Annotated in this window: 41 protein-coding genes and 2 tRNA genes; 32 read left to right on the forward strand and 11 right to left on the reverse strand. The window is 43.5% G+C overall.

The window, feature by feature from the left end:
• The first annotated feature begins 72 nt into the window (after positions 1-72).
• The 15 genes from AC5GD6_RS03235 to AC5GD6_RS03305 all read left to right on the forward strand — a co-directional run bounded on the left by AC5GD6_RS03235 (position 73) and on the right by AC5GD6_RS03305 (position 17,041).
• On the forward strand, positions 73-414 hold the full coding sequence (locus AC5GD6_RS03235) for an Asp23/Gls24 family envelope stress response protein (RefSeq protein WP_048597085.1): 342 nt from the start codon (positions 73-75) through the stop codon (positions 412-414).
• A 308-nt stretch (positions 415-722) separates the two neighbouring features.
• Positions 723-2,456 carry a DAK2 domain-containing protein gene (locus tag AC5GD6_RS03240; protein WP_491846223.1) on the forward strand — a complete coding sequence of 578 codons (1,734 nt, stop codon included), beginning with the start codon at positions 723-725 and terminating at the stop codon, positions 2,454-2,456.
• 7 nt (positions 2,457-2,463) lie between these two features.
• Entirely contained in the window at positions 2,464-4,743 is a 2,280-nt protein-coding gene (locus AC5GD6_RS03245) for an ATP-dependent DNA helicase RecG (protein WP_491846224.1), read from the forward strand.
• A 123-nt stretch (positions 4,744-4,866) separates the two neighbouring features.
• On the forward strand, positions 4,867-5,463 hold the full coding sequence (locus tag AC5GD6_RS03250; RefSeq protein WP_420027371.1) for an RsmD family RNA methyltransferase: 597 nt from the start codon (positions 4,867-4,869) through the stop codon (positions 5,461-5,463).
• 54 nt (positions 5,464-5,517) lie between these two features.
• Positions 5,518-6,015 carry a pantetheine-phosphate adenylyltransferase gene (gene coaD, locus AC5GD6_RS03255; RefSeq protein ID WP_353584707.1) on the forward strand — a complete coding sequence of 166 codons (498 nt, stop codon included), beginning with the start codon at positions 5,518-5,520 and terminating at the stop codon, positions 6,013-6,015.
• A gap of 307 nt (positions 6,016-6,322) precedes the next feature.
• Entirely contained in the window at positions 6,323-6,820 is a 498-nt protein-coding gene (locus AC5GD6_RS03260; protein WP_006303038.1) for a hypothetical protein, read from the forward strand.
• A 30-nt stretch (positions 6,821-6,850) separates the two neighbouring features.
• Positions 6,851-7,429: a YceD family protein gene (locus tag AC5GD6_RS03265; RefSeq protein WP_416428144.1), complete on the forward strand. Its 579-nt coding sequence runs from the start codon at positions 6,851-6,853 to the stop codon at positions 7,427-7,429.
• Positions 7,430-7,736: 307 nt separating this feature from the next.
• The gene (gene rpmF, locus AC5GD6_RS03270) at positions 7,737-7,916 is read left to right on the forward strand and encodes a 50S ribosomal protein L32 (RefSeq protein WP_006303036.1); all 180 of its coding nucleotides are present in this window, start codon (positions 7,737-7,739) and stop codon (positions 7,914-7,916) included.
• A 118-nt stretch (positions 7,917-8,034) separates the two neighbouring features.
• Positions 8,035-9,024 carry a phosphate acyltransferase PlsX gene (plsX, locus tag AC5GD6_RS03275; protein WP_303870516.1) on the forward strand — a complete coding sequence of 330 codons (990 nt, stop codon included), beginning with the start codon at positions 8,035-8,037 and terminating at the stop codon, positions 9,022-9,024.
• 125 nt (positions 9,025-9,149) lie between these two features.
• The gene (locus tag AC5GD6_RS03280) at positions 9,150-9,386 is read left to right on the forward strand and encodes an acyl carrier protein (RefSeq protein WP_006303034.1); all 237 of its coding nucleotides are present in this window, start codon (positions 9,150-9,152) and stop codon (positions 9,384-9,386) included.
• An 18-nt stretch (positions 9,387-9,404) separates the two neighbouring features.
• Positions 9,405-10,106, forward strand: coding sequence for a ribonuclease III (gene rnc / locus AC5GD6_RS03285; RefSeq protein WP_276770037.1), 702 nt, complete (start codon positions 9,405-9,407; stop codon positions 10,104-10,106).
• 127 nt (positions 10,107-10,233) lie between these two features.
• On the forward strand, positions 10,234-13,800 hold the full coding sequence (gene smc, locus AC5GD6_RS03290) for a chromosome segregation protein SMC (RefSeq protein WP_491846225.1): 3,567 nt from the start codon (positions 10,234-10,236) through the stop codon (positions 13,798-13,800).
• Between the two features lie 12 nt (positions 13,801-13,812).
• Positions 13,813-14,724 (forward strand): signal recognition particle-docking protein FtsY, encoded by a 912-nt coding sequence (gene ftsY, locus AC5GD6_RS03295; protein ID WP_006303029.1) that lies wholly within the window; start codon positions 13,813-13,815, stop codon positions 14,722-14,724.
• Complete coding sequence (gene ffh, locus AC5GD6_RS03300) at positions 14,724-16,205, forward strand: signal recognition particle protein (RefSeq protein WP_491846226.1); 1,482 nt, start codon at positions 14,724-14,726, stop codon at positions 16,203-16,205. The genes ftsY and ffh overlap by 1 nt, the downstream gene beginning before the upstream one ends.
• Before the next feature lie 17 nt (positions 16,206-16,222).
• Entirely contained in the window at positions 16,223-17,041 is an 819-nt protein-coding gene (locus AC5GD6_RS03305) for a TrmH family RNA methyltransferase (protein ID WP_491846227.1), read from the forward strand.
• Between the two features lie 14 nt (positions 17,042-17,055).
• Here the strand turns inward: AC5GD6_RS03305 and aroQ are convergent, their stop codons facing one another.
• The 8 genes from aroQ to AC5GD6_RS03345 form a co-directional block, all read right to left on the reverse strand.
• Positions 17,056-18,138 (reverse strand): type II 3-dehydroquinate dehydratase, encoded by a 1,083-nt coding sequence (aroQ, locus tag AC5GD6_RS03310; protein ID WP_491846228.1) that lies wholly within the window; start codon positions 18,136-18,138, stop codon positions 17,056-17,058.
• A 213-nt stretch (positions 18,139-18,351) separates the two neighbouring features.
• Positions 18,352-19,629 carry a shikimate kinase gene (locus tag AC5GD6_RS03315; RefSeq protein ID WP_491846229.1) on the reverse strand — a complete coding sequence of 426 codons (1,278 nt, stop codon included), beginning with the start codon at positions 19,627-19,629 and terminating at the stop codon, positions 18,352-18,354.
• A gap of 2 nt (positions 19,630-19,631) precedes the next feature.
• On the reverse strand, positions 19,632-20,792 hold the full coding sequence (locus AC5GD6_RS03320) for a bifunctional chorismate mutase/prephenate dehydratase (protein WP_491846230.1): 1,161 nt from the start codon (positions 20,790-20,792) through the stop codon (positions 19,632-19,634).
• A 9-nt stretch (positions 20,793-20,801) separates the two neighbouring features.
• A complete protein-coding gene (gene aroC, locus AC5GD6_RS03325) occupies positions 20,802-21,974 on the reverse strand; it encodes a chorismate synthase (RefSeq protein WP_491846231.1) in 1,173 nt (390 codons plus the stop codon).
• The gene (aroA, locus tag AC5GD6_RS03330; RefSeq protein ID WP_491846232.1) at positions 21,974-23,326 is read right to left on the reverse strand and encodes a 3-phosphoshikimate 1-carboxyvinyltransferase; all 1,353 of its coding nucleotides are present in this window, start codon (positions 23,324-23,326) and stop codon (positions 21,974-21,976) included. The genes aroC and aroA overlap by 1 nt, the downstream gene beginning before the upstream one ends.
• Before the next feature lie 155 nt (positions 23,327-23,481).
• Positions 23,482-24,594 carry a 3-dehydroquinate synthase gene (aroB, locus tag AC5GD6_RS03335; RefSeq protein WP_491846233.1) on the reverse strand — a complete coding sequence of 371 codons (1,113 nt, stop codon included), beginning with the start codon at positions 24,592-24,594 and terminating at the stop codon, positions 23,482-23,484.
• Positions 24,591-25,556 (reverse strand): prephenate dehydrogenase, encoded by a 966-nt coding sequence (locus AC5GD6_RS03340; RefSeq protein WP_491846234.1) that lies wholly within the window; start codon positions 25,554-25,556, stop codon positions 24,591-24,593. Before AC5GD6_RS03340 ends, aroB begins: the two co-directional genes overlap by 4 nt.
• 18 nt (positions 25,557-25,574) lie before the next feature.
• Positions 25,575-25,651, reverse strand: a tRNA-Arg gene (locus tag AC5GD6_RS03345).
• Between the two features lie 184 nt (positions 25,652-25,835).
• On the opposite strand from AC5GD6_RS03345, the gene AC5GD6_RS03350 reads away from it, so the two are divergent.
• From AC5GD6_RS03350 to AC5GD6_RS03415, 14 genes are all read left to right on the forward strand, one after another.
• Positions 25,836-28,280, forward strand: a complete 2,445-nt coding sequence (locus AC5GD6_RS03350; RefSeq protein WP_491846235.1) for an HAD-IC family P-type ATPase — start codon at positions 25,836-25,838, stop codon at positions 28,278-28,280.
• Positions 28,281-28,431: 151 nt separating this feature from the next.
• Positions 28,432-29,454: a zinc ribbon domain-containing protein gene (locus AC5GD6_RS03355; protein WP_010242247.1), complete on the forward strand. Its 1,023-nt coding sequence runs from the start codon at positions 28,432-28,434 to the stop codon at positions 29,452-29,454.
• 149 nt (positions 29,455-29,603) lie between these two features.
• Positions 29,604-30,137: a peptidylprolyl isomerase gene (locus AC5GD6_RS03360; protein WP_416454121.1), complete on the forward strand. Its 534-nt coding sequence runs from the start codon at positions 29,604-29,606 to the stop codon at positions 30,135-30,137.
• Positions 30,138-30,163: 26 nt separating this feature from the next.
• A complete protein-coding gene (locus tag AC5GD6_RS03365) occupies positions 30,164-31,483 on the forward strand; it encodes a tetratricopeptide repeat protein (RefSeq protein ID WP_491846236.1) in 1,320 nt (439 codons plus the stop codon).
• 38 nt (positions 31,484-31,521) lie between these two features.
• Positions 31,522-32,565, forward strand: a complete 1,044-nt coding sequence (locus tag AC5GD6_RS03370) for a rod shape-determining protein (protein WP_006303014.1) — start codon at positions 31,522-31,524, stop codon at positions 32,563-32,565.
• A 21-nt stretch (positions 32,566-32,586) separates the two neighbouring features.
• Positions 32,587-33,606 carry a rod shape-determining protein MreC gene (gene mreC, locus AC5GD6_RS03375; RefSeq protein WP_276770024.1) on the forward strand — a complete coding sequence of 340 codons (1,020 nt, stop codon included), beginning with the start codon at positions 32,587-32,589 and terminating at the stop codon, positions 33,604-33,606.
• 1 nt (position 33,607) lies between these two features.
• On the forward strand, positions 33,608-34,165 hold the full coding sequence (gene mreD, locus AC5GD6_RS03380) for a rod shape-determining protein MreD (RefSeq protein WP_006303008.1): 558 nt from the start codon (positions 33,608-33,610) through the stop codon (positions 34,163-34,165).
• A 9-nt stretch (positions 34,166-34,174) separates the two neighbouring features.
• Complete coding sequence (mrdA, locus tag AC5GD6_RS03385; protein ID WP_491846237.1) at positions 34,175-36,208, forward strand: penicillin-binding protein 2; 2,034 nt, start codon at positions 34,175-34,177, stop codon at positions 36,206-36,208.
• An 8-nt stretch (positions 36,209-36,216) separates the two neighbouring features.
• The gene (locus AC5GD6_RS03390; protein ID WP_491846238.1) at positions 36,217-37,503 is read left to right on the forward strand and encodes an FtsW/RodA/SpoVE family cell cycle protein; all 1,287 of its coding nucleotides are present in this window, start codon (positions 36,217-36,219) and stop codon (positions 37,501-37,503) included.
• Positions 37,504-37,578: 75 nt separating this feature from the next.
• The gene (locus AC5GD6_RS03395; protein WP_491846239.1) at positions 37,579-38,919 is read left to right on the forward strand and encodes a hypothetical protein; all 1,341 of its coding nucleotides are present in this window, start codon (positions 37,579-37,581) and stop codon (positions 38,917-38,919) included.
• A gap of 226 nt (positions 38,920-39,145) precedes the next feature.
• Positions 39,146-39,496 carry a 50S ribosomal protein L21 gene (gene rplU / locus AC5GD6_RS03400; RefSeq protein ID WP_006303003.1) on the forward strand — a complete coding sequence of 117 codons (351 nt, stop codon included), beginning with the start codon at positions 39,146-39,148 and terminating at the stop codon, positions 39,494-39,496.
• Positions 39,497-39,547: 51 nt separating this feature from the next.
• On the forward strand, positions 39,548-39,796 hold the full coding sequence (gene rpmA, locus AC5GD6_RS03405; RefSeq protein ID WP_006303002.1) for a 50S ribosomal protein L27: 249 nt from the start codon (positions 39,548-39,550) through the stop codon (positions 39,794-39,796).
• 145 nt (positions 39,797-39,941) lie between these two features.
• Positions 39,942-40,991, forward strand: a complete 1,050-nt coding sequence (gene trpS / locus AC5GD6_RS03410; RefSeq protein ID WP_048597108.1) for a tryptophan--tRNA ligase — start codon at positions 39,942-39,944, stop codon at positions 40,989-40,991.
• A gap of 203 nt (positions 40,992-41,194) precedes the next feature.
• A tRNA-Val gene (locus AC5GD6_RS03415) sits at positions 41,195-41,269 on the forward strand.
• 117 nt (positions 41,270-41,386) lie between these two features.
• On the opposite strand, the gene AC5GD6_RS03420 is transcribed toward AC5GD6_RS03415, so the two are convergent.
• The 3 genes from AC5GD6_RS03420 to AC5GD6_RS03430 form a co-directional block, all read right to left on the reverse strand.
• Positions 41,387-42,676: a lysylphosphatidylglycerol synthase transmembrane domain-containing protein gene (locus AC5GD6_RS03420; RefSeq protein ID WP_491846240.1), complete on the reverse strand. Its 1,290-nt coding sequence runs from the start codon at positions 42,674-42,676 to the stop codon at positions 41,387-41,389.
• Positions 42,677-42,759: 83 nt separating this feature from the next.
• Positions 42,760-43,992, reverse strand: a complete 1,233-nt coding sequence (gene mnmA, locus AC5GD6_RS03425) for a tRNA 2-thiouridine(34) synthase MnmA (RefSeq protein ID WP_276799240.1) — start codon at positions 43,990-43,992, stop codon at positions 42,760-42,762.
• Positions 43,993-44,075: 83 nt separating this feature from the next.
• On the reverse strand, positions 44,076-45,293 hold the full coding sequence (locus AC5GD6_RS03430) for a cysteine desulfurase family protein (protein WP_491846241.1): 1,218 nt from the start codon (positions 45,291-45,293) through the stop codon (positions 44,076-44,078).
• Positions 45,294-45,729: 436 nt separating this feature from the next.
• On the opposite strand from AC5GD6_RS03430, the gene AC5GD6_RS03435 reads away from it, so the two are divergent.
• The 3 genes from AC5GD6_RS03435 (at position 45,730) to AC5GD6_RS03445 (ending at position 47,485) form a co-directional block, all read left to right on the forward strand.
• Positions 45,730-46,293, forward strand: coding sequence for a TetR/AcrR family transcriptional regulator (locus AC5GD6_RS03435; RefSeq protein ID WP_276790328.1), 564 nt, complete (start codon positions 45,730-45,732; stop codon positions 46,291-46,293).
• 86 nt (positions 46,294-46,379) lie between these two features.
• The gene (locus tag AC5GD6_RS03440; protein WP_276776344.1) at positions 46,380-47,057 is read left to right on the forward strand and encodes a hypothetical protein; all 678 of its coding nucleotides are present in this window, start codon (positions 46,380-46,382) and stop codon (positions 47,055-47,057) included.
• The gene (locus AC5GD6_RS03445) at positions 47,054-47,485 is read left to right on the forward strand and encodes a DUF2871 domain-containing protein (protein WP_276776346.1); all 432 of its coding nucleotides are present in this window, start codon (positions 47,054-47,056) and stop codon (positions 47,483-47,485) included. The genes AC5GD6_RS03440 and AC5GD6_RS03445 overlap by 4 nt, the downstream gene beginning before the upstream one ends.
• Positions 47,486-47,776 lie beyond the last annotated feature (291 nt).

Consider the following 47,776-nt stretch of genomic DNA (forward strand, 5'->3'; position numbering starts at 1 on the left):
CCTTATGATTATTGAATGAATGCGTTACAATTGCTATATGTAAACATGCTTAAGACGAGAGGAGACTTTCGTATGTCACAAGTCGTTTGTGGAACGCTTAAAGTTTCAAACGATTGCATTGCCGATTTGGTAGGTCATGCAGCTCTTGAATGCTACGGTGTAGTGGGAATGGCTGCTCTCGATCAGCAAGACGGCATAATGCATCTCTTACCCATGTATCGCTTACGTAAAGGTGTAGACGTAGAAACTAAAGACAACCATCCAGTTGTATCGCTGCACGTCATTGTTGAGCAAGGAGTCAACCTGGTTTCGGTTTCTAAAAATTTAATCAGTGCCACTCAATTTATCTTAAAAAAGATTGCCGAGCTTAACGACGTAGAAGTTCGTGTATTTATTGAAGGCATACGCGCCTGATCGCGTGTTGCAGGTGTGCTTGCAGCATTAACGCGTTTGCTGCACGCCTTGCGTACGAGTTTGTCGCGTGCCACGTGCTACGCGCCGCGCGTTGCACCCGTCGCGACCGCTCCCGTTGACCCTGCGCACCTTGCTTGGAGCGTACTGGTGCAAACAGCGCGAGCATCGTGCAAAGCGCGCACAAGCATCGCACAGCGCTCAGCGCCAGCAGCACGCCAACCGCGCGAAAGGCTTAGCACTGCCACGCTCGCGCCCGCACCTGCTCAAGTATTGGATAACCGTCTATGAATTAAAGGAATTCCACTGATATGATTTCTCATGTGATTCGTACCTGCTTTCCCGTTGCAGCTCAAGCGGTTGCAAACAAAGCTGATGAAATTAACAAGCTTAACGTATTTCCCGTTCCCGACGGAGATACGGGAACAAACATGTCGCTTACGCTTCAAACTGTGGTAAAAGAGGTGGAAGACCTGCCTCAAGATGCGTCGATGGAAGATATAGCACATGCAATTACGCACGGATCACTTATGGGCGCGCGCGGTAATTCTGGCGTTATTACCAGCCAAATTTTGCGCGGTATTAGTGAAGGTCTTGTTGGCGCATCCGACGAAGCTCTAAGCGTAGAAGACATTGCAAAAGCCTTACGAAACGGCGTAAAAGTTGCATTTAAGGCTGTAAGAAAGCCCGTTGAAGGCACCATTCTTACCGTTTTAAAAGACGTGTCGCTTTGCGCCGATAAGCTTGAGCAAAAACACGCAACCAAGCAAGAGCTCCTTGATGCAATTGTGGTTGAAGCATATGAATCCGTTGCACGCACACCCGATTTATTGCCCGTGCTTAAAGAGAACGGGGTAGTGGATTCGGGCGCTTTTGGTTTTGCAACTTTTATCGAAGCCTTTGTAAATGCTTATAACGGTAAAGATCAGCAGCTTACCAATTTTAAGACTACGGTCGATGCCCACGATGCCCAAGATACCAAAGACGCTAAAGCCCACGTATCAAATGCGGTTGATATTGCGGTTAACGAAGATTGGGAAGGCTCTCAGTATCGTTATTGCACCGAGTTTTTGTTCCATGCCGATTTAGAAGACTTTAACCCCGAAACCCATCTCAAATTCCTTGCGTCCCAAGGTGACTGTGAACTTTTGGTAGGAAGCTATCCCGATTTTAAGATTCATGTTCACACTAATCGTCCCGATTATGTTTTGCGCCATATGTTGCATCGTGGTCAAATATATAATGTGTTTGTACACAATATGGATCTAGAGGCTCACGAACGAACGGACGCCATCCGCGATGACAAAGTTCTTGTCCACGGTGATGATTTTGTCGCTGGAGCCGCGGCATCTACATCAGCTGCTTCTAACACACCGTTAAAGGACGTAGGCTTTGTTGCGGTTGCAGCTGGTAGTGGCCAAGCAGAAATTCTTACATCATTAGGTGTTGACCAAATTATCTCTGGCGGGCAAACCATGAATCCCTCTACGGCCGATATTCTTAAAGCTATCGAGGCAACTCATGCTCGTCAGGTAGTTGTATTGCCTAACAACTCTAATATTCGCATGGCTGCCGAAGCAGCAGTTCAGGCAGTTACTACCTGCGTTGCAAAGGTTGTTCCCACTAAAAGCGTTCTGCAAGCATTTTCTTGCATGTTCTGCGTTGATTTGAGTAAAGATTTTGATGAACTTGTGTCACAAATGACCGATCAACTTTCCCTCATTAGAGACGGCGAGATAACCCGTGCCGTTCGCGATTCGTCAGCCTCTGATGGTACGCCCATCCATGTAGGCGATGTGATGGGTATTGCCTGTGGTTCCATCGATGTGGTTGGACACGACGTATGCAGCGTAACGCTTGAAGTTATTGCTCGTATGATGGACGAAGAAGAAAGCGATACCTTAACTATCTTGGCTGGTAAAGATATGGATCAAGCAAGCTTTGACGATCTGGTAGAAAAAATAGAAGATAAGTTCCCCTCGCTTGACGTAGATCCGCAACGCGGAGAGCAACCGCTTTATCCTGTGATTTTCTCGCTCGAATAAGGCGTCTGTGGATACTCAACTGCATATATCCGAGGCATCACCGCGTCTTGCAGCGTCTTGTGCGCTTGACGCGCCGCTTGGTATGTTGGCCTATGTAACGCCTGCGCGCGCAAAACTGTTTTCTAATCTTGGTATCCACACTCTGCGCGATTTTATATTGCGTATCCCTCGTAGGTACCTTGATTTTTCGCGGCATGTTTCTATTCTTGAAGCAGCGGTAAATGACACAGTTACCATATCGTGTGTTATTGATCGAATTAATCTTAAGCGTCCGCGTCCGCATCTCTCAATTGTTGAGATGTATGTAACCGATACTATAGGTATCATGCGCATTTCGTTTTTTAGGCAGCCCTGGCTTGCAAAAGCCTACCATGTAGGCGACGTGGTTGCGCTTTTGGGTAAAGTCGAATATTCGTATGGTTTTAAGTGCATGAATTCGCCGTTTATTGAGCTTATCCATGCAGCCGATACCCGTACTTCTGACGATCACGCAGTCGATACTCATACAACGAACGCTCGCACTGCAAATACCCACGCAACAGGAGCACATGCTCAAGATACAAGCGCGCCTCAGCCCGTGGCCACAACTCGCCTTGATACGCATATTTTGCCTGTTTATGCACTGTGCGACGGCTTATCCGCTGCGTGGTATCGACGCATTATTAAAATATGTTTGCATAAAATTTTGCCGCTGGTAGATTGCATACCATCTGTGTATCTTGCGCGTAATCGTTTGATGGGATATTCAACTGCTATCCAGCAGATACACATGCCAACATCGATGCGTGCACAAGAAGCTGCGCGGCGCCGTTTTGCATATAACGAGCTGTTTTTTCTTCAGCTTGCACTTCGCGCGCGCACTTCTGTTGAGGATACTCAAGACCCCATACAACACTGTATTAACGGAAGCCACCTCAAAAACTTTTATAAGGCGTTGCCGTTTGAATTGAGCGCAGAGCAGCAAAGTGCAGCTCATGACCTTTTACATGATATGCAGGCAAAAACGTGCATGAATAGGCTGTTACTTGGTGATGTTGGAACGGGAAAAACCGTTGTTTGCGCCCTTGGTTTTGCTGTTTGCGCCGACACATCCACGCAAGCTGCCATGCTTGCGCCAACCTCTGTGTTAGCTCAGCAATATGCCGAAAAAATAGGCACGCTCCTTACTAAATTGTCTATCTCGTGGGCACTTTTAACGTCCGCAACAACAAAGTCCGAGCGCGCCGATATTCTGAGCGGCTTACAAACGGGGTCGGTTCAGGTCATTTTTGGTACTACATCGCTTTTGTCTGATGATGTGCAATTTCACAAGCTTTCCTACATCGTCATCGACGAGCAGCACCGCTTTGGCGTACATCAGCGTCTTGCGCTTAGACAAAAATCTCCGTTTGCCGATTTACTTGCCATGAGCGCAACTCCTATTCCACGTACGTTGGCGCTCTCGTTTTACGGCGATCTAACCTGCTCTTTTATTAAACATAAGCCGTTTTCTACAGCAAACGTAATCACAAACGTATTAGCAAACGAAAATGTATCCGTTGCCTATGATGCTGTTGCCGCATGCATTGAGCAAGGTCAGCAAGCTTATATTATTTGTCCACTTATCGACAATCAAGACGCGCGTACCACGGTTGATGACATTGCTCCCAATGCGCAGTCTTCCGCGCAGACGCTGCACAGTGCACAACAAACGTTTGAAGCTCTCAAGCGTAGTAGTTTTAGCGCTTATCGAATTGGTCTTTTAACAGGTCGCATGGACAGCGATGAAAAAGATAGGGTTATGAGTCAATTTAGGGCGCATAAGCTTGACGTGTTGGTGGCAACAACCATTGTTGAGGTAGGCGTGGATGTTCCGCGTGCCTGTGCTATGATTATCCTTGACGCCGATCGCTTTGGGCTTGCAACGCTTCACCAGCTGCGTGGTCGTGTTGGCCGAGGCAGTCTTGCGGCACAGGTTTATTTGGTGACCGCTTCAAAAAAGCATAGTTTAGCTCGACAGAGGCTTGGTATTTTGGAGAACACCTTTGATGGCTTTGAACTTTCTCAAAAAGATTTGGAACTAAGACGCGAGGGCGACATTTTAGGCTATCGTCAAAGCGGTACGCTTACGCTGCGTGTTTGTGATATGGTGCGCGATATGGATCTTATTGAGGCGGCTCACCGCGATGTGGGCGAGCTGTTGGACAGCGATCCTGATCTATCGCAAGTCCAACATCGAGCACTGGTGCATGAAATGCACGTGCGCTTTCCAGCTTATTTTGAAGAACTTAAAGGTATCGGGTTTTAGCGCTTTGAACTGTGAACCTTTGGACCTACGCCGTCCGCTGCGTCCTCGCCCTTCGCGCCGTCAGCGCCGTCCGCTGCGTCCGCGCCGTGTATTAACTCATAAAGCTCTCTTGAAAGGAACCATATGCGTATTGTAAGTGGAGTTTGGGCTGGTAAAGAGCTCATTACTTTGCAGGGACGAAACGTCACGCGTCCAACTACTTCGCGCTTGCGTGAGTCTATAGCGTCTATGGTTAAGCATGAGTTTGATTTGGACTTGGCGCGCGCGTACGTTTTGGACGCATTTGCAGGATCGGGAGCTTTGGGTTTTGAGCTTATGTCGCAAGGTGCAGCATATTTGGCGTCTATCGAAAAAGATCGCAATGCTTTTAAGATTTTGCAAACCAACGCGCAAAACCTTGGATGCGAGCCAAACACGTTTACGGCGTTGTACGGTGATTGCATGAATCACACCCTCATTGAGCGTATTAAGCACCCAATTAATTGTGTACTGCTTGATCCACCGTATGCCTATAAGCCAGATGAGGTATGTAAGCTTTTTGATGCATTAAGTTTGGCGCATGTGCTTGATTTGCATGCGCTTGTAGTCTACGAGCACGAAAAACATACCACACTTGAAAAAAGTATCCGCACCCACTTTGCCACGCTTGAGCTTGTGCGCGAGAAAACTCACGGTATTACGCAGGTAAGTCTTTTTCGTGTGTCTGCACATAATTTGTAGCAAACATTTGTTGATATACGTGCAAATATTGATACACATAAAAAAAGGAGTGCTATGAATACAGAAATTTCTCATGTGGTAGTTCCTGGTACTTTTGACCCTATAACGCTTGGCCATCTTGATGTTATTCGCCGCGCGCGAAAAATGTTTCCGCAGGTAAGTGTGGCTGTTGCGCTGTCAGCGCGCAAAAACGAAACGGGCGCTACCTTCTCGCTTGAACACCGTGTCGAGTTGGTGCGCGCCTCGCTTGACGAAGCACATCTAAACGATGTAAATGTGTATCCGTTTGAAGGTCTCCTTGTTCAGTTTGTCAAGTCAATAGGTGCACAAGCTGTGGTAAAAGGCTTGCGCGCTATGACCGATTTTGAATACGAGCTTCAACAATCCGACCTTAATACACGTATGAATCCCGATATTGAGTCCATTTACGTGATGAGTAACCCCAAGTACGGTTTTATTTCGTCCTCGGTTGTGCGCGAAATAGCAAGTATGGGTGCCGATGTAAGCATGATGGTGCCTGCATGCGTTTTACAACACTTGTATCATAAGTAGCGTAAGCTCGTGCAAGAGGGTAGTGCGAAAGGGTAGTGCAAGAGGAACGTGCGAGAGCTTGCACGACAAGTAACGCAAGAGCTCGTCCAAGAGGGTGGTAGTGCGAGGGTTAGCGCGAAAAGATAACACGCAACCTCGCGTGAAAGTCTCTCAATTGCGTTTGGGGTTGTAAAGCTTATGGAACTGTATGCAATATGGAAAAATCTCCCTTCGTTTTATGTTTTTATCTGTTAAGATAAAAATGTATGGTCAAAAATGAAGTTAAAGTGAACCTATTGATCATTCATAGGATTGAAAGGAGCCCAGTATGCAGCCGGGTGAAGAAATCGAGAGCCTTGTTAATGAACTTGAATCAATGGTAAGCGAAGCCAAAACACCGTTTGCTGCTGGTCAAGGTAAAAAAATCGTTGATGAAAACGATGTTTATGAAATTCTCGATGAGATTCGTCGTGTTTTTCCCCAAGAATTTACTGACGCACGTCGTATTGTTAAAGAAGAAAACGAAACACTTGAACGTGCTCAGCAACAGGCTGACTCTATTGTTGCCGATGCTCAGCAACAGGCTATTATTTTAGCAAGTGACCAAGAGATTGTTCGTATTGCCCAACAAAAAGCCGAAGAAGTTAAAGCTCAGGCAGATCAATACGAACGTGACACGCGCTACAATGCAGAAGAATATGCTGATACCGTTTTAGCGCATCTAGAAGAAAATCTTAAATCCCTTACCAACTCCGTAACACGCGTGCGCCAAACGCTCAATGAAAACTCTGGTGACCGCAATCAATCTAATAACGTTACGTGGTAATTGTATTCAAGCAGGTGTTTTAGGTACCTTATGAAAAAAACCGTTGCAATTTTAGATGAGCGACTTTCGCAGCGCGGAAGCTCGGTGCATCTTACAGGTCATGTTGATGAAGACTCATATACGTTGGGTGCGCACCATTTTGTGTTGCCTCAAGGTGTTGAGTATTCGCTTGATTTAACGAATGCTGGTCAAGGTATTTTTGTAACAGGTATCCTTTCGTGCACGGTTGAGGGCACCTGTGATCGCTGTCTTGACAAGGCAGCCTTTACGCTTGAAGGCGAAGTTGACCAGTATTATTTATTTGAAGAGCCTGAGCAAACGCCCCTATCTTCTGATGAAGACGAACTCGATTTTGAGCTTGTGTCTGCTGATAACACACTTGATTTGACGCATGCGCTTGAATCGGTATTACTCATGGAAACGCCTTATGTTATTTTATGTTCTGATGAATGCAAAGGTTTGTGTTCTGAGTGCGGTTGCAACCTTAATCACACTCAATGTCGTTGTGCAGAGCGCTTGGCACATAACGCGTCAGAAGAGCCTCAATCTCATAATGCGCAAGAGCTTGCTAAATTAAAGAAGCTACTTTCTTCTTCTGATCTCAAGTAACCAAGCGAGCTAACGATTGCTACGCGCGCGAACGCGTACAAATGCGCTAGCTAAATACGCGCCTCACGCACGCGTCAACACAGCGCACTCTTATCAGCACTTGGTGCGTCTAGGTACGTGATAATTTTGTTATGTTTGCGCATAAGACTTGTTTATATGGTGAGTACATGTAAAATTTCTGATGGTATAAGGAAATGTTAGGCGTATACCATATAAAACATGGTATAGTACATTCTTGCGTATTTTTAATAGATGCCGCTCAGGAGTTCATTCGCCTGACGCTATGATGTTTTAAGAGAGGTTAATGATGGCAGTTCCTAAGCAAAAAAAGGGTCGTGGCGCAACTCATACACGTCGTTCAGCAAACAGCAAGCTCGAAGCAGCAGCTCGTTCAGTATGTCCTCAGTGCAATGCTGTTAAGCTTCCACATCACGTTTGCTCTAACTGTGGCTACTACAAAGATCGCGAAGTAGTTGTTACCGAGTAATTTTGCACTAAAGCCTATGAGCAGGTCGGTCCTTACTCGGATCGGCCTTTCTTTTTTATGTGTTCAGTGCTCATTTGCGTGTTTGAAAAGTACCGTAACTCAAAGTTTGGAGTAGACCATGGTTACAGTTTGCGTTGATGCAATGGGTGGGGACGAGTCTAGTGATGTTGTTCTCGAAGGTATTCACCAGGCGCTTGTCAGTGACCCCGAGCTTCAGGTTCTTGTTGCAGGATTACCTGAAGTTGTAGAGCCTTTTTGTGCTACGCATGCGCGTACGCAGCCTTTGGTTTGCACGCAAACTATTAGTATGGAAGAGCACCCTGCTACTGCTGTTCGAACCAAGCGCGATTCCAGTATTGTGTGTAGTTGCCGTGCGGTAAAAGACGGTCGCGCACAGGGATTTTTTTCTGCTGGTTCAACGGGTGCAATTTTTACCGCTGCAACTTTGGAAATCGGTCGTATTCGTACTATTAAGCGGCCAGCTATTGCCTATGCAGTTCCTGGATTAAGCGGCAAAAAAACAGTTTTTCTTGATCTTGGTGCCAATGCCGATGCACGTCCAGCTACGCTTGTACAGTTTGCTTATATGGGTCGTGCATATGCTCGTAATATTTTGCATGTTAAGGATCCATCTGTAGCACTTTTGTCCAATGGTACCGAGCCAACAAAAGGTTCCGAAGCAGTTATTGCAGCTCACAAAGCGCTTGCCGAGGCAGGCCCTTGGTTTAGCGGCAATTGTGAATCCTCTGATATCTTGGCAGGCAAGGTAGATGTTGTGGTAACCGATGGTTTTACGGGCAATGTTGTTCTTAAAATGATCGAGGGCACCGTTAAATATTTGTATACGCAGCTTAAAGGTCAAGCCGCTCAAAATATGGGATATGCGGTGGGTCTTTCTTTGGCAAAAGGTGCGCTTAAACGTATCGCGGTTGACTTATCTGGAGAAGAACAAGGTGGCGCCATGCTTTTAGGACTTAAAGCACCGGTGCTCATAGGCCATGGTTCAACTTCGGTTGCAGCCATTAAGCATGGAACACTTGCATGCGCTCATGCAATAAGAAGTAATCTTGCCAGCAAAATTGCTTCTGATCTTGTCCGTGAATCTTAAATGTATATCGTGCTTTTAAGCATGTTTTTCTCGTTATTATCTATAAAATAGAACGTATGTAGTTTTAAGCTTTGCTAAACTAATTTTTTTAGCATACGTATTTTACAGGTAATAAGGAGATTTATATGGACTCATCTCAAGTTTTTGAGACGGTTACAAACATTATCAGTACCGAACTTGATGTTGATAAACAATCTTTAACTCCTCAAACAGAATTTAAGGATTTAGGTGCAGATTCATTTGATCTTCTATCGCTTATTACAGCTTTTGAAGACGAATTTGGCTCTACACTTAATGACGATATTTTACAAAATATAAAAACTATAAACGATGCGGTAGACGCTATTGTCAACGCGCAATAGGTACTAAAGAGGCTTTATATGTCTGTTGAAGCGCGAATTAAGCATGCGGAACAAATTATTGAATATACCTTTGAAAACAAAAAGCTCATTCAAGCTGCTATTACACATCCTTCTGCAGTAGAGGGGCTTCCTGTTTCTGCTTCTTATGAGCGCCTTGAGTTTTTAGGTGATTCAATTTTGGGAGCTATTGTTGCTACCGATATGTTCGAAAAATTTCCTGGTATGGATGAAGGTGCGCTTACACGCATGAAAATTTCGCTGGTAAGCGGAAAAACACTTTCGATGGTTGCCGAGGAATTAGGCATAGGCGAATGTATTATCTTTGGTGACTCCGAAAAAGGTACGGGTGTGCGTGGATTCACCTCCGCCTTGGAAAATGTGTATGAATCGCTGGTTGGTGCTCTTTATTTAGAAGCTGGCTACGAGCCTACGGTCAAATTTATTCGCCGAACCCTTACGCCGTACATGGTGCCCGAACTTGCAAAGCATCCTATTTCGCCTAAGAGCCGTCTTCAAGAAGTTTGCCAAAAGCGTTTTCATATTGCGCCTGTGTATGAGCTTGAGGACGAAACAGGTCCAGCTCATGCTCCACAGTTTACCTCTGCTGTCTTTGTAGATGGTGAGCTGATGGGTAGGGGCACTGGCTCGTCCAAGAAAGAATCTCAAAGTATAGCGGCTCTGTCGGCTTTAGATAAGCTCGACGTTGATGATGAGGCATAGCGTCTTTTGTAAGCATAGCTAAGCTCACAATGATTTGCCTTTTTTAATGCGCTTTACCATTGTACACGCACACGCTTTAAGCGTTATGCTACATTTGAGATACTGATCGTTGTGAGAGGTGTAGCTTGTGTATCTTAAGTCTTTAACGCTTAAAGGATTTAAGTCCTTTGCCGATAAAACCGAGATGATTTTTGACCCTGGCTTAACTGTTGTGGTGGGTCCTAATGGATCGGGCAAATCGAATGTATCCGATGCTATGCTGTGGGTCTTAGGCGAACAAGGTCCGCGCAACCTTCGCGCCCAAGCCATGGAAGATGTTATCTTTGCAGGCTCATCCAAGCGTGATGCTGTAAGTTTTGCCGAGGTAACGCTTGTACTTAATAATTCTGATCACACGCTTCCTATTGATTTTACCGATGTTGCTATTACGCGCCGTATGTATCGTTCGGGCGAAAGCGAATATCTCATCAATGGTGCTGCTGCCCGTTTGCGCGATATTAACGATATTCTGCACGATTCTGGACTTGGTAAAGAAACGCATTCTATTATTTCGCAAGGAAAGCTTGATGCTATTTTAGTTTCAAAGCCTCAAGATCGCCGTGATTTAATTGAAGAAGCTGCAGGTATTGCAAAGCATCGGCGGCGTAAAAAACTTGCCGAAAAAAAACTTGAGCTTATGGCAACTCACCTTAATCGGATAAAAGACGTTAAACGTGAGATCCATAAACAGCTGCTTCCCCTCGAAAAACAAATGGGCGTTGCAAACCGCGCGCGCGAGTTAACTTCTGTGTTACAGCGTAGTAAAACGATGTGCGCAGTAGACGATTTGTCGGCGCTTAAAGCTCGTTATGAGCAGCTTTCATCCGAGTTAAAAGAGGCAAATGCATCGGTTGAACTCCTTGAATTTAGAAAACAAGAGGCTCAAAAGTCGCTGGAATCGTATAGAGTTTTGCTTGAACAGAAAGGCTTGTTTGTAGGCGATTTAAGTGAACAACGTCGCCGTCTTCATGATATTGCTGGTCGTATGGATTCGGATATGCGCCTGCTTGAAGAGAAGGGCAAAAATATGGTGAAGCATTTAAGCGAGCTTCGCCGTAACATGAGCGCACAAGAACACACCAAGCAGGATTTGTTAAAAGAAAAACAAGAGCTGATGGATTCTCAAGCCGAGTCTCATGGTGAGATTGAGTTTTATCTTGGCTCACTTGCCGAAAAAGAGCCTCAGCTTGCGTCAGCAAAATCTAAGCGGATGGAGTATTCTCGTACGTGTAACAGCTTAAATGACCAGGTAAAGCACTCTACACGTCAGCGTGATGCCTTACAAATTTCTGTTGCTACTTTAGAAGAACGCTTAAAGCGAACTCAAACTGAGCGCGCACTTTTTTCTGAACGTCTTTCTGAATTACAAGATACTATCAAGCAAAACGAGCAAGCACAATCTGCTCTCGATGAAAGAATGACGTCAACAAGCGCTCAGCTTAAGGAAAAAACCGAAGAACTTTCTCAAAAACAGCATTTATTGGATGAGGCTTCTGCACAAAAAGCAGCAGCATCTACGCAAAAGGCAGAGCTTGATCGCAAACTCTTTAAGATTCGCGGCGAGCTTGTTGCTAAGACCTCACAAGTAGAGGCTGCTCAACATGCTTCGCAGCGACTAAGCTATGTAAAAAAGACATTTTCGCCAGATATTCTAGCTACGTTTTTAGATGTGTGTCGTGTTCCAACCGAGTACGAAACGCTTGTAGAAGCCTATTTGTCTGACGTATTGTCTATGCTCATCGTCAAAGATACCAATTCAGCATTACATATGATGACCTCGTGTTCTTCTCAAAAAGGACGCCTTGTTTTGTATCCAATGCCTGCGCTTACCGATACAGATGTACAAACAGCGCATGACAAGATTCGCACTACGTATGCTGCGTGTGGTACGTCGCTTTTTGACGCTTTGGATGTTAATGCTTCGTATAAAAGCATACTTTTTGCGCTTACGGGTACCGTGTTTTTTGCCGATACCTTGCAACATGCCTATGAGCTGCACAAAAAATATCCCGAACTTACCTTTATTTCAAAAGATGGCTCATGCTTATACGCCGATGGACGTTGTGTTTCGCTCATTCATACTGTTTCTGTCTCAATGCTTGCTCTTAAGCGAACCATCCGTTCGTTAAACAAGCAAGAAAAAGATATCCAAACTAAGCAAGATGCATGTGCTGCCACAATCTCCTCTCTTGATGAGCGCATATCTGCACTTTCAACTGAAGTGGCAACGCTTAGACAAACAACCGCCCAGCTCAACGGCGAATCGTCATCGCTTGCACGCGAACGTGAACGAATTCAAAAGAACCAGCAACTTACTCAAGAGCAGCTGAGCCGCCTTAAAACAAAACAGCAATCGTTTGAATCAGACGATAAACTCACGCGCGAAAAGCTCCAAAAGCAAACGCATGAGCTTAAAGAGGCTAGCACTCAAGTTGAAAACCTCCATGATACATATGAGGAAAGCGTGCAAAAACGTAACGAGACATCTCGCTTAGAAAATCGTCTTGAAAAAGAGGTGAGTGAGCTTAAACTTAAGCTTGCACGCGCGCAGGAGCGAAAAAACCATCGAGATGCACGTAGCACGCGTATTGATAAAGATCTTGCGCTTATTAGTCAAACCATAGGCGAGTACGAACAAAGTGCGTTTACGCTTGATCGTATGAGGTATCGCGTTGAGCCGCTGTATAATCTCTATCAACAATTACTCGAGCTTGTTCAGGCATGGTCGCAAAAGCTTAAAAGTTCAGCTACGCTTGCCGAGGCGGATTCTGCTTCTCTTAAGAAAACCGTTGCCGAAGCACGCGCGCGCCTTGATAAGAGTTCTTCAGAGCTTGAACACGCAAAATCGCAGGAGTCCAATCTTCGTGTTGAGCAAACGCGCCTTGAGGTTGAAGTTAAACATGCGCTTACGCAGATTACCGAATTTGGTTATTCGTTAGACGATGCGCTTGATTTACCTCATATTCAAGACAGAAGTTTGTGTGAGCGTCAGATTGCTCATATTGAAGCCGAGCTTAATACTTTAGGGCCCATTAATTCAGCTGCGCCCGAAAATTACGAAGCCACCAAAAAACGCTATGAGTATATCAGCTCACAAATTGAAGATCTTGAGTCTGCGCGCCAGTCGCTCAAAAAAATTACTCGTGCTATTGAACACAAAATGAAAGAACAATTTTTACAAACGTTTAAGCAGGTCAACCAAAACTTTGTACAAATTTTTTCCATTTTGTTCCCAGGCGGATCAGCGCATTTGGAGCTGTGTGATCAAGATTCTATCCAAGACGCTGGTTTAGAAATTATTGCACAACCACAAGGTAAAAAAATTCGCAATATGATGCTTATGAGCGGTGGCGAAAAATCCTTGTGTGCGCTTGCGCTGTTGTTTGCCGTGTATAAAACCCGTACCGTTCCATTTTATGTATTTGACGAAATTGAAGCAGCGCTTGATGACGCAAATCTTTCTAAGCTGTTACATGCCATTGACGAGCTTAAGAAAACAACGCAGCTTATTGTGATTTCTCATCAACGCAGAACAATGGAGGAAGCGGATGTGCTCTACGGTGTTTCGATGCATGCCGATGGAGTTAGCCACGTGGTAAGCCAGCGTTTACGTGAGGCTTTGCAGACCGAGGGTATTTCGCATACTAACAAGTAAGAGGGGAATCACATGTTTAATTTTACTGAGCGATTAAAAGCAGGACTTGCTCGTTCGCGTGAAGCGTTGAGTGAAATTTTCTATATGGGCGCCTGCGTTGATGATGACTTTTGGGACGATTTGGAAGATCGTTTAGTTATGGCGGATGTGGGCGCAGAGCTTACTGCGCGCATCTGCGATGATCTTCGTGATTTAGCTGCTCAAAAGGGGTATACACAAGCTGCTCAAATTCAACAAGCGCTGATTGATCGTCTTGCACAAGAGTTTTATACCATCGATTACGACATGTTTTCAACCTATCCTGGCTGCATTGTATTTGTAGGCATTAACGGTGCAGGTAAAACTACCACAGTTGGAAAACTTGCCTTTGTATGCAAAGAATCGGGTCATTCGTGTTTGATTGGTGGAGCTGATACCTTTAGAGCAGCTGCAATTGAGCAACTTGATGTGTGGGGTAAGCGCGCAGGCGTGCGCGTGGTAACGCGCGAACGAGGGAGCGATCCTGCTAGTATTTGTTATGATGTGCTTGAAGAAGCAGCTGCGCAATCAACCGATTTGGTTCTTATTGATACAGCAGGGAGGCTCCATACCTCAATTGACTTAATGAAAGAACTCCAAAAAGTTGTTGCAATCTCGCGCAAACGTGCCTCTATGCCCGTAAAAATTGTACTCGTGTTGGATGCAACCTGTGGCCAAAATGGACTTGTTCAGGCACAACAGTTTCATGAATCGTTGAGTTTAGATGGTATTATAGTTACTAAGTTAGATGGCACTGCAAAAGGTGGCATTGCACTGCGCATTTCTCACGATCTTAAGCTGCCTATTGTTCGTTGTGGTGTTGGCGAGCAGATTGAGGATTTGCAGAGGTTTGATCCATACGAATTTTGCGCTGCTTTAGTCGGTACAAGCGAAGGGGAAAAATAGTGTTTAGTAACCTTTCAGATAGATTACAAGAAACGTTTGCGCATTTGCGCGGTAAAGGCAAGTTGAGCGAGCGTGATATCAATGATGCTATGAGAGAAATACGCATGGCATTGCTTGAGGCCGATGTTAACTATCGTGTTGTAAAAGATTTTGTTGCAACATGTAAAGAAAAATGCTTAACGGCCGATATATTGCAATCGTTGAGTGCGGCTCAAAATGTTGTTGCGGTTGTTTTGGAAGAGCTTACCGCGCTTTTAGGTACTACCGAATCAAAACTCACTTTTTCACCGCATCGTACGCCTCATATTATTATGCTTTGTGGTCTTCAGGGTTCAGGTAAAACTACGGCTGCAGCAAAGCTTGCTTATTTGCTTAAAAACCAAGGTCATGCTCCCTTACTTGCAGCATGTGATACACATCGTCCGGCCGCAGCCGACCAATTGCAAACACTTGGTGAAGAAATTGGTGTTCGTGTGTACAGAGGTGACGGAGTTAATGCAATACGTGTAGCTCAAGAGGCAGTTCAAGATGCAATAGACAATCTTAAAGACGTTGTCATTGTTGATACGGCTGGTCGTTTGCAAATTGACGAAGAAATGATGCAAGAAGCCATAGATATTAAACATGCTGTTAAGCCCGAACAAATTTTGATGGTCGTAGACGCTATGGCAGGTCAAGACATTGTGAACGTTGTTCAAGAGTTTTCTAAGCGTCTTGATTTTGACGGCGTTATCATGTCTAAACTCGATGGTGATGCACGTGGCGGTGGCGCCTTATCGGTTAGAGAAGTAACTGGTAAACCCATTAAATTTGTTTCTATGGGAGAAAAACCATCATCACTTGAGGTGTTTCATCCCGATCGCATGGCAAAACGTATCTTGGGCATGGGCGATGTTGTTGGTATTATTGAACAAGCTCAAAAGGTTGCTCAAAAGTCTGATTACGAGCAAGCTGAACGCATGCTGCGTGAGGGCTTTACCATGAATGACATGCTTGATCAAATGCATCAGATTTCAAAAATGGGCGGCATTAAAAAGATTATTTCGTCGCTTCCTGGTGGCGATAAAGCACTGCGCCAAGCTGGAGATACCATGGGTGAAGCTCAGATCAAACAGATCGAAGCAATCATTTATTCGATGACAAAACAAGAGAGACTGCGTCCAAAAATTATCAACGGTCAGCGTAGACGTCGTATTGCAGAAGGTAGCGGTAGAACTGTTCAAGAGGTTAACCAGCTGCTTCGTCAATGGGGCGAAATGAATAAGATGATGAGCAAAATGCGTCAACTTACCCAAGGTGGCGCAGGCGCTAAGCGTGGATTGCGTCAAATGAAAGATATGATGCGTCAGATGGGCGTCTCATCTGGTGGAGCTAATCCTTTTGGTGCGCCAGGCATGGGTGGGTCGTTGCCCAATTTAGGAAATTTTGGTGGTATGGGCTCTGCCAAGAATCCTTTTGGTAATGGCAAGTTTCCCTTTTAGAATTGCGTTTATGCACCATGAATATTCAACACGTTACCAACCTTAACGTCAAAGAGCTTGCTCCTTATGTAAGCCTTTCAAATCGCGAGCTTAAAAACATAGCTCATCCAGGGGATTCTTTTGTCATTTGCGAATCACTTTTGGTGCTACAAACTGTTTTTGAGTTGCATGTAGAGGTTGTATCTGTGCTTGTGTGGGATAAGCATCTGAGCAATCTTGAGCGCAGCATTTCGCCTGCGGCTTTTGGCGATGTGCCTATATATGTTGCATCTCATGAGCTTTTGTCTCAGCTTGTAGGTTTTAATGTATGTCGTGGATATTATGCATGCGTACGCAGACCTTCGCTTTTGTCCAGTGCCGCCGTTGATTGGCACTCTTATACGCGTATTGCTGTGGTGGAAGACTTATGCGATGTGTCAAATCTTGGTGCGCTTATACGTAACGCTTGCGCTCTTGGCATTGATGCTGTGGTGTGTTCGCCTACCTGCGCCGATCCATTTAACAGGCGTTGTGTGCGCACTTCTATGGGAACGGTGTTTAGATTGCCGATCATACAGGCTAATTCTAGCTGGCCTTATGACGTGTTTTCTTGCCTTTCATCTGCAGATTATACGGTTTTTGGTGCCGCATTACGCAAGGACGCCTTAAATGTGCACGATGTCGACTTTTCGCATTATAAGCGTTGTGCACTTTGTTTTGGCAACGAATCAAAAGGACTTTCAACACCTGTTATCGATGCATGTGATCAGCTGGTTATGATACCTATGAAACATGGCGTTGATTCGCTTAACGTTGCTGCGTCATCGGCTGTTTTATTTTGGGATATGTGCTCTTAAACGTGCGATTTTAGCTAGGCATTACTGCTAAGTTTTGTTGCAAGTGCACAAATTGCCTGCTTATAGCCGTCTATACCTTCACCAATAATGCTTTTGAAACACGCAGCGCGTATATAAGAAATTTTGCGAAACTCGTCACGCTCGTCTATGTTTGTGATGTGCACCTCAACTGTTGGAATATTTACGGCTTTAAGCGCGTCAAGAAGTGCGATAGACGTGTGCGTATAGGCACCAGGGTTAAATACAATACCTTGATAATTTCCATACGCCTGCTGAATCATATCTACAAGATCGCCTTCGTGATTGGATTGATAGCATTTACACGACGCAAAGCCAAGCTCTTTTGCCGTGTGTTTGCACAACTGAATAAGCTGCTCATACGAGTTACGCCCATAGAGCGCAGGCTCTCGTATGCCAAGCATATTAATGTTGGGGCCGTTTAAAATTAAAATATGATAGGGAAGTAGTGCTTCCGTGGTACAAGCATTATGATCTTTAGGTTCACGTTTACTCGCGTTTTCACTAGACGCTGTATGCGTTTTCTTGTGTTGTTTTCCGTTTGCATCGCTAACATTGCGGGTATGCAAAGCTTTTCTATGCGCAATTTTATTAAGCGAAATTTTTTTATCGTTTTCAAGCAACAGTTTAGTAAGTTCTTCGGCTTCACTTGTCATACGGTTTACATGGTGTGGATCAAAGGTGGTTTGATGAAGCATAGGTTTAAGTTGCTGTGCCTGTGTTCTTTGAACAGATGCTTTAGGATTGCTTATCTGAACTTTGAGAGCCTCAGAATTATTAAGGGTTGCACCACCGCGTGCGCGTGTACGGATCTCAAAATTATTAGAAAGCCCTGTCAAGCGAGAGAAAGACTCAAAAATTGCTTGTACAAGCGTTGGCCGACATACAATTTCTATACCGTGATCGCCAAGTTTGAGGCTTCCTAAAACGCCTGATATATCGTTAAGACCTGCTTCATCAACCAATGAAGGTTTGATGATTTGTATACGAAGACGAGTCATACACAATGCATTGCTTTGAATGTTTCCAGTGCCACCTAAACACGCAATAATAGAGGCAGCTATTTCTTCATTGGTCACGATATACCCCGTTTGTTAGAACGAAAAAAGCTTGGTGCTTACTTTACGTTTAATCTTCTCATGTTTGCTTGACTTAGCAAGATTTTATACGCCAGCGCGCAAAATAAAAGGCTTAACGTAGGTTAAGTCTTTTAGGAGCGCAAAAGTTCATGCTCCGCGCACACGTCTTCACAGAGAATGCGTAAGCTTGATGTATAAAACCCCATAGTGCTTTTACGCAATATCCAGTCGACTGATCAGTGCTTGGGCATCTTTTTGTGCAGAGCCTAAACAATTATGCACAACATCGGCCCAACGTTCGTACGCTTCTTTACGTTCTTCATAAAGTTGCTGTAATCCTTTTGCTTGCGATAATGGACGATCTTTCACTGAAAGCGAGGTTAAGGGGCGTGTGAGATACACAATCACAGAATTTTGGTGAAGGTATTGGTAATTACTATCTCTACATACAATTCCGCCACCACACGAAATAATTAAACCGCTTTGTTTGCTATAGGTTTCAAGAAGTTCAGACTCTTTCTCTCTAAATGCCATCTCACCTGCGGATTTGAGAAAATCGGCAGGACGCGTATGCCAGTGTTGCTCAAATTCTTCGTCTAAGTCTACAAACGCACGTCCTGTTGAGGCACTTATACACCGCGCACAAGAAGTTTTTCCAACGCCTGGCATACCAATAAAGGCAATATTTTTTTGTTGATGCATAAGCTTGGTACTTATACGTGTAATGACCTTTGTATCTATGTGCGTATTTTGGAAGTATTCCGATGACTTTGCGGCTTGTGCTACCAGCATAGGAAGTCCTGTTTGGGAGGGGGTATGAAGGCGCTCGGCATTAAGGCAAATTCCTGTAATACTGGGATTATAGACAACATCGATAACGCCTTTGAGCTGAGAGAATTTTGCAAGTCCACCTGTGTCTATCAACGAAGCAGGACAGTTGGGATACATACCAACAGGTGTTGCGCCAACAATAAGCACTGCGTTGGGCACGCGCTCATACATGGTTTGGTAGGTAAGCTCGCCCTCGCGATCTACCACATGAATACAAGCATTATAGGCGCGCAAGGCCTCCTGAACGGCTTGAGAAGCGCCTCCTGCTCCTAATACCAAGACGTCGCGCTGAGCAATGACGTCTTCTACGCTGCTTTTGAGCTGCGTTGTACAAAAATGCTCAAGTAACCACGAAAAACCATACACGTCGGTGTTATATGCATATACGCATCCATCTCTTTTTACGAGCGTGTTAGCAACACCTAAACGACATGCAAGCTCGTCGGCTTTATCTGCACACTCATACGCAGCGCGTTTATATGGAATGGTAACGTTTATGCCATCCCAGTTTCCATGAGTTATAAAGTCTTCAACTTCATGTGGCTCTTTTTCAAAATAGCTATACGGATACGAGCCAAGCTCTTTATGAATTACATCCGACCAGCTATGTTTAAGCGTTTGCCCCAATAGGCCATAAATTTTTGTTGTATTTTGAGCCATTTTTATATAACCTCCGTATAGCTACCCAAGTAGCGAACCTCAACACATTCTTGCGTAAGTGTTTCCATAAGGCGAGGAAACTCTGGAGCTAAAGGTGAGCACGAAATATCAAAATAGAACATAAACTCAAAGTCGTGGTTGGGGATTGGTCTACTTTCCAGTTTTATAATATTGATACCCAAGGTATAAAACGTTGCGAGAATTTTGTACAAACTTCCTGGTTTATGCGATGCTATCAGCATAAGCGATGTGCGATCTGCTCCTGGAAAGATTTCGAGATTTCGTGCAATACACGCAAAGCGCGTGTAGTTGTTGCTGCTATCTTGAACATCTTCTTTAAGCACGTCTAAACCATAAATTTCCGCGCAGTTTTTACTTGCAAGTGCGGCACAGTTTGAATCTGGTGACGATGCAACCATTTGCGCAGCAACAGCAGTATTTTTTACCGTGTGAATTTCAACATGCTTGAGCGTATCAATAAAATGAGAAGACTGAGCAAGTGCTTGTTCGTGGCTATAGATGTGCGTAATATGTTCAAGCGTGCTCCCAGCTTTTGCCAAAAGATTGTGCTCAATTTTAAGCCTGCATGTTCTGACAATTGAGAATTGATAGCGGTGCATAAGCTCAAACACCTGGTTAACCGACCCTGCATAGCTGTTTTCTATAGGTATTACTCCATAGGTACATACGCCGTCTTCTATTGATTGAAACACGTCTTCAAAATGCGGATAGTAGTTAAGCGTTGCATGCTTAAACAGTTTATCTGCTGCAAGCTGCTGATAAGCTCCTTCAATTCCTTGGCAACTTACATGAGCAAACGCAGGAAACAATTGGTTGGAGTTTTTCTGTATGGCCTTGGTTATGCGCATAAGCTCTGATGTTTCGGAGTTCATATGTGTATATTCACGTATTTTTGCAATGTGCATAATAATCTGAAACAGTGTTTGCATGGGCTCGATAAGATCTTGCGGAGTCATGCCGGCAATGCGCTCCAGCACGCGGCGCTCGCGATTGCTATCAAGCACAGCTAAACCGTGTTCTTTTTTGTAGGCAGCAATGGCTTGTACGCAGTCTAAACGTTGCGTTATGAGCTGCACAAGCTTAGTATCTATTGCGTCAATTTGATCTCTTTGTGCAGTGAGTGTATCGTCGTTTGCCTTCATATGATCCTTCTATGCGTTATTGTTGGGTGTGCTCGTACCTGCAGGATAGCTTATAAGAGCGTCAAGTGTTACCAGTGCGCACACGGCCTCTACTACCACGCATGCGCGCGGTACAATACAAGGATCGTGACGCCCGCGGATTTCTAAATCTACTTCTTTGCCATTCTGCGTATCTACCGAATGTTGCAGACGTGCAATACTAGGCGTTGGCTTAATGCCTACGTGCACCAATATAGGATTTCCCGTACTTATGCCACCTAACATACCTCCAGCAAAATTAGTATGTGTTACCACGTGCTTATGCGTTTCATCCCAAAAATATGCATCGTTATGCATAGAGCCGCGCATAGTAGAAGCCCCAAATCCTTTTCCAAATTCAACGCCTTTAACTGCAGGTATGCCAAATAACGCCCGTGCGTACATGTTCTCAAGTCCGTCGAACATGGGTGAGCCCACGCCTTCGGGTACCCCACATACTACGCACTCAATACTTCCACCTATGGAGTCTTTCTCGCGATGTACGGCTTCAATGAGCTCTTGCATATGGTGGGCAGCGTCTGCATTGAGTGTGCTGAGGTGTTGCTCGTGTGTTTGGTAGCTTTGTGTGTGAAGTTCATCTAAATGGCGTAGCTGGTTTGCAAGCGTCTGTTGCCCGTTTTCTGTGGTATCAAAGGCACAAAAGCTCGTATCGTATACATCACCAACTGATGATATATGAGCATATACGCGTATGCCTTTTGAGTTTAAGTATTGCTTTGCTAGCGCGCCTGCAATACATAAAGGAGCAGTAAGTCTTCCCGAAAAATGTCCGCCACCGTAGATATCTTGTACACCCTTCCATTTTTGATCGGCCGAAAAATCGGCGTGTCCTGGGCGATAGATATGCTCAAGTGGTTTATAAGCGCTTGCGTGCGTATTGGTATTAGCTATAAAAGCACATATTGGGGCTCCGCATGTTTGATCTGATTTATTAAGTCCGCTTACAAAATGTATCTCATCGGCTTCTTGACGAGGTGTTGACCACGGCGCGCTTCCTGGTTTTCTTCGTGCGGAAAACTTGGCAAGAAGTTCTCTGTCAAGCTTCATACCAGCAGGAAAGCCGTTAATAACACATCCGATAGCTTCGCTGTGTGATTGTCCAAATACCGAAACAGTCAGTGTTGTTCCAAATTGAGAAGGCATTAGTCATCCTTTGTTTCTAGATATCCGCCTAACTGTACAAAATCTTCAAAGAAGGTTGGATATGATTTTCGCACGCATTCGGCGCCATGTATCGTAGTAGGGTGTTGAGCATACGCAGCTGCTATGGTTGCCATCATTGCAATTCTGTGATCGCGAAAACACTCAACTTCGCCACCGTCAAGCATACCGTGGCCATGAATGTAGATGGTATCAGCGTCAGAGCTTATATCTGCACCCATGTTTTGCAGGGTTGTGGTTATGCTTAAAATTCTATCGGACTCTTTAAGCCGCAAACGCGATGCATGCGTAAGTTTGGTGGTTCCGTTTGCAAAACATGCAAGTGCCGCTAAAGGCGGTGCTAAATCAACTATATCGTCAAGTGGAAGCGTTGCAGGTCTGAGTGTCTTTGAGCCAACTTCTATATACGATGCAGTTTTTTGTGTACGCGCACCAAAAGCCGCCAAACACGCAAGAATTGCTTTATCACCTTGTGAAGATGTAAGTGAAAGTCCGCTCATGCGCAAAGGATTACCCAAAGCTGCTGCACATAACCAAAAACCCGCTCCCGACCAATCGCCTTCAACAGTTAAACACTGACGTGGCAAGGACAGTGTTTGTTTATCTACGCTAAAACGTATAAACTCCTGCCCTTGTTCATCGTGCTCTTGCGTTTGTGCTACGTTGATTCCAAACTGTTCAAGCGCATCGATTGTCATCTTTACATATGATTTTGACTCAAACGGCTTTGAAACGATAATTTCTAGATGAAGCTGTGCAATTCCTGCTGCCAGTAAGAGTCCACTTATATATTGTGACGAAACGTTACCTGGTATATGAAACACACCACCTGAGAGCTTCCCTTTTATTTCTAAGGGAAATGATCCTTGTTCGGATAAGAAGCACCCGTGAGCACAAAGTTCAGAATACAGAGGTTCAAGGGGGCGCGTAGCTAGTCTTCCTTGACCAACAAGATATGCATGTTTTCCAAGTGCAGCAACTACGGGAAGCATAAACCTAAGTGTTGAGCCTGATTCACCACAATTGAGGATGGCAGGGGTATCACCTGTTGTGCTTGAGTTATCTGTGAATGTGGCTTTGGTATCCGCAAGAGAGCTTTGACTTGCAAAAAACATGCCGCGCACACGGTATCCTAAGGTGGTACGAGTAATACATGCGCCAAGCGCTTCTAAGCACTCAATGGTTGCTTGTATATCATCCGAGGTACTTGAGCAATTTATATCTACAATTGCAGACGTTGAGGCAGCTAAAATAAGAAGTCTGTGTGCCATCGACTTAGACGCTATTGCGCTTACGGTACCTTGTAAACCATGCGGTTGAATAACTACATTCATGTAAACCTCAAACTTTTATCAATTTTTATTCATTACATCATACTCGATTTGTAGCCATTTTTGACCGCATAGTTGTTGTAGATAAAAGTATCATGACGCGGACATTTTGCGCCGCTTTGTAAGCTTAGGCGCATAAGTTAAGCGAGCACGTGTAGCTACGCACGTGCGTACGAAAGAAACGCCTTAAATTCGTCGAGCGACATACGCTGGATATATACCTGTCCAATTTCTTGGGGGATAACAACATTTATCGAATTACCATGACGTTTTTTATCGTGCGTTGCATAGTGATAGAGAACATCTGTTTTTATATTGGTAGTAGTGGGGAGTTGATAGCTGCTTACAAGATCGATGATTTCGTTCATTGTTTGCGCGCTACACAGATTTTCGTGATAGGCGGCGCGTGCGATACAGCACATACCTGCTGCAACGCATGATCCGTGCCCTTGTTCAAAGTTCATTGCTGCCTCAATGGCATGGCCAATGGTGTGTCCAAAATTAAGAATTTGTCTTAGACCGCCTTCAGTTTCGTCTTTGCTTACAACAGAACTTTTTATTTCGATACAGCGCTTAATAATTTCACCAAGTTGGTGTAGGTCTTGAGGTACTCCTTGAGTATGTTCTTTGCCGTAAAGTTCCACCTGATTATGAGTAGTTAAGAGATGCCACAGGTTTTTGTCAGCAATAACTGCATATTTAAGAATTTCGCCCCATGAATCGCAAAAAAGCTTGCGATCAAGGGTAGCAAGAGCCGATGTATCAACAAAAACGCCAACAGGTTGTGTAAAGGTGCCTGCAAGATTTTTTCCAGCTTTAAGATCAATAGCGGTTTTTCCTCCTATCGAAGAATCAACCATTGATAGCAGCGAGGTTGGCACATGGATAAGCTTAATTCCTCGGAGATAAACAGCAGACGCCAATCCAGCAATATCGCCTACAACGCCTCCACCCAACGCAAGAATTGCATCGTCGCGCGTAAGCTCGGCTGCGGCAAGTTCTTCTAAGAGAAACGAGAGTGTCTGGATATTTTTATGTGCTTCACCATGAGGAATGACTATATGAGATACGTGATAACCTGCGTTTGTAAGCGACTGCGTAATACAAGACCCATACAGAGGATATACATGATCATCACTTACAATACAAATCTTGGTAGCTTTCATAAGAGGTACAAGATAGTTCCCTATGGAATCGTAAAAAGCTGAGCCAACATACACCTTATATGAGTGTGAAGGTGTTGATACCTGTACAGTGGTAAGGTCATTCATGATTGTTCTGCCTTCTTTTTTAACGCATCGCCTTCCGCGAGCAAACGATGAAGCATGTGTTCATCTGCGCTGTCTAAGGCGTCTTTGTATTGTTGTAGATGAGAGATCATAAGGCTTATCTCGTGTGAAAGATTATCTTTATTTGCCAAAAAGAGCTCGGTCCACATATCGGCATTAAGCCTTGCCACACGGGTGAGGTCTTTATATGAACCAGCAGAAAATCCCTTGTGCGCTTGTGCGGCAGGACTTTTAACATAAGCATTAGAAACAACGTGAGCAAGTTGAGAAGTGTATGCAATTTGCTGGTCATGAAATTGAGCATTTGTGCAGCGATAACTTCCAAACTTACACGATGCGAGGAGCTTTTGTAGGCGCCAACACAACTGTTCTTGTTGTCTAGAGCTGTACAAATCGGGGAAAACTACCACCATGGGAGCATGGTGGAACATGTTTGCGCGCGCGTGCGCAAAGCCTGAATATTGCGTTCCTGCCATGGGATGACAACCAATAAATTCCCATGGATAATTGCGTGCGAGTGCAAAACAGCGCTTGCAGGTAGTTCTTTTTACGCCGCCTGTGTCAATGACAAGTGCATCTGGTGAAATTTTGTCTGCGTGCTGCTCAAGCCATGTTTCATTTGCATGAGGATAAGCTGCCAAAATGATAAGCTCGCACTTAGATATGCTTTCATTATCAAGCACAAGCGCGTGACAATCTGCACATGCCTGCTTCATAACCTCTTGGTTTCTATTAAAGAGATAGAGTTTTTGCGCGTCTTGGCAGAGTGCTTTTGCAAACGATCCACCAATCAGACCAAGTCCTACAATTCCTACGGCACCAGGAATAAATGATGTTGTATGCTCACAGGTAGACGGCTTGTCTTGTGGGGATTCTTCTGCACGTGTTGAGGTGTGAGTGGCAAAAGTAGAAGAACTTGTTTGTTGTGGATTTAAACGCGCCACCTATATCACCTCAAAAAATGGTGACTCCAGCGGGGCTCGAACCCGCGACCTTTCGCTCCGGAGGCGAACGCTCTAATCCACTGAGCTATGGAGCCGCGTTGTCGTACATAGACGTATTTGCATGACACTATGGTACCTGATTATACGTACTTTGTTAGTAATTTATTTATTTTTCTTAAATGTCACGATATTAGTGCAAACTAATGTGCAAAGTTATGAAACGTTATCAAGTTGTTTTTGTATTCAAATTGTTTTTGTATAGGTGTATAAGGAGCGTGCATGAGTGTTAAATCTTCATCTACGATAGCTGATGAAACACCCAATCCAGGGCTTAGCGCAGCCGAGGTTGCACAAAGAGTATCTCAAGGTTTAAGTAACATTAACGCTGATGTTAAAACACTTTCAATTCCTCAGATTTTTGCAAAACATGCATTGACGCTTTTCAACGTAGTCAATCTGTTTCTTGCATTTTTAGTGCTTACAACCTATGAATTTAGAAATATTCTTTTTATGGTTATCGTGGCGCTCAACTTAGGGATAGGCGTGTTTCAAGAGATCCGCGCCAAACTTTTAGTTGATAAGCTTTCTATTCTTACTACCAAACTCGTGCGCGTACGCCGCGAAGGACGTGTGTTAGAAGTTGGCATTCAAGATATCGTTCGCGATGATTTAGTGCTTTTGTCGCGCGGCGATCAAGTTCCTGCCGATGGAGTGGTTGTCGAGGGCTATGCATCTATGGACGAAAGCCTGCTTACAGGAGAGAGCAACCCTATTGAGAAACAGCCAGGAAGCACCATCCTTTCTGGTTCGTTTGTCGACTCGGGAAGCATTGTTTTACGTCTTACTAAGGTTGGACTTTCCTCATATGCTGCACGTATAAATTCCGAGGCAAAATATCTTAAACCCGTTCGCTCCGAAATACTTGATACCGTGCGTATGATTATTCGCTTTTCAACCTGTATTCTGATTCCTTTAGGAATTTGTTTGTTCGTGCGCATTTACTTTTTTAGTGGCAGGTCCTACGATGACGCAATTTTACAGTCTGTTGCAGCTACGGTAGGTATGATTCCGCAAGGTTTGGTTTTGCTCACCTCAACCATTTTTGCCATTGCAACTACCAAGTTGGCGCGCAAACACGTTTTAGTCCAGCAAAGCTATTGTGTAGAAACCCTTGCGCGAACAGATGTGGTTTGTTTAGATAAGACTGGTACGATTACCACTGGTTCTATGGAGTTAGCGCATATGTGCGACGCTTGCGGAAATGATTCTAGCTCTGCTTGCGCCGATCTTACGCAGGCTTTGGCAACTATTGTATATGCTGGTAAAGATTCCTCTAACGAAACAGCTCGCGCGCTCATGCATGCAATTTCTCAGCAAAACGTTAAACCTTCTAAAATTTCGCGCGTTATTGCATTTTCTTCACGTACTAAATTTTCTGGTTGTGTAACTGCTGCAGGTGAAGCTCTTGTTATGGGGGCTGCTCAATTTGTTCTACGCGATGAATATCCCAAATATCAGCATGTGCTTAATACGTTTGCGCCTACACATCGCGTATTGGTCGTTGGTCGTGCTCCAGGTTTTGATAAACAAGGAGCACTCATGGGAACTGGTGCGGATATTGTTGTATTTGGTTTTGTAACAATTCGCGAAGAAATTCGCCCAAGTGCAGCTGAAACCATTGCGTATTTTGCACGCGAAGGTGTGGATGTGTGCGTTATCTCTGGTGATGATCCTAAAACTGTTTCTCATATTGCAGGTGAGGTTGGTGTAGCTGGTGCTCAAGAGTATGTTGATTGCACGAGTCTTTCGCGCGATGAGGATTTTTTGGCTGCTGCTGCTAAGTATCATATCTTTGGCCGCGTAACGCCTGCGGCAAAGCGCAAACTTGTACGCGCCCTGCAAACGCTTGGACATTGCGTAACTATGACTGGTGACGGCGTAAACGATGTACTAGCTCTTAAAGAAGCAGACTGTTCGGTGGCAATGTCTTCGGGCTCAGCTGCGGCACGTAATGTTTCTGAGCTTGTCTTAGCTGATAATGATTTTTCGCATTTGCCTGATGTTGTGTCTGAAGGTAGGCGTTCTATCAACAATTTGCAACGTTCTGCTGCACTCTTTTTAACTAAAACCGTGTATTCTGCTTTGTTAGCACTGGTTTGTTTGCTTATTCCACCGTATCCGTTTATCCCCATTCAAATGTCATTGATTAACGTGGCAGCTATTGGTGTTCCTTCGTTTTTACTGGCACTTGAGGTAAACCACGAACGCGTGCGTGGATCGTTTGTGGTCAATGTCTTTGAGAGAAGTTTGCCTGCCTCAGCTGCAATTGTTGGTGAACTTATGGTGACCATGATTTTATGTCGCGTGTTTGAGATACCTCAAGAAACCATGTCTACGCTGTGTATGATAGAGATGGCATTGGTTGGCATTGCACTTATTTATAAAATATCGTTGCCGCTTAATAAGCTTCGTATTGCTGTTCTTGTATTGTGTATAGCACTTGTCTTTGTAGGTTGCACGTGCTTGCATGACTTCTTGCGAATTGGTGTTTTGGGCATGTCCGAACTTGGTTTATGTGCTCTTTTATCGGCAGGCGGGCTTGTACTTTTTCATGCATTGTATAAAGCAACGGTTGAACATAAAGCACTTGATGGGTTTTTTACCCTTGTAAAGCGCGCAACTTCGACAAGAACATTTGACGCGCTTAAGCGTGGTTCAAAATAAGCGCCCATGTCTACAAAGTTTTGCCTTTGCAAGCGTATCATCTAAGAATGAAATCACCGTAGGATTTGTTTTGTTTTCTTCTTGTTTTACGCGTTAGCTAAGTAGGGTAGTATGAATATACAAAGATTGATCAAGGAAAGAAAGGTATGCTGTGATTTGTCCTAATTGCGGAGCACATATTGCCTCATCTGCGTTGCGGTGTCCTTCATGTCGTGCCGATGTGGATTGCACGCGTACACTTCCAAAACAATCAATGTCGTATTGCGCCCGTTGTGGCAGTAGAGTTCCAACGGGTTTGCGCGCCTGTCCGTATTGCAATTGTCCTGTTGTGAGTGATGTGTTTACTTCAAAGGTAGATGTGCACGCACCTCGTACGCACGTTACAGACCGCGCTCTTGATATCGAGCAAGAATTATCCGAGGCCGATCTTACCACAACTATTCCTCGTATTGGAAGCGCGATACCTTCTTTTCCAGGTGGTAATGGTTTTGATGACGTACGTGATCACCTGCCGCGTTTACGTATTCTTATGGTATCTTTGGGCTTTGCAGTGCTTTTTGTAAGTGGGTTGGTGCTGTATATTACTCACCCTTGGAATCCAAATGCATTTGATACAAAAGCAAAAGTAGCAGCAGATACGGCTCATGCAGGATTTCCAGGAACAAAAGAAGAACTTCAAGGCCAAGATAGAAGTAGTGTTGCTCAAGAAGACGTTACCCAATCTGCTGACGATGCCACCTACGATAAGTTAAAGGATGCTTACGAATCGTTAGGTAAACTTTCTACAGCTGTTGAAGATAATGAAAAGCAATTTCGCGATAGCTACGCCTCGGCTTCAAGAGAAGATCTCAAAAAAGGACAAGATACCGCTCGCGATATTTCGCTTAAAATAAGCAATGTGATTAAGCAACTTAATGCTGTTAATGTGGAAAGCGGTACGTATCAAAAAGACAGAAGTCAACTCATCACGCTTTCAAATTGGCTGCGCAACCACATGGATAAGCTTACAAAAGGATGGAGTACGGCACTTAGGTATTGTGGAAAACCGTCTTGTAAACAACGCGTGAATTCGGTATTTCCCACATCAGATGATGCGTCATCAAGTTCTTTTAAAGCAATGTTTGACCAGCATTATCAAGATTATAAGCCCACCTATCGCGAGCCTGCAAAATAATTCATCTGCCGAATATGTGAATAGCTCAACAACTTGATAATATTTAAGGCTATAATGAATAGACAATAAACTTTTATGTATGGCATCTCGTAACGCTTGTCATCTATTGGTGCCTTGTCTTAAGAGTTTGAGGAAAGAATGAGGATTATATGACTACTTACACTCCAACGTATCAACTTCAAGGAGACGAAATCGCAGTTTTTACTACCAGTAAAGGTGAGATTTGTGTAAAGCTCGATTGCGAAGGTGCTCCTATTCACGCAGCAAATTTCTGTGAATTGGCAACAAAAGGATTTTACGACAATCTTAAATTTCATCGCTTTGTTCCAGGTTTTGTTATTCAGGGAGGCTGCCCTTTCACAAGAAATATGACTTCCGAAGAAGTAGCTCAAGGCGCGATGGGGAAAGACGGTATGCCTGGTACAGGCGGTCCTGGTTATTGTATTAAAGAAGAATTTTCAACCAATCCTCATAATTCTCATGTCGATTGCGCTCTTGCTATGGCACGCGCTCAAGATCCAAATTCTGCAGGCTCACAGTTTTATTTTTGTTTGGGCGCGCAACATATGCTTGATTCAGGATATACTGTTTTTGGAACAACTATAGAAGGCAAGGATGTAATTCCTACTCTTCGTCAAGGTGATGTAATAGAACACATCACCATTAAGCATAAACAAGCTTAATGTGAGAGGTGAGGTGAGGAGATATCGTGAATTATCAGGCATTCGAACAAGCAAAACAAGCTTATAAACAAGGTAATTTTTCTGCAGCTGTTAATTTTTTACGTCTCGCTAAAACCGCTGGCGAGCCTTGTGGCGTTGTAGATCATTTACTTGGTAATTCGTATATGAAGCAAGGACTCTTTGACGCAGCCGCTCAAAGCTATGCACTTGCTTTAACCGATGCGTCCTATGGTCATGTTGGATCGCTTGCGTGCAATCGCGGTCGTGCATTACTTGCGCAAAATAAACCTTCAGAAGCCGTTGCTGTACTCAATATGGCTTTAAAAGACGACAGCTATAAAACTCCCTATAAAATTTATCTTGCACTTGGTAATGCATATACGCAGCTTAACAATCCACGTGATGCAGGCGTTGCATATCGAAATGCTGCTATTGACGAGAATAACCCGCAACCTGCAGTTGCTCTTAAGCATCTTGGTCATTGTTTTATGCTTTTAACGCGCTATGTTGACGCAATCGAAGCGTATCGCACGGCATTAGACTTTTCGTCTCCTGCAAACGACCAAAATGCGGTGTATTCAGATTTGGGACTTGCTTACGTTGCAGCCAATCGTATGAATGAAGCGGTAGACGCTTTTGCAAAAGCAACTGCCGATGGCTCGTTTAAGTTGTCTTCGGATGCCCAAGCTGCATTTGAAGGCGCGCAAAAGGCTGTTGCTGCAATAACGGGTTCCAAACCTTCGCAAACCGATGCCATGTTGGCTCAAGCAGGTTATGGAAATGTGAATATCGATCCTTTAGATCCTACGGGTAAGTCTGGAACCTTTATGCCATCTCCTGAAGACACAGGCTTTTTCTCGCTTTCCGAGGCTGAGCTTGTAGAGAAAGATAAAAAAGAGCAAAAGGCAAAGAAGAAACACAAACATACGTTCCTTAAGTTTATAGTAACTTTGTTGGTGCTAGTTCTTATTCTTGGCGGCGTTGGAGCATTTGCCTTTTATAAAGGCTATGGTTGGCCTACTCAGGAAATGGTTACCGAGCAGCTTTTTGCATCTAAAAGTCAAGGTTCGATTAACACCGATCTTATTGCATCATCACTTACCACTAAGCAACGAGATGACTTATCCAACTTGCTTCCCGATAGTACGTCGGCTGTAACGGTGTCGGGAATAGATCGCAATATGAATGAGTCTTTAGTATATGCAACTGCTTCCCTTTCAAAAGGCGGCAAACAAGATTATAAAATTTCGTTTGTTCGCGAAGGGCTTCAGTGGAAGGTGTATGGTGTAGAAGCTGTTTTTGCCTCTAAAACTTCGCCTGCACAAGCTCAAAAGACATCTCATTAAGTGATGTATACGTTAATGTTTGTTCGTTAGGAAATACTATGTCTTTGCTCGATTCATTATTTGGACAATACGAAGGCGATTTAGCTATCGATTTGGGTACTGCAAATACGTTGGTTGCAGTGCGTGGACAAGGCATTGTGCTTAACGAGCCATCGGTAGTGGCTATTGATAAAAGTGAAGATCGCGTTTTAGCTGTTGGCGCAGATGCAAAGCGTATGATTGGTAGAACTCCAGGCTCAATTGCTGCAGAGCGTCCTTTAAAAGACGGTGTTATTGCAGATTTTGACGTTACAGAAGTGATGTTGCGTTACTTTATAGAAAAGGCTCGTGGTACTAAAAGATATCCTTGGAGTCCTCGTCCTAGCGTTGTTGTGTGCGTGCCATCTGGTGTTACGTCTGTTGAAAAACGTGCGGTGTTTGAGGCAACTATTTCTGCTGGTGCTCGTCAGGCTTACCTTATCGAAGAGCCTATGGCCGCGGCTATTGGAGCCGATTTACCTATTGAAGACCCTACGGGATCTATGGTGGTAGATATTGGCGGTGGTACTACCGAAGTGGCAGTCATTGCTATGGGTGGTATTGTTGTCTCGCAATCCATTCGTACTGCAGGCGATGAGTTTGACCAAACTATTCTCGAGCATGTTCGTGATGCCTATAATCTCTCTATTGGTGAGCGTACAGCCGAAGATATTAAAATTAAAGTAGGATCTGCAGCTCCTCTTGCCGAAGAGCTTGATGTAGAAGTCAACGGACGCGACGTCATGAGCGGCCTTCCTAAAACAGTTCGTATCGAAAGCGAAGAGATTCGTCGCGCACTTGATAAACCGTTGGATGAGGTTACCAAAACTGTTAAAGATGCGCTTGACTTAACGCCTCCAGATTTGGCAAGTGACCTTATGTATTATGGTGTCTTACTTACCGGTGGTGGTGGTTTATTGCGCGGTTTAGATCAGCGTCTGCGCGATGAAACAGGTGTTCCGGTAAATGTAAGTCCTACTTCTTTGGAAAATGTTGTTAATGGTTGCGCTAAAGTTTTGGAAGCAAATGCACTCTCGGGTGGTTTTGTTCAAAGCTCAAGTTAATTGGAGTGTTAAGTAATGCCTATGCACAAAAGGCGTTCAAAAATTGGTCTTAATAAACAATCGCAGTCATTGAACTTGCGTGTGCTTGTATTTTGTCTTGCAAGCTCACTTACCTTATTTGGATTCAGCTTTAGAGAACAAGGCGTAGGTCCTTTTTCTATTGCACGTAGTGTTGTAGGTACCATTTGCATTCCTATTCACTATGCAGGCGCTCTTGCAACATTTCCTATTAGAGCTGCAGCAACTGCATTTGGTAATGCTGGTGCAACTCACGAGACTCTTTCTTCGCTTAAGCAAGAAAACGCTCAGCTTTTAGCTCGTGTCAGCGAACTTGAAGAAGCAAAGAAAACAACGGATAGGCTCCAAGATCTTCTTGCGCTTAAAAGCACCTATAATTTGCAATCATGTGCCGCTCGCATTATTTCGGGTTCACACAGTTCATGGGAAGATTGCGTAACCATTGATAAAGGAACTACTTCAGGCTTATCGGTTGGCATGCCGGTTATGGATTCTAATGGTGCAATTGGGCAAATTGTACAATGCAGCGCTACTTCATCGGTTGTTCGCTTACTGAGCGACGAAAAATCAAGTATCCCAGCTATGATTCAGTCGAGCAGAGCTCAAGGTGTAGTTCAAGGTTCTGTTGATGGAACTATTCGTTTAACTCTTATCAACTCCAACTTAAAGGCAGAGGTGGGCGATATTGTCCTTACCAGTGGTTTGGGTGGCATTTTCCCTAAGGGCGTTCCACTTGGAAAAATTACCACCGTCGATAAGGTACCTGGATCACTCTATTACAATATTCATATAGCCAAGCTTTCTCCAACCGAAAATCTTGAAGAAGTGCTGGTTGTAACATCTCTTACCGAGGAACAAAAAGCAACTGATAAAGATATTTCTGACGCTGACGCTCAAGATAGTGTTGCTAATCAGGATTTCACCTCTGTTAAATCTAACGACAGTTCGTCTTCTGCGTCGTCTTCTCCTACCAAAGATTCGAGCGCGTCTGGCACTTCAACATCTTCGAGTAAGGGGGAATAATTTGCTTACAAACTCCTCGTCACAAAAGAAAAACCGTATCCTTCCTTTTGCATGCATTTGCTTTATTCTTCAGGTTGCACTTGCGCCTGATATAGTTTTGGCTTCAGGCCAGATAAATTTTGCGCTTATCTTTACGGTTATATGCGCGCTCTCAAAACGAGATAACACAACTATTGTGTACGCTTTTATTGCCGGCCTGCTCTTTGACCTTTTAAGCACAGGTCCTGTTGGTATTATGGCTTGTTTGCTTAGTATAGTAGCCTATCTTGTGGTTGATAAAATACATGTTAATTTATTTGAAGATATAGCAACGTCATCGATAATTTTTAGTGTTCTTGCACTTATGGTCTGTTTGCTTCATTTTCTTATTATGTTTGTATGTGGTTCGGTCACATCTTTTATACCATCTCTCATTTATCGTGTTCTACCAGTGTTTATATTAACCTCGTGTGCTTTTATTCCATTGGCGTTTTTATATCGAAGGCTAACAGGTGCAATATCAATGCACTCACGAAATGCATCGATGCGTCCTACGCGCAGTCACAAACTTCATCTCTAGGGTGCCAAAATGAATTTTGTTGTTATTTTAATTGTTTTGCTCACTGTTTTAATTTGTGCACTTATGGCTGCTTTCCTACTTAAGGTTAAGTCTTCCCGTCGCTTTACGCTTGATATTGGAGGTGGTACGCCTCGTGCCTCTGGTGGAAGCGAAAATTCACCTTCATCCCATTTCAAATCCCGAATTAACGCTACAGGTATTTTTGCCGGTACTGTTATCGGTGCGCTTTTTATGCGTCTATGGAATATGCAGGTTATCTCATCGTCTTCATATACCGAACAAGCAGAAAAAAATCGTACACGCTCTATCTCAACTCATGCTGCACGTGGTCGAATTTTAGACAGAAATGGTGCGGTTTTAGTGGGAAATCGTCCAAGTTTGGTAGTACTTGCCGAACAAAGTGTGCTTGAGGATGAGGCAGAATTACACATTCTTGCAGCGCTTATAGGTATCCCAAAGGCGGTACTGCGCCTAAAGATAGAGGATTCCTCACAAGGTCTTCAACGTGGCCGTGTTATTGCGGTTGATGTTTCTCGTCGTGTGGTTTCTTTTATCAATGCGCATCCATCGCTCTTTGATGGCGTTTCGATCGAAGCTCGTAGTCAGCGGTCTTACCCCTTGGGCAGCCTTGCGGGTCAGGTTTTGGGTTATACCGGTGTTATTACTTCCGAACAGCTTAAAGCTTCGCAAGATAATAAAGATGAAGGAAAGATTACGTATGAACCTGGTGATGTGGTTGGCCAATCGGGGATCGAAGCGTCGTATGAGAATGTTTTGCAAGGTATCAAAGGTGAGCAAGTTGTCTTTGTGGACGCAGATGGCAATATTGTTAATCATAGCAGTAGCGTTGAAGCCCAAAGTGGTTCAGACGTTGTACTTACCCTTGATGCTGATATACAAAAAGCGGCTGAAGATTCGCTTTCGTCCACTATAAAACGTTTACAAGAGCACGGAAAACCCGATTGCTTTGGTGGATGCGCAATTGCTATGGATGTAACCAACGGTGAAATTATTGCTATGGCATCTGCTCCTTCATTTTCGCCTAATATGTTTGTTGGCGGCATTTCAAGTGACGACTGGGATATGCTTTCATCTAAATCAAGCCATAACCCGTTGTTAAACCGAGGTATAGGCGGCCAATATCCGTCTGCATCCACTATTAAGCCGCTTTCCGCGCTTGCTGCTCTTAACGAAGGAATAGCTACTCCGCAATCAAGTTATATGTGTACGGGTTATTGGACAGGCTTTGGTGCTGCGTTTGGGCAATATTGTTGGCTGCATACAGGGCATGGTCCCATGACGCTTCAAACAGGTATTACTCATTCGTGTGACGTTGTTTTTTATGAGGTAGGTAAGGGATTTTTTTATTCATCTAATAAAGATGGTCTACAACAGATGTTTAAAAAGTGGGGGTTAGGTTCAAAATCTCAAATTGATTTACCTGGCGAGCTTCAGGGCCGTATTCCTGATGAAGCGTGGAAACGTGAATATTTTGCTTCGTATCCCGATGACGCTAAGGCATGGCAAGGTGGAGATAACACCAATTTGGCCATTGGTCAAGGCGACTTATTGGTTACGCCTCTTCAAATGTTATGCGTATATGCAGGTATTGCAAATCGAGGATCCATACCTCAGCCGCATCTCATGAAGTCAATTAAATCGACCTCAAATTCTGGCTCTATTATTGACTATAAATGTTCTACACGTATTTCCGTGGACGAAAAAGACGAATATATGGATTTGATACAAAGAGGCCTCTATGGTGTAATTTACGAAGAGTCTCAAGCACAGGCGTCGCATTTTACTAATATGAAAGAAAAAGTTGCAGGAAAAACTGGTACCGCTGAAACTTCACACGAAACACCAACTGGTTGGTTTATAGCGTATGCACCTTACGATAAACCTCGTTATGTTGTAGCAAGTGTGCTAGAAAATAGCGGATTTGGTAGCGATGGAGCGATGTATGTTGTTCGTGATATATTAGGTGCACTCTATCATGAACCAGATACTTCAACTATGGTCGATACAACAGGCGCGCATTAAGGATGAGCATGAAAAAAAGTTTGAATACAAAACAATTGTATAAGTTTGCTCATGCACATAAAAGAAATGCATTTTCAGGAGCACATGCAACCAAGCGGTCATCTCTAACTTCAAATGGTTTTAGATCATCTATAGCGGTTGCGTTAGCGCGACTTGCAGGATTTAAGTCTACGTATGGACGATTTAATGGGCCATTATATCTTATGCAACTACTTCCTGCACTTTTGATCGTTGCTTTTGGCGCGCTCGTCATTTATACAGCGTCACTTACCATTCCAAAGGCTTCCTTTGTACGACATGTTGGTGGAATCGTATTTGGACTTGTTCTAGCAGCTGCTTTGTGGAAATACGACTATCGTGCATTTTCTCGTATGAATTCGTCACTTTTAGTATTAGTAGTTATCCTCATTTTGCTACCACTTATACCAGGATTAGGCGTTCAAGCAAAAGGTTTAACGGGCTGGGTAAAGTTGCCGCTTTTGGGTTTGCGTTTTCAACCGTCCGAGCCTGCTAAAATCGTTGTTATTTTGCTTATGGCATCATTGGGTAGTGCGTACAACGGAAAAATAGATTCCCTCAAAGACTACCTTAAACTCTGCGCAATTTTGTGCGTACCGTTTATTTTGATCTTGCTCCAACCCGACCTTGGTACTGGTCTTATTGTTATGGTTGTTGGTGCTGCCATTATTATTTGCTCTGGCGCAAAAAAAACCTGGGTACTGAGTACAATTGCTCTTATCGTTTTATTAGCAGCGGTTGTTATTTTTTGCTCGATGACCGAAGGTTTGCCCCATATTCTCAAACAGTATCAGATGAATAGGTTGATTGTTTTTGTTGATCCAACGGTTGACCCAGGTGGTTTTGGTTACAACCTTCAGCAGGCTAAAATTGCTGTTGGATCAGGAGGCATTTGGGGTAAAGGTATTGGCGGTGCTTCTCAGGCAGGAAGTGGATTTTTGCCCGAGGCACATACCGACTTTGTTTTTGCTCTGCTTGCCGAAGAATTTGGCTTTGTAGGTTCTTGTATTTTGTTGACGCTTTTTGGTCTCATGATTTTTTCAACATTGCTGCTTGCGCAAAAAATTGATCTTCCCTTTGGTAAACTTGTACTTGTTGGTTGTGCTACGATGTGGGCGTTTCAGTTATTACAAAATGTTGGCATGTGTATTGGAATTATGCCCATTACAGGTATTCCGCTCCCATTTGTAAGTTTTGGTTCTTCTTCTATGGTGGCGCAGTTGTTAAGCGTGGGTCTTGTCCAATCGGTTTGGCATCATCGACCTAAAGCAGCATAAAAACGTACAAGACCTCAAGCATTGTATATGCAAGATAGAGAAAAGTGTTGCGTGTTCTAAGAGGGTGGCTGTGATATGAATAACATAAATTTTTCTTCTGGGGATACGCCTCGTCATACGAGTAAAAAACCGCTTGTCTTTGCTTTATATAAACTGCAGTCTGCACCTTTGTTTAACCTTGTGCAGTCCAATCTTGCGCCTCAAACTTGTGATGTAGAGATCGTGCAGCTTTTGGATGGTGACCATCTACCAAATGATTGCGATGCTTTATTTCTTATAGGCGACGAGGAAAAATCCTCTTGCGGTTATCCTTGCGATCACAGCAACCATCAAAGCACTTCTTTGTACACTCATCCGCTTTTAGATCTTATCCAAGAAGCCGATGCCGCTTTAGTTCCTATCGTAAGTATTGCTAAAAACCGCACGCCTTCTGCCATATCAAATATTTTACAAGGTAGTGCTCCTTGCGAAACGCAAGTTGTTTCATATCTTGTACAAACGTCCAATGCGTGCAGAGCTACGCTTTCAGAGTATTTTGCGCGTTATCACGCTTCTTACCAGGCTCAACTAATTCGTGCGTATCCATGGTTTAAGCAGGCTTTAGCACATGAAATTGTGCATCGTCATCGCCGTAATATCACCGATATAGCATCTACTCATTCGCTGTTGCATCCTTTTTTACCAAAGATTTTGCGCTTAGGTGATATGCCGCGTATGATTGCCGAAGAGTTTAAGCTCTTGCATGAGCTTTCACGTTTATATCCAAAACCTACACAGGCTCATAATTGCATACATTCACAGACTGTAGTGGGGGATTGTACAAATTCTAGCGCAGGCGAATCTTTGCAGTCTGTATCATCAGATGTCGAAGCCGATGCTAATACTAATGCAGGTGCACATGTTGGTACCAGCGCAGTTGCCGATACTGAACATAAGATCCTCGATGTTGCAGGCCTTATCTGCTTAGGATATATAAGTCGCAGTGTTGCACGCGGCCTTACTAAGCGGCTTCCTTTGCTTTCGCCTGTCATCAAACCTTGTATTGCCTATGGCGCAGTTACCCTTATGGGGCATGGATATGTCCTTTTACATAGTTCAGATTTTGTTAAACGTGTTGTTGACGCTCTACAGCGTAATCAGTGTACGGCCGTGCATAGCACGGGGGTACAAGAAACAATTCATACAGGTAAATCCCTATCCTCACAACACAACGACGAAGTCCATGGTAGATATGCTCTAGACAATCATCTACAAAATTTGCAAGTTGATAGTGCGCCCGCGCCTATAAGTTGCGCATCTTCTGTGTATCCGATAATTTTTAGTTCACATATGCACAAAACAGAAGATAATAATGTGTGGTCTTCTGATAGACATCATCAAGATAAAGAACACTATATCGAGATCAAAAGCTCTTAGATTGGCTTGCTCGAAGTTTTATACTCTATTTGGGAGAGTATTGTTTTTTATTTTGTGATTATTATGAAGACAACCATACGTTTGGTAAAAAATGTGCATTCAACTGCACGTTCTTATCTTGCCATGCGGCTGTATAAAAAGTCTTCTTTCCCTTTATTGACTTTACCGCAGGTTTTAGAGTAAGATTGGGAGCTGTTGCACAGATACTGTAATGAAGGGTTAGCACATGTACGCAATCGTTACCACTGGTGGCAAGCAGTATAAGGTTGCCAAGGGCGACATTATTAGTGTTGAGAAGCTCGACGCGCAACCTGGCGACAAGGTTAAGCTTGACGTTCTTATGCTCAATGATGGTAAAAAAACCATTTGTGATGCCGCTACATTATCAAAGAAAAAAGTTACCTGTGAGGTACTCGAGCAATACAAAGACAAAAAGGTCATTGTGTTTAAGCTCAAGAAACGTAAACGTTATCACCGCACAAAGGGACATCGTCAAAACCTTACTAAGCTTGTTGTGTCAAGCTTACCAACTACTCGTTCTGCCGCTGCTAAAAAGGCAGACAGTACCGAAGCTTAAGGCTTATGGGTTGCAAGATTAAGTTGATTGAACGTATAAGGTAGGTTAGTTATGGCACATAAAAAAGGTTTGGGTTCATCCCGTAATGGTCGTGATTCCAACGCACAGCGCCTTGGTACCAAGGTTTTTGGTGGCCAAGACATTAAAGCTGGTCAGATTATTGTTCGTCAACGTGGTACACACATTACTCCTGGTGAGAATGTTGGTCGCGGTAAAGACGATACATTGTTTGCATTAGCAGACGGAAAAGTTGAGTTTGTAAAAGGTGCAAAACATTTTGTACACGTTCGTACTGCATAGTTTTGTAATTTACAAACAAGATTTTATATAATGATCTAACATAAACCCGTCTGATTGAGGCGGGTTATTTTGTATCTCTTTGAAGATGCCACGCGCGTGTTCTGTAAGCATAAGCTATGGTCAGGTAAAGTTGTGAGGTGTTAAGATGCCCAACGAAAAAAGTTATGAGAAAGCATTAGAAACAAGTAATGCTATTCAGCAAGATCTTGCTGTTCATCCGCAATCATATACTATGCTTACTGGCGATAGACCAACGGGCAGGCTTCATCTGGGGCATTACTTTGGGACGCTCAAAGAGCGTGTTCGTCTGCAAAATATGGGTATTAACACCAATATTGTAATTGCCGATTATCAAGTTATTACTGATCGCGACACTACCGAGCACATTGCTGATAACGTCTATAACATGGTTATTGACTATCTTGCCTGTGGTATCGATCCAGATAAAACTATGATTTTTACGCACTCGGCTATTCCTGCTGAAAATCAGTTAATGCTTCCGTTTTTGTCGCTTCTTACCGAAGCCGAAATGGAGCGCAATCCTACCGTTAAAGCCGAACAAGAAGCCTCTGGTCATGCACTTACGGGCTTGTTGCTTACCTATCCAGTTCATCAGGCTTGCGATATTCTCTTTTGCAAAGGAAATATTGTTCCAGTTGGACGCGATCAGCTTCCACATATTGAAGCTACCAATAAGATTGCCCATCGTTTTAATGCGCGCTACGGTAATGTTTTCCCCGAGGTAAACGGCTTACTTACGTCTATGCCGCTGCTTCCGGGCTTAGATGGACGCAAAATGAGTAAATCCTATGGTAATGCTATTTCTTTGTGTATGGATGAGCAACAAACTGCAAAACTTATTAAAAAGTCAAAGACCGACTCCGAGCGTATGATTACCTTTGATCCTGAAGCTCGTCCAGGTGTTTCGGCATTGCTTACCACGGCAGGTATTTGCCTTAATCGTGATCCACAAGAAATTGCCGAAGAGATTGGCAATGCAGGCTCAGGCGCGCTTAAATCATTAGTTATTGATGCTGTTAATTCTTACTTTGAGCCAATTCGTGCAAAGCGTCGTGAGCTTGAGCAGGATATGTCTTATATTAAAGATGTTTTACATCAAGGTAATGCACGAGCTTGTGCTAAAGCAGAGCAGACGCTTGCAGAAGTTCGTGAGGCAATGGGTATGGTTTACTAAGGTAGAGTAGGGTCAAAGGGTTTGTGTCCGGACAAACCTTTAAGGCTTACTCATCTTGGTTTGTATGTTTCTTTTGAAAATCGACACATAAGGCGTGTCCTTACTTGCATGTGCGCGTGTTTTCATTTATAGTAGCTTACGCACTGTTGTTAGGGGTTGTGTTACGTACCTATGTATACCCTAAGATGTGCTTTGTTTGATGTGGGCGTTTAGCTCAGGGGGAGAGCGCTTCCCTGACACGGAAGAGGTCAGAAGTTCAAATCTTCTAACGCCCACCATTTCCTTTTAATCCATGTGTAAGGTAATAATTTAAGGTATATATTTTTTTACGCCTCCTAGAGGTGTAATGGCTGTTTATAGAGCTTATCGGCGTAATACCTTATAGACTATTGATGTTATAATCTTGATTTCTTTTTTAATTGAGATTTTGTTTTGCTGTGTATGGCAATTCTTACCCCATCGCTGTGAGGCGATGTATATTCTTTAATGCCTCTTTGTGCCAGACGTTTAACTCGTTTTTCTAGGTGAGTCCATCGTGCATGTATGGTTGCTTGGTGTGTGGAGCGTAGTCCCAGTAATGGAACAGCTGCAAGAACGGGTAAGAAATACTCGACCATACGCCATACTACATAACCTGCAGCGGTATTTACCCCAAACATTGGCATGAATAGGAATGCAAAACCGCCTTCGGCACCAAGTGTACCACCTGGTAGCGGAACAGCGGAGGTGAGCAATTCGAGCATGCTACCGCAGGCAAGGCATGTGAGAAGATCTGCAGGTAAGCCAAATGCTTTGAGAACAAACCACGGCAAGGCGTATAAACAACCCAGCTGAAAGAGCGTGATAAGAAGTGTGAGGAGCATCTCTGGAATATTCTTTGCAGCAGATTTAAAACCGTGGGAAAATTCTGTGATCTGTGCTTCAAAAGTTGCTGACCATGCTTGGCTTGTTTTTCTAAAATACCCTATATGAGATAGCATCTTAAGTGCAAATTTTCCAATTCTTGCGATACTTTGTGGCCAAAGACAAATGGCAAGTAGTCCAAATACCTGCAAAATTTTAAAGAGGAAAAGTGCTGCGCCTACGTAAAATACGTCACCATAGGTTTCAAAGAAATAATGACCTCTAAACAGCATCATAAGGGCTGCAAATATACCTTCGCCTGCTTCGTAAATAATAAAACGTGTATATTCAAGAGCTCCTGCTTGCGCAATTGAGAGTCCTGCGCGCGTCAGTCTAAAAATTTGTGAAGGAGGGCCTCCTGCGCCATTAGGTGTTAAGTTGTAGAAAAATATACCCGACGCTTCTACGCTCATAAGATCACGTATTCCAACGGGACAATGCGGATCTTTTATAACTGCTATAATATACGCACTTACACCTAAAATGTAGTAAACTACGTAGCAGAGCATGGCATATATAACCCAATCGGTGTTAACGCCTTGAAGTGCTTCAATAAATTCGTCTAGCTGACCTGAAAACACTAAATAAAGAAGATATACTACTCCAACAGCGCATAAAAATAGTAAGCTCTTACGAACAAGAGACATACTTTGCTGTTCTGCTTGTTCTTGGTTCTCGCTTACACTTGATGATGCCGATACACGTATCGAAACGTTTTTTGGTGCACGATTTTTTACATCACGAGTTGTTTTGCTTTGACGAGCTACGTGGGGCTGCTGCAAGATTACCTCCTTTCGTGTGTTTTCATATTGCATAGACCTTGGAGCTGTATGCTCAATAGGCTTATATTTTACCGCATGTTCTTTTAACACCACGAAAGATGCAGGGGTTGCTTTTGAATTATGCCGCCACCTACACAAATTTTTCCTTGATAGATAACAGCACTTTGTCCTGCAGCAATTTTTGGCACAGCACTTTCAAAATGTAGCTCTATTTTATGATCATGTATTAGTTTTACGTGCACATCTTGAAGCTTTCCGGTATGACGAAGACGGACTTGATATAAGGCGTGTTCGTCGATTGATTCATTAAGAAGATATACATCGTCTAATACCATGGTTTGGCACCATAAATCAGGACATTTGGTATTGGCAGTAACATATACACGATTTCTTTCGGTATCGGTACCAACAACATAGCGTGCAGGACCTCCACCCAAATTTAAGCCTTTGCGCTGGCCAATGGTGTACAGAAATGCTCCGTCATGATGACCTAAAACATTACCAGTTTCCCATTCAATAATGTCACCTGCACGTTTGGAGAGTGTATCAAGTAAAAAGGTGCGAATACCTACCTCACCAATAAAACAAATGCCGTCCGAGTCTGGTTTTGATTCTATACCTAAGCCGCGTGTAGCACACATCTGGCGAACAATTTCTTTAGACGCAATTGATCCGATAGGGAAGATAGTTTTTTCAAGCAAAGAAGGATTTACGCGCCAAAGAAAATACGTCTGATCTTTATGTTCGTCTGCTGCTCGTAACAAATGCACGTGGCTGTGTCTATCGGTATAGACGCGCGCATAATGTCCCGTTGCAATAAAATCTGCTCCGTGCTCAAAGGCGCGCGTTGCAAAGGTACCAAACTTTACCGTTTGATTGCACATCACATCAGGGTTTGGTGTAAATCCGTGCTGATATGCATTTATGAGGTAGTCAACAACTGTTTCTTTGTACTCTTTTTCGCAATCCCACACTTCTAGGGTAAGACCTAATTTAACGGCAAGTCGCTCTGCGTCCGCTAGATCATCTGCCCATGTGCACTTAAAACCTGGTAAATCACGCGACCAGTTGCGCATGTAGATCGCTTTAACGTCATATCCCCATTCTTGGAGCAAGGCAGCAGATAATGCCGAATCTACGCCACCGCTCATACCAAGATATACACGCGCGCCGAAAGGAGCGTAGGCAGGACGTACAGGCATTTCTTGAGCCGAGGTAATTACGGTATTGAGCAGGGTGTCTAAATCTGCTTCAGGTTTTAGCGGGGAAGGCGTATTAAGGGGCGTGCCTGTCTCGTGTGGTGTATTTGTTGTCATAAGTTCATCCGTTCTAGGCGTTTGATGTAAATGTTGCTTGTAACATATATGTTTAAACATATGCGTTGAAAACTGCTCGTGCTTTACGCATTGGTATGAAGTGATGTGACAGATTCATTATTCATTCTCTCGCATATGATTTTGTCAGTAAGGTTAAGGCGCTGCATTTCAGTGTTAACTGCCTTTTCTATACTAGAAATTGCATAGGTTATTTCTTCTTGAGTCGTGTGCTTGCCAAGGGTAATTCGCAAGGATCCCTGTGCTATATATTCTGGTATTCCAAGTGCTTTGAGTACATGGGAAATTTTCATCTTGCTAGCTGCACATGCAGAACCTGTTGCAACGTAGACACCCATATTTTCCAATAAAATAATAAGGCGGCGTGCTTCTAGATAGGGAAATGATATGTGTAACAACCCTGGTAAGCGATGTCGATCGTTGCGAGGGCCCGAAATTACCGCGCATTTGAATAAACGAGTTAATTGTTTTTGCATAAAATTTCTATTGCGCTTAAGTTCTTGAAGTCCTGAACTTGTTCGATATTGTTGAGCGAGCTCTAAAGCTTTGGCAAATGCTATGGTACCTGCAACATTTTCGGTACCAGAACGCATGCCGCCTTCTTGTCCGCCACCTAAAATCTGTGGTTTGAGCGCAACGTTTGGCGATACGTACAAAAGCCCAACCTGTTTTGGTCCATAAATTTTAGCCGCCGATAAGGTCATAAGGTCTACGCCTAATGATGACACATTAACCGAGCAGGTAAGAGCTGCTTGAGATGCATCCGCGTGAAAAAACAAAGGGGTTGTTTCATGATGAACAAGCCTGCGGTAACGTTCTTGTTCGATAACTTTAGCAAGTTCTCGTAGCGGCTGTATTACCCCGATTTCGCCATTTGCATATTCTATAGAAACCAGTTGTGTCTGTGATGTAAGAGCTTGTTGGAGGTTCTCAGGTGTAATAAAACCCTCTTTTGTGGGGCGCAGCAGCGTATGCTCGCGTTGATTAACACATGCCAAGATACTATCGTGCTCAAGCGAATCAGAGATCACGGGGCCAGTTACACATGCTAAAGCAAGATTATTTGCCTCTGTTGCGCCTGCCGTCATAACTATTGATGCGCTTTTTGTACCAAGTGTTTGTGCAATATGCGTCTTTGCATTATTAAGATCTTGCCGAATTTTTTGGGCTACACAATAAGAAGCCGAAGGATTGTAAAACTTCTGGGTAAAGTAGGGGAGTTGTGCCTCGTAAACCTCTTTATCCATAGGGGTTGCTGCTGCGTAGTCAAGATAAACTTCCATGGTGTCCTTTTACATGTTGATATAAGCGTTTTTAAGGTTATGCATATGGCTGATTATGCCTGCTGCACGTTTTTTACATGCTTGTAATTATACATGATGAAAGGGTTTAAGAGCACATATCGGTAGTTGTCACGCATTTTTCAGAGACGTAGTTGTTTTAGGTAGCGTTCGACTTACGTGTGTAATTAACCACCGTTTTTATTACGTTGACCTTATTTTGATAGCGCAATCACAAGTTTCTGAAATAGGATTGACAGCGAGCTGCAGGGATCCTACAATGCTAACTATGCAAACTGAACAATGTTCAGCATGTGTAGAAGTGATCAATATCCACATCTCTTTTCTGTCGCAAGCGCGCGTGCTAGCATCCACCAGTCGTAGGTGTTCTGTTTGTAGCAGACAGAAACGAAGATTATACATACGTAGGGAGGTGAAAATGAATACAGTTGTAACTTCAAGAGAAGAGATACTTACTGCTTGTCGTCAACTTGTTGCCACGTCTGGTTTGGCTGCTGTCAATATGAGGAAAGTAGCGCAGCTTTGTCATGTGGCATTAGGCTCGCTGTATTATTATTTTCCTTCTAAAGATGAACTTCTATTGGCAACTGTCGAGAGTGTTTGGGATGATATTTTTAACAGTGAAAAATTAACTCATGCGGCTTTACCTTTTGATCGCTATATTACGAATTTCTTTGAGCATCTTAAGCGGGGAATCCTGAAATACCCCAATTTCTTTACGGTCCATTCGCTTAGTTTTTCTACGCGAGGTCAGGCAAAGGGACAAACGACGATGCAAAACTATTTGGCGAAGATGAAAACAAATATGCTGCAGGTTTTGCAAAAGGATCAGGCGGTACAACCTGACGTATTCAGTGATGTCTTTACAGAAGATGAATTTGTTGATTTTATTATTATGCATATGATGTCTCTGATGCTGCAGAAAGATTTTAATTATACGGTTTTGATCGAGATAATTAGACGAATTATTTATTGCAAATAAGAATTTTCTCGCTTTCCCTTTTGGATATGCGGAGAAAATTTTATTTTGCACCAAACTGAACAATGTTCATATTATAAGGAGGAACAATGCAAGCTGTTTTTGAAACGATTTTTGATACCACCTATTTGGTGGTAGTAATCTGTGCAGGTTTTAAGTTAGTTACATCAGCTGGTGATATCAAACAATTTCGTTTGTTTGGGATTATGGCATTGGTTTTGGGTATAGGAGATACTTTTCACTTGGTGCCAAGGATAATTGCCTTGAATACTTTAGGTACAGCAGCTTATCCATTTGCCTTGGGTATTGGAAAATTGATCACATCATTGACCATGACACTATTCTATCTTCTGCTTTACTACGTTTGGCGTGAACGGTATCAGATTAAGCAGCAGAAGGGTCTAACGTTTTTGGTGTGGTTCTTGGTAGCGTTGCGAGGATTATTAGTGCTTTTACCTCAAAACGAGTGGCTAAGTTCACAACCTCCTTTAATGTGGGGAATTTATCGAAATATTCCTTTTACTCTGCTAGGTTTGTTGTTGCTTGTCCTGTTTTACCGTTGTGCTTATCAGAAAAAAGATGCTGATTTTCGTTATCTTTGGGTGACAATCGCGCTCAGTTTTGCTTTTTATCTGCCAGTAGTTGTTGCTTCTGAGACGTTTCCTGCAATCGGAATTTTGATGGTTCCAAAAACTTGTGCATATTTGTGGATGATCCAAATTGCTTATCAGGCTTGGAAAAAGGAGAGAAAGGAAGCTTTATTATGAACAGAAAATATTTTAATTTGACTTTATGTTATGCAGGAGCAGCTGCAGCTAGTGGTGTTTTTTATCGTGAGTTTACCAAATACTGTGATTTTAGTGGCGTGACAAGCTTAGGTAAAGTGCATTCGCACCTTTTTATTTTAGGAATGTTTGTATTTTTACTTTTGGCATTATTTACCCGTACGCAGGCGTTGGAGAAAAACAAAACGTTTCGCATTTTTTTGTATGTGTATAATTTTGGCTTGCCGAGCTTGGCGTTATCTATGACTATGCGAGGCATAATTCAGGTTACAAGATGTACCATTTCGCAGCAACTATCGGTAGTCTTGACGGGCTTTGCTGGTATATCTCATGTGCTCGTGGGTGCTGGACTTGTTTTGTTGCTACTTTCTTTAAGAAATGCGTCAACAGAAGCTTTTTCGGAAAAGTAGCATATACACGGAATTGCTCCATGCCTCGTCAAAAGTCTGGGAATATTGTAAGTTTAGATATTCTTTGCAAGAAGAAAACGATGGAGGAAAATAATAAGCAGTTTTGCTTGTCTAAAAAAACAGTCTCATATGTCTTATTCAAGTTGTTTCTGGCAATATGTCAGAGGCACTCTTTACATAGTATAGTTTGTATGTAGGCTTCGATACATTTCTTCTATCAAAAATGGCACATACGCCCCGAACAAGGTCACTGGGAGTAAACAGTATAGCAATCTCATCTATGAGGTGTAA

Source organism: Fannyhessea sp., assembly GCF_986145555.1.

Bases quoted from the DNA above. Each gene is read 5' to 3' on its own strand.
- AC5GD6_RS03435 (WP_276790328.1), top strand. From the start codon at position 45,730: ATGAATACAGTTGTAACTTCAAGAGAAGAGATACTTACTGCTTGTCGT.
- AC5GD6_RS03440 (WP_276776344.1), top strand. From the start codon at position 46,380: ATGCAAGCTGTTTTTGAAACGATTTTTGATACCACCTATTTGGTGGTA.
- AC5GD6_RS03320 (WP_491846230.1), bottom strand. From the start codon at position 20,792: ATGAAGGCAAACGACGATACACTCACTGCACAAAGAGATCAAATTGAC.
- rpmA (WP_006303002.1), top strand. From the start codon at position 39,548: ATGGCACATAAAAAAGGTTTGGGTTCATCCCGTAATGGTCGTGATTCC.
- AC5GD6_RS03235 (WP_048597085.1), top strand. From the start codon at position 73: ATGTCACAAGTCGTTTGTGGAACGCTTAAAGTTTCAAACGATTGCATT.
- rplU (WP_006303003.1), top strand. From the start codon at position 39,146: ATGTACGCAATCGTTACCACTGGTGGCAAGCAGTATAAGGTTGCCAAG.
- AC5GD6_RS03265 (WP_416428144.1), top strand. From the start codon at position 6,851: ATGAAAAAAACCGTTGCAATTTTAGATGAGCGACTTTCGCAGCGCGGA.
- trpS (WP_048597108.1), top strand. From the start codon at position 39,942: ATGCCCAACGAAAAAAGTTATGAGAAAGCATTAGAAACAAGTAATGCT.
- AC5GD6_RS03260 (WP_006303038.1), top strand. From the start codon at position 6,323: ATGCAGCCGGGTGAAGAAATCGAGAGCCTTGTTAATGAACTTGAATCA.
- coaD (WP_353584707.1), top strand. From the start codon at position 5,518: ATGAATACAGAAATTTCTCATGTGGTAGTTCCTGGTACTTTTGACCCT.
- AC5GD6_RS03395 (WP_491846239.1), top strand. From the start codon at position 37,579: ATGAATAACATAAATTTTTCTTCTGGGGATACGCCTCGTCATACGAGT.
- AC5GD6_RS03280 (WP_006303034.1), top strand. From the start codon at position 9,150: ATGGACTCATCTCAAGTTTTTGAGACGGTTACAAACATTATCAGTACC.
- aroC (WP_491846231.1), bottom strand. From the start codon at position 21,974: ATGCCTTCTCAATTTGGAACAACACTGACTGTTTCGGTATTTGGACAA.
- plsX (WP_303870516.1), top strand. From the start codon at position 8,035: ATGGTTACAGTTTGCGTTGATGCAATGGGTGGGGACGAGTCTAGTGAT.
- mnmA (WP_276799240.1), bottom strand. From the start codon at position 43,992: ATGACAACAAATACACCACACGAGACAGGCACGCCCCTTAATACGCCT.
- rnc (WP_276770037.1), top strand. From the start codon at position 9,405: ATGTCTGTTGAAGCGCGAATTAAGCATGCGGAACAAATTATTGAATAT.
- AC5GD6_RS03370 (WP_006303014.1), top strand. From the start codon at position 31,522: ATGTCTTTGCTCGATTCATTATTTGGACAATACGAAGGCGATTTAGCT.
- AC5GD6_RS03250 (WP_420027371.1), top strand. From the start codon at position 4,867: ATGCGTATTGTAAGTGGAGTTTGGGCTGGTAAAGAGCTCATTACTTTG.
- AC5GD6_RS03360 (WP_416454121.1), top strand. From the start codon at position 29,604: ATGACTACTTACACTCCAACGTATCAACTTCAAGGAGACGAAATCGCA.
- mreC (WP_276770024.1), top strand. From the start codon at position 32,587: ATGCACAAAAGGCGTTCAAAAATTGGTCTTAATAAACAATCGCAGTCA.
- aroA (WP_491846232.1), bottom strand. From the start codon at position 23,326: ATGAATGTAGTTATTCAACCGCATGGTTTACAAGGTACCGTAAGCGCA.
- AC5GD6_RS03305 (WP_491846227.1), top strand. From the start codon at position 16,223: ATGAATATTCAACACGTTACCAACCTTAACGTCAAAGAGCTTGCTCCT.
- mrdA (WP_491846237.1), top strand. From the start codon at position 34,175: ATGAATTTTGTTGTTATTTTAATTGTTTTGCTCACTGTTTTAATTTGT.
- aroB (WP_491846233.1), bottom strand. From the start codon at position 24,594: ATGAATGACCTTACCACTGTACAGGTATCAACACCTTCACACTCATAT.
- AC5GD6_RS03350 (WP_491846235.1), top strand. From the start codon at position 25,836: ATGAGTGTTAAATCTTCATCTACGATAGCTGATGAAACACCCAATCCA.
- AC5GD6_RS03390 (WP_491846238.1), top strand. From the start codon at position 36,217: ATGAAAAAAAGTTTGAATACAAAACAATTGTATAAGTTTGCTCATGCA.
- ftsY (WP_006303029.1), top strand. From the start codon at position 13,813: ATGTTTAATTTTACTGAGCGATTAAAAGCAGGACTTGCTCGTTCGCGT.
- AC5GD6_RS03240 (WP_491846223.1), top strand. From the start codon at position 723: ATGATTTCTCATGTGATTCGTACCTGCTTTCCCGTTGCAGCTCAAGCG.
- AC5GD6_RS03430 (WP_491846241.1), bottom strand. From the start codon at position 45,293: ATGGAAGTTTATCTTGACTACGCAGCAGCAACCCCTATGGATAAAGAG.
- AC5GD6_RS03445 (WP_276776346.1), top strand. From the start codon at position 47,054: ATGAACAGAAAATATTTTAATTTGACTTTATGTTATGCAGGAGCAGCT.
- AC5GD6_RS03315 (WP_491846229.1), bottom strand. From the start codon at position 19,629: ATGGCTCAAAATACAACAAAAATTTATGGCCTATTGGGGCAAACGCTT.
- rpmF (WP_006303036.1), top strand. From the start codon at position 7,737: ATGGCAGTTCCTAAGCAAAAAAAGGGTCGTGGCGCAACTCATACACGT.